The 57,671-nt window shown below is 39.9% G+C and carries 55 protein-coding genes (2 of these 55 cut by a window edge); 19 read left to right on the plus strand and 36 right to left on the minus strand.

Annotation, left to right across the window (positions count from 1 at the left end):
• Window positions 1–1,651, minus strand: partial view of an acetate--CoA ligase gene (acs, locus tag F777_RS0102150; protein ID WP_026750606.1) — the 5' portion only. The gene continues 272 nt to the left of window position 1, outside the view; 1,651 of the gene's 1,923 nt are visible here — the first part of the coding sequence; its start codon is at window positions 1,649–1,651; its stop codon lies beyond the left edge, outside the window.
• Between the two features lie 79 nt (window positions 1,652–1,730).
• Between acs and F777_RS0102155 the strand changes: the two genes are divergently transcribed.
• The 3 genes from F777_RS0102155 to F777_RS15400 all read left to right on the plus strand — a co-directional run bounded on the left by F777_RS0102155 (window position 1,731) and on the right by F777_RS15400 (window position 4,203).
• On the plus strand, window positions 1,731–3,206 hold the full coding sequence (locus tag F777_RS0102155; protein WP_026750607.1) for an MFS transporter: 1,476 nt from the start codon (window positions 1,731–1,733) through the stop codon (window positions 3,204–3,206).
• 22 nt (window positions 3,207–3,228) lie between these two features.
• Complete coding sequence (locus tag F777_RS0102160) at window positions 3,229–3,483, plus strand: DUF6814 family protein (RefSeq protein WP_026750608.1); 255 nt, start codon at window positions 3,229–3,231, stop codon at window positions 3,481–3,483.
• Window positions 3,484–3,624: 141 nt separating this feature from the next.
• A complete protein-coding gene (locus tag F777_RS15400; protein ID WP_071790299.1) occupies window positions 3,625–4,203 on the plus strand; it encodes a hypothetical protein in 579 nt (192 codons plus the stop codon).
• Here the strand turns inward: F777_RS15400 and F777_RS0102170 are convergent, their stop codons facing one another.
• Both F777_RS0102170 and F777_RS17965 read right to left on the minus strand, forming a co-directional pair.
• Window positions 4,204–6,090, minus strand: a complete 1,887-nt coding sequence (locus F777_RS0102170) for a CocE/NonD family hydrolase (RefSeq protein WP_026750609.1) — start codon at window positions 6,088–6,090, stop codon at window positions 4,204–4,206.
• Window positions 6,091–6,116: 26 nt separating this feature from the next.
• Window positions 6,117–6,278 (minus strand): hypothetical protein, encoded by a 162-nt coding sequence (locus F777_RS17965; RefSeq protein WP_161631471.1) that lies wholly within the window; start codon window positions 6,276–6,278, stop codon window positions 6,117–6,119.
• A 110-nt stretch (window positions 6,279–6,388) separates the two neighbouring features.
• Between F777_RS17965 and F777_RS0102180 the strand changes: the two genes are divergently transcribed.
• Window positions 6,389–6,709: a type II toxin-antitoxin system RelE/ParE family toxin gene (locus F777_RS0102180; RefSeq protein WP_026750611.1), complete on the plus strand. Its 321-nt coding sequence runs from the start codon at window positions 6,389–6,391 to the stop codon at window positions 6,707–6,709.
• Window positions 6,710–6,760: 51 nt separating this feature from the next.
• Window positions 6,761–7,855, plus strand: coding sequence for a HigA family addiction module antitoxin (locus tag F777_RS0102185; protein ID WP_026750612.1), 1,095 nt, complete (start codon window positions 6,761–6,763; stop codon window positions 7,853–7,855).
• Between the two features lie 107 nt (window positions 7,856–7,962).
• Here F777_RS0102185 and F777_RS0102190 read toward each other — a convergent pair whose 3' ends face one another.
• The 4 genes from F777_RS0102190 to F777_RS0102200 form a co-directional block, all read right to left on the minus strand.
• Window positions 7,963–8,412 carry a hypothetical protein gene (locus tag F777_RS0102190; protein WP_026750613.1) on the minus strand — a complete coding sequence of 150 codons (450 nt, stop codon included), beginning with the start codon at window positions 8,410–8,412 and terminating at the stop codon, window positions 7,963–7,965.
• 408 nt (window positions 8,413–8,820) lie between these two features.
• On the minus strand, window positions 8,821–9,147 hold the full coding sequence (locus tag F777_RS18130; RefSeq protein WP_201767560.1) for a hypothetical protein: 327 nt from the start codon (window positions 9,145–9,147) through the stop codon (window positions 8,821–8,823).
• The gene (locus F777_RS15405; RefSeq protein WP_201767561.1) at window positions 9,129–9,950 is read right to left on the minus strand and encodes a Fic family protein; all 822 of its coding nucleotides are present in this window, start codon (window positions 9,948–9,950) and stop codon (window positions 9,129–9,131) included. Before F777_RS15405 ends, F777_RS18130 begins: the two co-directional genes overlap by 19 nt.
• A gap of 107 nt (window positions 9,951–10,057) precedes the next feature.
• Window positions 10,058–10,975: a DnaB-like helicase C-terminal domain-containing protein gene (locus tag F777_RS0102200; protein ID WP_026750614.1), complete on the minus strand. Its 918-nt coding sequence runs from the start codon at window positions 10,973–10,975 to the stop codon at window positions 10,058–10,060.
• A gap of 221 nt (window positions 10,976–11,196) precedes the next feature.
• Here F777_RS0102200 and F777_RS0102205 point away from each other — a divergent pair, with 221 nt between their 5' ends.
• Window positions 11,197–11,535 (plus strand): hypothetical protein, encoded by a 339-nt coding sequence (locus F777_RS0102205; protein ID WP_026750615.1) that lies wholly within the window; start codon window positions 11,197–11,199, stop codon window positions 11,533–11,535.
• 69 nt (window positions 11,536–11,604) lie between these two features.
• Here F777_RS0102205 and F777_RS0102210 read toward each other — a convergent pair whose 3' ends face one another.
• On the minus strand, window positions 11,605–12,594 hold the full coding sequence (locus F777_RS0102210; protein ID WP_026750616.1) for an IS30 family transposase: 990 nt from the start codon (window positions 12,592–12,594) through the stop codon (window positions 11,605–11,607).
• A gap of 109 nt (window positions 12,595–12,703) precedes the next feature.
• Between F777_RS0102210 and F777_RS0102215 the strand changes: the two genes are divergently transcribed.
• Window positions 12,704–13,381 (plus strand): HipA family kinase, encoded by a 678-nt coding sequence (locus F777_RS0102215; RefSeq protein ID WP_026750617.1) that lies wholly within the window; start codon window positions 12,704–12,706, stop codon window positions 13,379–13,381.
• A 136-nt stretch (window positions 13,382–13,517) separates the two neighbouring features.
• Window positions 13,518–14,438, plus strand: a complete 921-nt coding sequence (locus F777_RS0102220) for a DUF3037 domain-containing protein (RefSeq protein WP_026750618.1) — start codon at window positions 13,518–13,520, stop codon at window positions 14,436–14,438.
• A 21-nt stretch (window positions 14,439–14,459) separates the two neighbouring features.
• Here F777_RS0102220 and F777_RS18475 read toward each other — a convergent pair whose 3' ends face one another.
• From F777_RS18475 to F777_RS0102270, 10 genes are all read right to left on the minus strand, one after another.
• A complete protein-coding gene (locus F777_RS18475) occupies window positions 14,460–14,594 on the minus strand; it encodes a hypothetical protein (RefSeq protein ID WP_255326237.1) in 135 nt (44 codons plus the stop codon).
• Window positions 14,595–14,646: 52 nt separating this feature from the next.
• On the minus strand, window positions 14,647–17,763 hold the full coding sequence (locus F777_RS0102230) for a type I restriction endonuclease subunit R (protein ID WP_026750619.1): 3,117 nt from the start codon (window positions 17,761–17,763) through the stop codon (window positions 14,647–14,649).
• A complete protein-coding gene (locus F777_RS0102235) occupies window positions 17,756–18,949 on the minus strand; it encodes a restriction endonuclease subunit S (protein ID WP_026750620.1) in 1,194 nt (397 codons plus the stop codon). Before F777_RS0102235 ends, F777_RS0102230 begins: the two co-directional genes overlap by 8 nt.
• Window positions 18,946–20,508, minus strand: a complete 1,563-nt coding sequence (locus F777_RS0102240) for a type I restriction-modification system subunit M (protein ID WP_026750621.1) — start codon at window positions 20,506–20,508, stop codon at window positions 18,946–18,948. Before F777_RS0102240 ends, F777_RS0102235 begins: the two co-directional genes overlap by 4 nt.
• Before the next feature lie 27 nt (window positions 20,509–20,535).
• Window positions 20,536–21,345, minus strand: coding sequence for a nucleotidyl transferase AbiEii/AbiGii toxin family protein (locus F777_RS0102245; protein WP_026750622.1), 810 nt, complete (start codon window positions 21,343–21,345; stop codon window positions 20,536–20,538).
• Complete coding sequence (locus tag F777_RS0102250) at window positions 21,342–22,163, minus strand: type IV toxin-antitoxin system AbiEi family antitoxin domain-containing protein (protein ID WP_026750623.1); 822 nt, start codon at window positions 22,161–22,163, stop codon at window positions 21,342–21,344. Before F777_RS0102250 ends, F777_RS0102245 begins: the two co-directional genes overlap by 4 nt.
• A 52-nt stretch (window positions 22,164–22,215) precedes the next feature.
• Complete coding sequence (locus F777_RS0102255) at window positions 22,216–23,535, minus strand: DUF2779 domain-containing protein (RefSeq protein WP_161631472.1); 1,320 nt, start codon at window positions 23,533–23,535, stop codon at window positions 22,216–22,218.
• A 48-nt stretch (window positions 23,536–23,583) separates the two neighbouring features.
• Entirely contained in the window at window positions 23,584–24,423 is an 840-nt protein-coding gene (gene dinD, locus F777_RS0102260; RefSeq protein ID WP_026750625.1) for a DNA damage-inducible protein D, read from the minus strand.
• A 60-nt stretch (window positions 24,424–24,483) separates the two neighbouring features.
• Window positions 24,484–25,788 carry a DNA recombination protein RmuC gene (rmuC, locus tag F777_RS15410; RefSeq protein WP_037369041.1) on the minus strand — a complete coding sequence of 435 codons (1,305 nt, stop codon included), beginning with the start codon at window positions 25,786–25,788 and terminating at the stop codon, window positions 24,484–24,486.
• Window positions 25,789–25,864: 76 nt separating this feature from the next.
• Window positions 25,865–26,857 (minus strand): helix-turn-helix transcriptional regulator, encoded by a 993-nt coding sequence (locus F777_RS0102270; RefSeq protein WP_026750626.1) that lies wholly within the window; start codon window positions 26,855–26,857, stop codon window positions 25,865–25,867.
• A gap of 183 nt (window positions 26,858–27,040) precedes the next feature.
• Between F777_RS0102270 and F777_RS0102275 the strand changes: the two genes are divergently transcribed.
• From F777_RS0102275 to F777_RS0102290, 4 genes are all read left to right on the plus strand, one after another.
• On the plus strand, window positions 27,041–27,769 hold the full coding sequence (locus F777_RS0102275) for a hypothetical protein (RefSeq protein WP_026750627.1): 729 nt from the start codon (window positions 27,041–27,043) through the stop codon (window positions 27,767–27,769).
• A 110-nt stretch (window positions 27,770–27,879) separates the two neighbouring features.
• On the plus strand, window positions 27,880–28,398 hold the full coding sequence (locus tag F777_RS0102280; RefSeq protein ID WP_026750628.1) for a hypothetical protein: 519 nt from the start codon (window positions 27,880–27,882) through the stop codon (window positions 28,396–28,398).
• Window positions 28,376–28,846 (plus strand): helix-turn-helix domain-containing protein, encoded by a 471-nt coding sequence (locus F777_RS17125; RefSeq protein WP_081720445.1) that lies wholly within the window; start codon window positions 28,376–28,378, stop codon window positions 28,844–28,846. The genes F777_RS0102280 and F777_RS17125 overlap by 23 nt, the downstream gene beginning before the upstream one ends.
• On the plus strand, window positions 28,843–29,277 hold the full coding sequence (locus F777_RS0102290; RefSeq protein WP_026750629.1) for a hypothetical protein: 435 nt from the start codon (window positions 28,843–28,845) through the stop codon (window positions 29,275–29,277). The genes F777_RS17125 and F777_RS0102290 overlap by 4 nt, the downstream gene beginning before the upstream one ends.
• On the opposite strand, the gene F777_RS0102295 is transcribed toward F777_RS0102290, so the two are convergent.
• Window positions 29,267–29,491 carry a hypothetical protein gene (locus F777_RS0102295; RefSeq protein ID WP_026750630.1) on the minus strand — a complete coding sequence of 75 codons (225 nt, stop codon included), beginning with the start codon at window positions 29,489–29,491 and terminating at the stop codon, window positions 29,267–29,269. The two genes, F777_RS0102290 and F777_RS0102295, sit on opposite strands and share 11 nt — an antisense overlap.
• A gap of 11 nt (window positions 29,492–29,502) precedes the next feature.
• Window positions 29,503–31,182: an ATP-binding protein gene (locus tag F777_RS17130; protein ID WP_051408372.1), complete on the minus strand. Its 1,680-nt coding sequence runs from the start codon at window positions 31,180–31,182 to the stop codon at window positions 29,503–29,505.
• A 91-nt stretch (window positions 31,183–31,273) separates the two neighbouring features.
• Between F777_RS17130 and F777_RS0102305 the strand changes: the two genes are divergently transcribed.
• Window positions 31,274–32,068 (plus strand): hypothetical protein, encoded by a 795-nt coding sequence (locus F777_RS0102305; protein WP_026750631.1) that lies wholly within the window; start codon window positions 31,274–31,276, stop codon window positions 32,066–32,068.
• Between the two features lie 96 nt (window positions 32,069–32,164).
• Window positions 32,165–33,637 (plus strand): Fic family protein, encoded by a 1,473-nt coding sequence (locus F777_RS0102310; protein ID WP_026750632.1) that lies wholly within the window; start codon window positions 32,165–32,167, stop codon window positions 33,635–33,637.
• 8 nt (window positions 33,638–33,645) lie between these two features.
• Here the strand turns inward: F777_RS0102310 and F777_RS0102315 are convergent, their stop codons facing one another.
• Entirely contained in the window at window positions 33,646–34,470 is an 825-nt protein-coding gene (locus F777_RS0102315) for a glycoside hydrolase family 16 protein (protein ID WP_037369043.1), read from the minus strand.
• A 79-nt stretch (window positions 34,471–34,549) separates the two neighbouring features.
• Here F777_RS0102315 and F777_RS0102320 point away from each other — a divergent pair, with 79 nt between their 5' ends.
• Window positions 34,550–34,978, plus strand: coding sequence for a DUF6526 family protein (locus F777_RS0102320; protein WP_026750634.1), 429 nt, complete (start codon window positions 34,550–34,552; stop codon window positions 34,976–34,978).
• Window positions 34,979–34,981: 3 nt separating this feature from the next.
• On the opposite strand, the gene F777_RS15425 is transcribed toward F777_RS0102320, so the two are convergent.
• The 8 genes from F777_RS15425 to F777_RS17135 form a co-directional block, all read right to left on the minus strand.
• Window positions 34,982–36,748: a DUF885 family protein gene (locus tag F777_RS15425; protein ID WP_037369046.1), complete on the minus strand. Its 1,767-nt coding sequence runs from the start codon at window positions 36,746–36,748 to the stop codon at window positions 34,982–34,984.
• An 84-nt stretch (window positions 36,749–36,832) separates the two neighbouring features.
• Window positions 36,833–37,834, minus strand: coding sequence for a 4-hydroxyproline epimerase (locus F777_RS0102330; protein WP_026750635.1), 1,002 nt, complete (start codon window positions 37,832–37,834; stop codon window positions 36,833–36,835).
• A 54-nt stretch (window positions 37,835–37,888) separates the two neighbouring features.
• On the minus strand, window positions 37,889–39,439 hold the full coding sequence (locus tag F777_RS15430) for an aldehyde dehydrogenase (NADP(+)) (RefSeq protein ID WP_051408373.1): 1,551 nt from the start codon (window positions 39,437–39,439) through the stop codon (window positions 37,889–37,891).
• 42 nt (window positions 39,440–39,481) lie between these two features.
• Window positions 39,482–40,405, minus strand: coding sequence for a dihydrodipicolinate synthase family protein (locus F777_RS0102340; RefSeq protein WP_026750636.1), 924 nt, complete (start codon window positions 40,403–40,405; stop codon window positions 39,482–39,484).
• 43 nt (window positions 40,406–40,448) lie between these two features.
• The gene (locus tag F777_RS0102345; protein ID WP_026750637.1) at window positions 40,449–41,102 is read right to left on the minus strand and encodes an HAD family hydrolase; all 654 of its coding nucleotides are present in this window, start codon (window positions 41,100–41,102) and stop codon (window positions 40,449–40,451) included.
• 52 nt (window positions 41,103–41,154) lie between these two features.
• Window positions 41,155–42,150, minus strand: a complete 996-nt coding sequence (locus F777_RS0102350; protein WP_037369049.1) for a glycosyltransferase family 2 protein — start codon at window positions 42,148–42,150, stop codon at window positions 41,155–41,157.
• Between the two features lie 73 nt (window positions 42,151–42,223).
• A complete protein-coding gene (locus F777_RS15435) occupies window positions 42,224–44,308 on the minus strand; it encodes a TonB-dependent receptor domain-containing protein (protein WP_051408374.1) in 2,085 nt (694 codons plus the stop codon).
• A 46-nt stretch (window positions 44,309–44,354) separates the two neighbouring features.
• Window positions 44,355–44,738, minus strand: coding sequence for a hypothetical protein (locus tag F777_RS17135; RefSeq protein ID WP_051408375.1), 384 nt, complete (start codon window positions 44,736–44,738; stop codon window positions 44,355–44,357).
• Between the two features lie 85 nt (window positions 44,739–44,823).
• Here F777_RS17135 and F777_RS15445 point away from each other — a divergent pair, with 85 nt between their 5' ends.
• The 3 genes from F777_RS15445 to F777_RS0102375 are packed head-to-tail and all read left to right on the plus strand — an operon-like array spanning window position 44,824 to window position 48,638.
• On the plus strand, window positions 44,824–46,419 hold the full coding sequence (locus F777_RS15445; protein WP_051408376.1) for an N-acyl-D-amino-acid deacylase family protein: 1,596 nt from the start codon (window positions 44,824–44,826) through the stop codon (window positions 46,417–46,419).
• A gap of 56 nt (window positions 46,420–46,475) precedes the next feature.
• Window positions 46,476–47,540, plus strand: coding sequence for a DUF1611 domain-containing protein (locus F777_RS0102370; RefSeq protein WP_026750639.1), 1,065 nt, complete (start codon window positions 46,476–46,478; stop codon window positions 47,538–47,540).
• A 30-nt stretch (window positions 47,541–47,570) separates the two neighbouring features.
• Window positions 47,571–48,638, plus strand: a complete 1,068-nt coding sequence (locus F777_RS0102375; RefSeq protein ID WP_026750640.1) for a mandelate racemase/muconate lactonizing enzyme family protein — start codon at window positions 47,571–47,573, stop codon at window positions 48,636–48,638.
• 13 nt (window positions 48,639–48,651) lie between these two features.
• On the opposite strand, the gene F777_RS0102380 is transcribed toward F777_RS0102375, so the two are convergent.
• The 6 genes from F777_RS0102380 to F777_RS0102405 form a co-directional block, all read right to left on the minus strand.
• Window positions 48,652–50,208, minus strand: coding sequence for a SulP family inorganic anion transporter (locus F777_RS0102380; protein ID WP_026750641.1), 1,557 nt, complete (start codon window positions 50,206–50,208; stop codon window positions 48,652–48,654).
• Between the two features lie 65 nt (window positions 50,209–50,273).
• On the minus strand, window positions 50,274–50,933 hold the full coding sequence (locus tag F777_RS0102385; protein ID WP_026750642.1) for a carbonic anhydrase family protein: 660 nt from the start codon (window positions 50,931–50,933) through the stop codon (window positions 50,274–50,276).
• A gap of 162 nt (window positions 50,934–51,095) precedes the next feature.
• Window positions 51,096–51,461: a hypothetical protein gene (locus tag F777_RS0102390; RefSeq protein ID WP_026750643.1), complete on the minus strand. Its 366-nt coding sequence runs from the start codon at window positions 51,459–51,461 to the stop codon at window positions 51,096–51,098.
• A gap of 83 nt (window positions 51,462–51,544) precedes the next feature.
• A complete protein-coding gene (locus tag F777_RS0102395; protein WP_026750644.1) occupies window positions 51,545–52,546 on the minus strand; it encodes an NAD-dependent epimerase/dehydratase family protein in 1,002 nt (333 codons plus the stop codon).
• Window positions 52,547–52,557: 11 nt separating this feature from the next.
• Window positions 52,558–53,679 (minus strand): hypothetical protein, encoded by a 1,122-nt coding sequence (locus F777_RS0102400; RefSeq protein ID WP_026750645.1) that lies wholly within the window; start codon window positions 53,677–53,679, stop codon window positions 52,558–52,560.
• A 13-nt stretch (window positions 53,680–53,692) separates the two neighbouring features.
• Complete coding sequence (locus F777_RS0102405; protein WP_051408377.1) at window positions 53,693–54,901, minus strand: serine palmitoyltransferase; 1,209 nt, start codon at window positions 54,899–54,901, stop codon at window positions 53,693–53,695.
• 230 nt (window positions 54,902–55,131) lie between these two features.
• Here F777_RS0102405 and F777_RS18135 point away from each other — a divergent pair, with 230 nt between their 5' ends.
• Complete coding sequence (locus F777_RS18135; protein WP_071790300.1) at window positions 55,132–56,766, plus strand: dienelactone hydrolase family protein; 1,635 nt, start codon at window positions 55,132–55,134, stop codon at window positions 56,764–56,766.
• A 44-nt stretch (window positions 56,767–56,810) separates the two neighbouring features.
• Here F777_RS18135 and F777_RS0102420 read toward each other — a convergent pair whose 3' ends face one another.
• Window positions 56,811–57,671: the 3' portion of an SLC13 family permease gene (locus tag F777_RS0102420; protein WP_037369051.1), read on the minus strand. Its footprint extends 666 nt past the window's final position; only the last 861 of its 1,527 coding nucleotides appear in the window; its start codon lies beyond the right edge, outside the window; its stop codon occupies window positions 56,811–56,813.

The raw sequence follows: 57,671 nt of genomic DNA on the forward strand, positions 1-57,671 counted from the left end.
GCCCCTTTACATCATGCGGATAACCCACTACGGCACTTTCAATTACACCCGCATGCATATTAATCGCGTTCTCCACTTCAGCCGTACCAATACGATGTCCACTTACATTCAATACATCATCTACACGACCCGTAATTCTAAAAAATCCATTCTCGTCTTTCAATGCGCCGTCACCGGTAAAGTATAGGTTTTCGTAAGTAGCAAAGTAATTGGTTCTGCAACGCTCGTGATCACCATAGGTAGTGCGCAACAAAGAAGGCCAGGGAAACTTAATACAAAGATTTCCTTTGTAAATGCCGTCTTCTGCTTCGGTAATTTCAACTCCTCTTTCATCCACTAAAATCGGTTGCACACCTGGCATTGGCAAAGTAGCCCAACCGGGTTTGGAAGGTGTTATGCCTGCAAGGTTACTGATTAGGCAACCCCCTGTTTCTGTTTGCCACCAGGTATCAATGATGGGACATTTTTTCTTGCCCACATTTTCATTGTACCAATGCCAGGCTTCTTCGTTAATGGGTTCACCCACGGTTCCCAACACTTTTAAGGAACTGAGATCCTTACCCTGCAAGGGTCCCAGACCATAGCTCATTAGGGAACGAATAGCCGTTGGTGCCGTATATAAAATATTGACTTTGTATTTGTCTACAATTTCCCAGAAGCGACCCGCATCGGGCCAGGTAGGAACGCCCTCGAACATGAGCGAAGTAGCCCCAGCGCTCAATGGACCATAGACAATATAAGAGTGCCCTGTAATCCACCCGATATCTGCTGTACAAAAATGAATTTGACCTGGCTGATAGTTGAAGATGTTTACAAAGGTATAATTCGTGAACACCATGTACCCTCCGCAGGCATGCACCACGCCCTTGGGCTTACCCGTACTACCCGATGTATATAATATAAACAAAGGATCTTCTGCATCCATTTCTTCAGCAGGTATTTCCTTGATTCCCATTTCTTCAACGTGGCGAACTTCATCTTCCCACCACACATCTCTTCCTTTGATCATGGAAACCGGGGTGCGGGTACGGGTATAAACAATTACTTTCTTTACGGTTCTGTTTCCAATCAGTGCATCGTCAATCACCGACTTCAATGGAATGTCTTTACCACCGCGAAAAGCTCCATCGCAGGTAATAATGAATTCGCTCTGCGCATCGTACAAACGGTCTGCAATGCTCTGCGCGCTGAATCCCCCAAAAATAACTGAGTGAATGGCACCAATACGGGCGCAAGCCAGAACCGCAATCGCCAGTTCAGGAATCATGCCCATGTACACACAAACCCGATCGCCTTTCTTTACGCCGTTATTCAACAATACCTGCGCAAACTGACAAACTCTTTTGTGCAATACACTATAAGTAAGTACTCTTTGTTTTTCGTGGGGATCGTTCGACTCCCAAATGATAGCTGGTACATTGCCGCTCTCTTCCAGATGCCGGTCTAAACAGTTCTCTGTGATATTGAGTTTGCCACCCTTGAACCATTCATTCTTAGGTTCAGTAAAATTCCAGTCGAGCACTTTATCCCATTTTTTCCGCCAGACAAAGTTGTCTGCAATGGATGCCCAGAAGGCTTCAGGGTTCTCTACACTCTCTTTGTACACACGCTGGTACTCTTCAAAGGATTTGATTTGATAAGGATAAGGCATAACCGAAATTTACCCTTGTAATTTAAAACATCTTGCACAGAGTTGTTGAAGTTTTCTTGTGAAAGGAATATATTTAAGGATGAATAAAACCAAGGGAACATCCATCACTACCGTCATCAGTGCATCCTCGGTAGGAACGATGATTGAATGGTACGACTTTTATATTTTCGGAAGTTTGGCTACGATAATCTCTACGAAATTTTTTCCGCAGGACAATCCAACTGCAGCCTTCCTGAGCACACTGGCCACTTTTGCTGCAGGTTTTGTGGTAAGACCATTCGGGGCATTGTTTTTTGGAAGACTGGGCGATCTTATTGGCCGTAAGTACACATTCATGGTAACGCTATTACTCATGGGTGGCGCTACTTTTTTAATTGGTTGTATTCCTTCCTATGAAAGCATTGGTTTCATGGCTCCGGTGTTGATACTAATCCTAAGACTCTTACAGGGACTGGCTTTGGGCGGAGAGTACGGAGGTGCCGCAACCTATGTGGCCGAGCATTCACCCAACAACAAAAGAGGACTCATGACATCCTGGATACAGACAACAGCCACCGTTGGTTTGTTTGTATCGCTGCTGGTAATCATGGGAACCCGGGCAGCACTGAGCACAGAAGATTTTAATGAGTGGGGATGGAGGGTTCCGTTCTGGGTATCTATATTGATGGTGTTGCTGTCTTATATCATCAGAAAGAATATGGAGGAGTCGCCCGTGTTTGCCAAGGCAAAAGCATCGGGTAAAACATCGGTGAATCCACTCAAAGAAAGTTTCGGCAATAAACTCAATTTCAAATTTGTACTGCTTGCCTTGTTTGGGGCGGTAATGGGACAGGGCGTAATCTGGTACACCGGACAGTTCTATGCTATGAGTTTTCTGGAGAAAACCATGAATGTGCAGAAGGAGCAAGTGGACAGTCTTATGTTCATTGCCTTGATACTGGGCACACCCTTCTTTTTATTATTCGGTTGGTTCAGTGATAAGGTTGGTAGAAAATGGATCATGATGTTAGGCATGCTGGTAGCCATTGTTTCGTACAGACCTATCTATGAAAAAATGTACCAGACCACCAATCTGGAAAAGAAAAAAGAAGTGAGCCGTTCTATCAATATGGTGAACAATGTAAATACCATCACCACTTTGTATGCAGACAGCACCATCAAAACAGAGATACAGAAAACCAATCCGGCCAGCGGCGCTACTATCAGTAGTGTACATATACAGGTAAATGAATCGGATGAACGCAAACTGATACTGCTGGTATTTCTTCAAGTGATTTTTGTGACCATGGTGTACGGACCTATTGCAGCATTTCTGGTGGAAATGTTCCCTACCAAAATCCGATACACCTCTATGAGTTTACCTTATCATATTGGCAATGGGGTATTTGGGGGATTGTTACCGGCTGTAGCCACTTACCTTACTACGCAGGCCAAAACCGCTGGAAAGGCAGACTGGTACCTGGAAGGCCTGTGGTATCCGATAGGTGTGGCAACCGTTTGTTTAATTATAGGCGCTGTCTATATTAATGGGAAGGATAAAGAGATAAACGATTAAACCAATTTAAAATAATCTTGTTATGAATATTGTTAGAAAGTTACTGGGTATTGTTTGGCTTGCCCTTGGAATAGCAGTAGGCTATTTTGGACTCACTATCTTAGGGATCCCTAAATTAACCAGTGGCAAACAGGAAGACCTGGTTTTTGGAATTATCATCTGTTTTATTTTGTTGCCCATTGTAGTTGGAGGGCTGCTGGTATTTGGAAAATATGCATTGCAGGGAGAATATGAAATAGTAGACGATAATCCGGAACACGCGCATTATGTAGAATAATATACCCCCCGAGTATAGTTTGTTGAAGATCCCTTCATTTTTAATGAGGGGATTTTTTTATATTCAGCAATGCAAAGCATTTGAATAAAAGGGTAATCTTAATAAAAATTCAATTCTTTAATTTATTTAAATACTAGGTTTATGAAATCAATTTCTATAGTTCGACATTTCGTATGCATTAGTCTATTTGCTGCGTCGCTATTTTTGAACACCGCCACAGCACAAACTGCCAACGCTTCTGCAACAAGCGCCAATTTTGCTCCCCCAGCTAACCCTAAGTATGCAAAAGATGTAAGTAGTGTAGACAATATAATTGCGGCACTATACAATGTAATCTGCGGCGCACCGGGAGAGCCACGCAACTGGGAGCGATTCAAATACCTGTTTGGAAAAGATGCGAAGTTGATTCCGACAGGAAAAATAGAGGGCGGTAATTTGATCTACAGAACCATGACGCCGGATGAATACATTACTATGTTTAGTAGCCGCATCAAAACAGGATTCTTCGAAAAAGAATTGAAACGTGAAACGGTTTCTTTTGGCACGGTGTATCACGCTTTCAGCACTTACGAAACCAGAGAAACAGAAAACGGTCCCAGTACCAACAGAGGTATCAATAGCATACAACTGTTTAAGGACCAGGACCGCTTTTATATCGTGAATATCTTCTGGTGTGCGGAGAGCATGGGCTTTACCCTGCCTGCATCTGCACTGAAATAATTATTTTTTAATAATGGGTAATTTAATTACGGAAGGATACTGTTTGGAGTGATGAATTTTATTCTGAACCGTAACACCAACTGACTCATCGTAATTGTTCCCACCTGTATTCAGGTTACGATCGAAGCGAGGAAAATTACTGCTAGAGACTTCAATGCGGATTTTATGACCCGGTGCAAAATAGTTGCTGGTCACCATGGGTGTTAAATCTACTTTGTACACTTTGCCTTTTTCCATGAAGACTTCCTTGTCGTAACCTTCTCTGTAACGCAAACGCTGAATGGTTTCATCGAGGTTATAGGCTTTGCCATCGGGATGCACATCAATCAATTTGATGGTAACATCGGTATCCAAACCGGTAGAAGAAACATAGAGTGTAGACTCAATAAAGCCGGTTACTTCCACACCTTCTTTTAATTCTTCAGAAGTATATACTAAGATGTCATCGCGCAATTCCATCTGGGATTGATCAAAACTGCCGCCCTGCACTGCATTGCCTGTACAGCAAACATTACCACCGTAAGAGTTCACCGGATTCATGGGATCATAGGTAAATACATCGGGTATGTCTTTAGCAGGAGGTAGGGTGGTTAAAGTGCCATCACCGTTGCGGGTATTGGCTTTTCCTGCACTGGATAAATAGAAGGATTTCATTTCTGTATTCGCTAAAGGAAAACTTTCCGCCTGTTGCCATTTATTAGAACCCATGGTGTAGTAACGAACACGAGGTTGCTTGGCTTTGAAATCGTTTTGTTCTCCTTTCAATAACATATCGAACCAGCCCCAGGTAAGTTCATCATAGTTTAATCTTGCATCACCCACACTGCGTTCACCCACGATGGTGTTTTCAGTAGCACGCTTATATGAGCAATGCAAAACGGGTGCAATTACCAGGTACTGATTATCTGCAACAGATTTGTTTTTAGCTGCATTGCGAACATGATTGAACAAGGCAATATTGGGTGCAGATGAAACATCGTACCAGCTCACGAACCAGTAAGCAGGTACTTCCAGCGGCATATTGTCGTGGTACAATCCACCCTGGAACCAGGCCGGATCATTGGGTTTGCGCACAATCATTTTTTCGTAAATGCCTTCCGGACCCTGTGCTTTTTTAATGATGTCCTGAACAGGCAGCGTTCTTAATCCCTGCGCCCAATCTACTCTTGGATATTCAGGACCCATATCATAAAACTTCTGTAAACGAACCAGGTCTTTCTGCTGAATGCCTTGTTGTAAACGAGGCGCCATTTTATCGTGCTGGGTACTATAGAGCCAGGAAGTAAACAACATTTGCTGTGCACCCCCACGGTACCAGTTACCCTGTTCCATGAACTTACCCACGCGGCCCACACCAGCACCGAAGCCCTGTGCTACCATGGCGGCCAAAGCCGGATGACCCTGAGAAGCTACTGCCATCTGCCATTCCGCAGTAGAGGAACAACCAATCACACCCACTTTGCCATTGCTCCAGGATTGTTTGCTCATCCACTCCAATGCATCGTAGCCATCGGTAATGGGTGTGCCTAAAATATCCCACTCGCCTTCAGAGAAAAAGCGACCTCTTTCGTTTTGTACTACATAGGCATAGCCACGGCTCACCGCCTGATACGCTTCTTCCAATGTGCGGGTAGTCATTTTGCCATCCACCCAGGTATTAAAATTGTAGGGCGTACGGGAAAACACAATCGGATATTTTCCATTGCCTTTGGGGCGATAGATATCGGTAGCCAGACGGATGCCATCGCGCATGGGCATCATGACTTTCTGGTCAATCACTGCAATGGAATCGAGCTTGCGATAAATAGCAGCCGTGTCCTGGGCTTTTAATTGGATTGCGCCGGCCGTGCATGCGAATAGGCCAATGGCGAGCAATAGTTTTTTCATGGAGAATGCTTTAGATAGAATTCAATTTACAACATTTCTTCCTCAGAAATTTTGAAGTTCTTTTTAAAGGATATTTTAGCCCTTCTTTCAAATTTACCAATCTGTCTTTTAGAAAACGTCATGAATGAATTAGCTGTTCTTTTACTGTTTAGTAGCCTCGCTTTTGCCCGGCGAATAGTATTCTTCATGTATAAAGTTTGAGATTGAGCCATATAAAATTTGATATGAAATTAATAATTATTCACAAATTTGTGAATTTATTTGAGAAATTAAATTACATTTGCAAAACACCTTTAGCTTGGAAATTGAATTCAGGGACCCAATTTTGTTACAACTCTTTGAAGGAGTAAAAGTTACCAATAAGAATTATCGGTACACTGAAGAATTGTTGAATCAATTTAGAAAAACCATAAGAAAACTACAATCGGGCACAAATATTAATGAACTAAAATCATTCAAATCCTTAAACTACGAAAAGTTAAAAGGTAATTTAAAAGGAAAATGTTCAGCTAGAATAAATAAACAATACAGGTTGATTTTTGAGGAAATAATTAACCCTTTAGATAAAGAATTGGTTGAAATATTAGCAATAGAAGAGATCAGTAAGCATTACGAATAGCTTCTTCTTATTGAAACAAATATGGGGTTTTGACTGTCAAAAACGCTTAGCATGAAAACGAAACAAATAGCTCCAGCTAAAGCTATCCATCCCGGAGAGATTTTAAAGGATGAGCTTGATGCCAGAGAAATTAGCCAAAAAGAATTTGCAATTAAATTAGGAATTCAGCCCACACAGCTAAATGAAATCATTAAAGGCAAAAGAGGGATTACTGCTGAACACGCAGTGTTAATTGGAAAGGCATTAGAAATGGAACCTATTATCTGGCAAAATCTACAAAGCCTGTATGAGTTAGATCAAGTTAAAATTAATGAGCGAACACAAAATAGATTGATTGCAATAGATCAATGGAACATGATTAAAAATTTGGTTCCAGAAAAGTTTTTAAAAAAGATGGGCGTCATTAACGGTGACCCTGTGAATGATATACCCTACATAAAAGAATTTTATCAATTAAATAAATTAGAAGAACTACCCGCAGTTTATAGAAAAAGCGAGTCTTTTTTAAATAGAAAATCAACAAAACATTCTGTTGATCAGATAAATTTGATGGGTTGGGTTAATCTTATCAAAACTACTGCGTCAAAAATTCAGGTAGAAAAATTTGATGAAAATAAAGAAAGGGAAATCATTAATAGTTTAAAAAATGCAATAGCCATTAACAAAAACACTATTGAAACATGCAAAAGTATATTGGCTTCATTTGGGATTAAATTAATTATTCTAAAGAATCCTGAAAAATGCGCAGTTGATGGTGTTAGTTTCTGGAGTCATAAAAACCCTACAATCGGATTGTCAGTGCGCTATAAACGCATAGACAATTTTTCCTTTACTTTATTTCATGAGTTAGGTCATATTTTCCGTCATTTGATTTCAAATAAGGAAAGTGAGTTTATTGATATTGAATTAAGAATGGATATAGATTTTTCAAAAGCAGAAAATGAGGCGGATGAATACGCTATGAATAATTTAATAAACCACACCGAATGGGAAAGTTTTATCAACTCACCCAATAGATTACAAAAAAAAGCTATACTTGATTTTGCAAAAAAATTAAAAATACACCCAGCTATTATTAAGGGCAGGCTTAGTTATGAGCTAAACTCATATTCTTTAAAAATAGATATAGAAGATTCGATTGGCTAACCCCCTAAACCCCATCCTCATACACCAACTGACATTCCAAATTGGCAGTAAAATAAACGGTAGTTATTTCATTGTGGTGAGGCATGGAATGCATTCAAATCTATTTTTTATATATCATCGTCTTTGAAAAAACAAAGTTTACGGTATGGTATTGTTTTGATTTTTTCTAAAACGAATGGGTCTATGGGAAATGCAAATTCATCTTGAAACCAAATGATAAGCATTGTTGAGTCCGTTTGATTTTTGTCGTTAGTGACCCTATCGCTGGTAACTCTTAGATGGCATTCTATGTTTGGTAATTCTTTAGGAATATCTAGTGGGCTTTTATATTTTTCTATGTCATCATCGATAAGTCTCTGCTCAGGTTGAATTAAATAAACAGATTGAGGATTATTCGTTTGATGAGCTTTTCGTAAAATGGAATTAATCAGCAATTTATTTCTATGCTCAGTTGGATAACCAAATAAAACATCCTTATATGTTTCTGATTGGCACAATGATTCAATTTTAACTTCAAGGTCGTTATCGATTGTTATGTATTTATTTGAATTATCCATTTTAGTAATTATTATATGGTTGAAGGCGCATCATTTTGAGCGCCTGTTAAATGTATAAATGAAGTCTATAAATACCTAATCATCAATAAAACAAATCAAGTCTTTTGTTAATTCTATTTAGGATTTCAGCATCGCTGTCATTATAAATGTCCCTTAACTGATGCTCTTGATTTTGTTTAAACTCATTAATACCTAGATTGAATATAGCTTGTCCAAATCTCTGATCTGGATGCTGGGTAAGCTCCCCAAAATGTATTTTTAAGCAGATTCAAATCTATCTATTTTTACATTTTGTGTTAGTTTAAGGAGTTTTGACTGTTTTTGGCAGCTTGTTTTACCATCTGCCGCATTTGTTCGGAATTTCCGACACACCAGATTCTTAACCAATTGACAATTCATTTAATCTGCCTACCTAAATAGCTTTAAATATTGTTCAAACGCGAAAATTCTATTGCGTTTAAACCCTGTGAGTTCAACCAAAATTCCAAGCCTGATGAAATCGTTTAGTAATCTTGAAATACTAGTTACGCTTACGTTAGTAGCAATTGCTATACTATGCATATCTGTAATAGGCTGACTGTACAAATATTGCAATACATTTTTTGCTAACATTTGCTTTTTACCCAATTGTATTATTTTATTCTCTACAGAAGCACGCAATGCAATAATTTCCTTAAAAGTTTGAATAGAACTTTCTGCAGTAACCCTAATTCCTTCTAAAAAAATTTTAGCCACTGTACTAAATCATCTTTCGTCCTTACTATAGTTAAATTGTCATAATAATGCTCCTTGTTTTTTTCAAAAAAATCAGACAAATACAATGTTGGCTTAACTAATAAGCCTGTACTTACCAGATAAAGTGTTATTAAAAGTCTGCCAATTCTACCGTTACCATCCAAGAAAGGATGAATTGTTTCAAATTGATAATGTAGAATTGCAATTTTAATTAAGTGTGGAAGATTCGTTTTGTCGCTATGAATAAATTGCTCTAAATCTGACATGTATTCTAAAACACCCTCTTGATGCGGGGGTATGAACTTTGCGTCAGCTAAACTACTACCACCTATCCAGTTTTGACTAATACGAAATTCTCCAGGCTGCTTGTGCTTCCCTCGAACTCCTTGTAATATTATTTTATGTGCATTTTTTAGAAGCCGATTACTTAACGGAAGCTGCTGGAGTTCTGTAATAGCCGTATTCATGGCTTCAACATAATTTTGAACTTCCTGCCAATCATCTTTTTTTTCAGGTTGAATGAATTCTTCTTTTTGAATTGCTTCGTCAATATTCGTTTGTGTTCCTTCAATTCTACTGCTTTTAGTACCTTCCTTTACAACGTGCATTTTTATAAAAAAGTCAACATCTGGTATTAGTTGACTAAAAGCATTCAACTCACCCAATTTTTGGTCAGCCTGGCTCAGGAGTAAAGCAACTGCATCATTGTCTAAATGCCATTCTTCATTAATTAATGTGGGCTCGAAACTCTTGTATTCAAGCCTTTGCTGCAATTTTCCCGACTTAAAACTGCTGATATTCATTAAATTTAATATTGATGTCAAGTGCAAATATAGATTTTTATATTTTCACTTAATCAATAAAGTGCAAATATAGATTTTTATATTTTCAGTTAATCATAAAATCTAGTTTAAACCCCATCCTCATACACCAACTGACATTCCAAATTGGCGGTAAAATAAACGGTAGTGATAGGGCCACAACGATTCAGGGGAATGCGGACATGCATTTCGGAAAAACCTTCAGGCATGGGGTGTCCCAATCTGGAAAACATGGTTGTTTGCTCCTCTTCGCCCGGGTATCGATAGAAATTAGGCGAAACAAGAAACATCACCACATCCACATGGTCTAAGTTGAAATTCTTTTTGCGCAAACTACTCAGGCGAGGCATGGAATCCATTTCAATATCGGGGTCCACCGCACTGGTCTGGGGAGAACAGAGAACGGGCACATTAAAATCAATGGCCAGTTGCTTTAGACCGGGTAGCAAGGAAGAAGAAATGGCGTCGTCTTCACCGGGATCAGCCACTGCAATCCGATTGATATTGTCAATCACCACAATGGCCGGCATTTCATTCTTCGCTTTTAAGTCGGCCAGTTGTTCGCGCATAGAGGCAAGAGAACGGGAAGGATAATCGTCAATTAATAAATTGGCAGAAAGATCTTTGATTTGATCCACGTCTATGTATAACTGCTCAATCAGGTCGGTACGCGTTGACCCATAGAATATATCTTCTAATCGAATGCAAGAATGGCAACTCAATAAACGCTGAGCCACTTCCGCGGCACTCACATCTAAACTATATAACAATGCTTTCACCGGATTTTTCTTCTTTACGGTCATTCGCAGTAACAGGTTGAGCAAGAACGCCGTTTTACCAGACTCCGGTGCAGCACTCAAAAGGTATAGATGCTGAGGCTTGAATCCATTCAGTGCCCTGTCTAAATACTTATAACCTGAAGATGCACCCATTGCAGGTTCCTGAAACTGCTGGATATTGATTAAGCGGTCAAGTTCGGCGTCGAAAATGTTTTTGAGTGTTTGCATGGTGATGGTATTTAGAAAGTAAAATTAGATTGGATGATTGCCACCTATTGGGGGAGTGAACCAGCTGGCATAGTCTTAAACTATGAAAAAGGTTTTTCAAAAAAAGGGTTGTGAATAACTAAACGCTTGGTTTATTAAAAAATGGAATGTGCATAAATAAAGAGGAGAAGAAAAATAATTTGTGCGAGAAAAATTGCTAGCTTAAACGAAATGGATGGAGTATGTCAACCTCTTTAATTCTTCTTGCTATTTATGGATTGATTCATTTTATCAATTTTATTTTAAGGACTGACATGTTTGATGATAAGAAAGAATACAGTTTGCCACAACCCAAAATAAATCTGGATAAGCGCCCCATTCTGAAATGTTACCATATTCTAAACCTAGATCCAGATGCCACTTACACTTTAGACGATGTAAACAAAGCTTATTACAAAAGACTACAAGAAATGTCGGCCTATAGAGAGAAAGGAATAGAACCTACTTATGAATTGAAAGAATACCAAAGCGCCAAGCAAGTAATGACTGATTTTTATGCTTATGCAGCGTTTAGGAATTAATGAACTCTAACATATAATAAATATATCTAAATCAACCATCAGACATTAAAATAAGGCAGATTCAAGTTTTTAACGCAACAATAGTTCTTTAAACTTTTCTTTTGGTGTTGACCAGTCAAGCGTTTTTCTGGGCCTTTCATTTAAGAGCTTTTGAACATGCTTGATTTCCTTCCTTGTAAACTTACTAAAATCAGTTTGTTTAGGGAAAAAGTCGCGGATCAACATATTAGTGTTTTCATTGGTTCCTCTTTGCCACGGGCTATGAGGATCACAGAAGTACACCTGCATATTTGTTTCTTTGGTAAAGAGTTTGTGTTCGCTCATTTCTTTACCTCGATCATAGGTTAATGTTACAGTCATTTGACTGGGTAATGTTTTTAGTTCTTTGGCAAATGCTTTTCTTACAGAAGGTGCATCCTTTGCTTTTAATGGTACAAGGATAACGGTTCTGGTAGTTCGTTCCACAATAGTCCCAATCGCACTTTTGTGATCTTTACCCATAATCAAATCGCCTTCCCAATGACCAGGTATGATTCTATCTTCTACTTCCTTTGGACGTTCATGGATACTAATCATATCAGCTATTTTACCCCTTGCGTCAGTTGCTAACTTGCGGTTCTTCCGTAAACGTTTCTTCTGTCTCAGATAGCTGATCAGCTCCTTGCGGAGTTCACCTTTGGGTAACATGTAGAGATAAGTGTAAATAGTTTCGTGACTGGCTTGCATATACTTCTTTGTTGGGTAACGCTTTTTTAACTCCATACTAATTTGCTGGGGTGACCAGCGGAGTTTCAGCTTCTCAACAATAAAGCTATACAGTTTTGGTGTTGTAGCAATCCTGCATTTATCATTCCTTCGCCGGGATAGATAATCCGCACAATGCTGAGCTAACCATGGCTTGTACCTACTTCCAATGTTGGTAAAATGCTTGACCTCTCGACTAATAGTGCTTACCTGTCGGTTTAAACTATTAGCTATGAATCGTAAACTTTTGCCCTGTGAAAGGTATTGGCCTATCATTTCCCTTTCATCGATACTTAACCTTTGATATTTATTCATTACAACAATTTAACTTAGTTAAACTGTTGCGTTAAAAACTTGATGCTGAGTAACAGGTTATAATATTGTAATCTTATATATTTACTATATTTATATGAAAAGTTTATAATTGAACATTCTTTCAGCAACAAAATTCCATGGGTTTATTGAAAAGGGAGGGAGTACAATTCCCTGGAAAGTAACATTGAGAAATTTTAAAGGAGAAGAAAATGCCTACATAGTTAAAGTTTTTAAAAAATCCGTCAACAATCAGCAATTTGCAACGGCTAAAGAGTTTTATGGCAATATTTTAGCAAAGGAATTTGACTTACTAGTGCCTGAATGTGCTTTTGCCGATTTTACTCAATCCTTTATAAAAATTTCTCTTGGAAAAAATGAAAGAAGGTTTTTACAATCGAAAGACCAAAATCTAAAATTTGCTTCTAGATATATTGAAGGGGCTCCGGTTTTTTCAAATTTATTACATCGCAATGTTTTAAAGGAATATGATTTTGCACAAGTTTATGCTTTTGACTTCCTTTGTGCTAATCTTGACAGAGGAGGATTTAGAAATAAGCCCAATTTATTAATTGATGACGATGATATTATTCTAATTGATCATGAACAAACTTTTCCATTTATAGATAGTCAAAGTGGCTTTGAAAAGTTTATGGAAGATTTTAAAAATGAAACAACATACTATCAATATCAAAAACACATATTTTATCCATATTTGTTAGCCTTAAGAACAAAAGCGAAAAGAAATTTATTTGATGGTTTTTTTGAATATTTAAAAATTTTAATGTAAATCCATTAATTAGTTCCGCAAAACAAATGGAATCTTTAGGTATTAATACTGGAAATTGGAAAAACTTAGTTAATTACCTTTCGGAGATCAAAGATAATAGACAAAAGTTTTGTAAGTTACTCCTTAAGTCAATAGCATGAACAATTCATATACATATAGCCTTTTACAATATAGACATTCACAGCTACTGGAAGAGGTTCTTAATGTTGGTATAATAGTATTTTATCCGACAGAACAAAAGCTTTTTTTTCTCTTTCCCGATAGACTAGCTAGATTAAGATTCGCATACCCTAACGTGCCAGAAAAAATTATACGGTCTTATTGCAAAGCATTTGAATCTAGAGCAAAAGAAATAAGTAGTAAACCAGAATTTTTTGCTAATCACGATTTAATAAATTCGTTTGATAGATTTCTAAATGATGAGTTTCTGCCAGATGATAGTAGCTCTTTACAATTTTCAGCACCTAAATTAGGGTTGAATGAACAGAACTCTTTTCAAATAATTAATAATCAGCTATATAACTTTTATTTTACTGTTTTTGAGCATCATGGAGAAATAACAAAACGAATTGATGAACTTTTTTTGATTAACAGATACAAAAATCTTATAAGAACACTTGATAAAGAAATATTAGATAAAAATAATACCAAAATTAAACTTGACTATATAATTAAGCCTTCAAATGAAAATGAAATAAAATTTGATTTGGCTTGGAAAAGTGATTTCATTAACCTGGTTAAGCCTGTTAGTTTTGATGTAAAAAGAAAAGAAACTTTACAAAAGAAGGCCTATTTCAATTTTGGACAATTTTCAGCGATTGAAGAATATGCAGAAAACAATAAATTAAAATTTGATTTGATTTTAGCAAGACCAAAACTTAGGGAGTTATACAAGTCTTATGATGAAGCTATCAAATTATTAGGCAAAACCAAGCATGTAACTTTAATAGATTCTAATGAACTTGAAAATTTTACAAAAAAAACAGTTACTGAAATAAAATATAGAAGCTTTAATTTTAAGTTTTGTAGAATAATATTTTGTAGCCTCAATTATTAATGAATGTAAGTACCTCTAATATCAAACAGTTTTAATTAGAGAATAATCATTTTTAATACGTTTTGCTTCAAAGACTTTCTGAATGTCTTTTTCTAATTTGAAGGGCTTTTCTTTTACCTCCTTGAGTTTACCTGTTTGATTGATGTATAATGCCATATCATTTCTTTATTTCAGTATTTCGTCATCGAGTTGGTTTAGCCTATGAATACTATTCTAACATACTGCCTGAAATATCCCAGAATCTGTTGAAGAATGCTTTTATCTTCTCAATAACGGTTTCCCTTTTCTGAGTTCTTTCGCCAGTAGGTGTAAACCTGGAAACAGGTGGCAGAATCTTTGCCAATCCCGTACCTGTCGTTTGCACATATCCATCCCTGAAAGCATTTTGTACAAACTTGTAAGTTTGTTCCTTATCCAGACTTTCCTCAGCAATAATCTGATCTAACTCCTCCATTTTTTTGCTTTCAACAAATTGTTGCCAATCGTCAGCAACCTTGGTGGCAGGATTGAGTGATTGAATGAACTTTTCAATCAGGTCCTTTTTGTTCCTCAATTCTACGCTTGAGTCAATTGCCTTGTTGATACTGATGATTATCTCTTTATCCCTCAAATGACCTTCATGATATTTTCTGATAAGCTCTAAAATGTAGTCGATGTTAATCTCAACCTGCTTTATCAACTCCATTTCAAACACTATATCATCATTTACATTCTCAGCATCACCAGTATTTCTGTTGCGGAACTCGTGATAAAGATTAATGTACATGCTGTGGTAGTCCTGTACATCTCTTTCAGTGAGTATTTCCCTTCCTGCAAACTCATCAAAAGTGGTGAGTATATTTTTTGCTTTCAGGATAGAACCATACAAGCGGATAAAGGCTTTCTGATTTTGTTCTCCTATTATTTGTTCACCAACTGGAAATTTGGCAGTGAGTTCATTAATGAGTGAAACATATCCCGGATAGTTTTTTTCACCATCCTTATAGCCATTATAATATTCATCGAAGGTTTTGAGTAAGACAATTCCACCGGCTTCTTTGTCACCAAATAATGCGATGCTTTCATTGGTGGCCTTCTCTAAGTTTCGGAAGCAAACAATATTTCCAAAGGTCTTTACTGAATTTAAAATGCGGTTGGTTCTGGAATATGCCTGCAGCAAACCGTGTAATCTAAGGTTTTTATCTACCCAAAGTGTATTGAGAGTAGTAGCATCAAAACCCGTCAGGAACATATTTACTACAATGAGCAAATCAATTTCCCTGTTCTTCATTCTCAGAGATACATCCTTATAGTAGTTCTGGAATTTCTCCGTTGATGTATCGTAATTGGTTTTGAAAATCTGGTTGTAATCGCTGATTGCTTTTTCCAGAAAATCTCTATCTGAAACACTCAGCCCTTCTGTACCTTCTGAGTTCTCATCAAGCAAACCATCTTCATCATCATCATTCACACCAAAGCTGAATATGGTGGCTACTTTCAAACGCTGTAATTCGGGCAAGCTGATTTGTTGCGTTTTGAACTCATTGTAGTAAAGCCTGGCAAAGTCAATGGAACTAACTGCAAATATTGAATTGAAGCCAGAGAGTCTAATTTTCTGCTTTACTTCTTCAATTTTGTTACGGTCCTTTGCAGAAACAACTTCGTAAATATTTTTTAAGGAAGTAAAGCTGTAAGGCTTGCTGTTACGCTTTGTCTTCTGGTCGAAATGTTCTAAAATGTAGGTTACCACATTGCTTATGCGTTGCGGTGCTGCCAATGCCCTTTCCCTGTCTATATCCCAAACTTTTTCATCTTTAATTTCTTCCTGCTCCTTCATGGTTCGTATATAGTCAATACGAAACGGCAGTACATTTTTATCGTTGATGGCATCTACAATGGTGTAGGTATGCAGCTTTTGACCAAATGCCTGTTCGGTGGTTTTTAAATCAGGTTTGTTGCTGCTGCTGGCATTAATAGCAAATATGGGTGTGCCGGTAAAGCCGAACAGAAAATATTTCTTAAAGGCTTTGGTGATTGCCTTGTGCATATCACCAAACTGCGAACGATGGCATTCATCGAAGATGATTACAATGGGCTGAGTAAAAGCGAGGTGATTCTTTTCTTTCTTTATCAGAATGGAAAGTTTCTGAATGGTAGTGATGATGATGTTTGCTTTAGGGTCGCTGAGTTGCTTCTTTAAAATAGATGTATTGGTATTGCTGTTGGCTGCTCCTTTTTCAAACTTGTCATACTCCTTCATGGTTTGATAGTCCAGGTCTTTCCTGTCTACCACAAAGAGCACTTTGGTTATGAATGGCAGTTTACTGGCCAATTGTGCCGTTTTGAAGGATGTCAATGTTTTTCCACTGCCTGTAGTATGCCATATATATCCACCGGCATCAATACTGCCATAGCTTTTATAGTTATTGGCTACATTGATTCGTCCTAAAATTCGTTCGGTAGCCACAATCTGGTAAGGACGCATGGCCAACAAGAGTTTGTCTGTTGTAAACACACAATACTTGCAAAGGATATTTAAAAGGGTGTGCTTGGCAAAAAAGGTGCGACCAAAATCCATCAGGTCTGTTATCGGTCGGTTATTGGCATCTGCCCACCACGAGGTAAACTCAAAGCTGTTGCTGGTGCGTTTTTTACTGGAAGCGGCTCTTTGGGTTTGCTCTTTGATATGGGAAAAACGGGTGGTGTTGCTGTAATACTTGGTATAAGTACCGTTAGATATAACGAATAGCTGAACATACTCAAACAAACCTGAGCCACTCCAGAATGATTCCCTGTTATAGCGGTTAATCTGGTTGAAGGCTTCTTTAATATCTACCCCTCGTTTCTTTAACTCAATATGCACTAAAGGCAAACCGTTTACCAGAACAGTAACATCATAACGATTGGGACGCTGCCCATCAGCCACTTCATATTGATTGATTACCTGCAACTGATTGTTATGGATATTGGATTTATCCAACAGGTAAATGTTCTTTTTAGAGCCATCATCACAATCCAGTATTTGGATATGGTCTTCCTGTATCAGTGTTGTTTTTTCCTCGATACCGCTATTGGGGTTTGCAATTTTGCTTTTAAAGAAATGATCCCACTCTTTATCGCTAAAAGTGAAGTTGTTCAACTTTTGTAATTGCACACGAAGATTATTGACCAATGCCGCTTCGCTGGCGATGGTTAAATAGTCGTAAGCCTGACCTTGCAGCAATTGGATGAATGCTTTCTCCAACTGGTCTTCTGTTTGGTAGGCTGTTTCTCTTTTGTAGGGAGACTGGTATTCCGCTACAACGGTACTTTCAGGATTTTCAGCAACTATATTGTATTTATCCATTGGCTACCTCTTTAAATGTCAATAATCTGTTTCGATAATATTCGTACTGCTTTCTGCGGCCTTCTATTTCTGCCGGTATTCCTACAGAAATATCATTTATCAAAACATGAAACTTATCCAATATGGAAGCAATGCGTATTTGCTCTTCCATTGGAGGAACAGGTATTTTGGCTTTACTTAAACCTGCCGCATTGATAGAGGAAATTTTACCAGAAGAGATATACCGCTTTATCTGGGAATGAAACAGGCCTGTTTGTGTAAAATGCGACACATAGTTGGGATGCATATTATGGCTGAATGAAAAACAGGCATCATGAATTACCACATCCTCATCACCATGCCAGGCAACACCTTGCCCTATATCTTCAATGGTTTCACCGGCTGCCACTATGATTACATCCCCCTTTTTGGCAACTCTTAATTTCGCTGCTAATTCAGGCTCCAAAAATGACTTCGCTTCTTTAGCCCAAATCTTATAGTGTGTGTACATTTCACCGTAGTGAATGCAGGGTACACCGGATGTAACAATATCTGTTTTCACAAATCGCTTACCTCTGGTAAATTCACCTAATTCACCCAATGTTTTCCACTCTACTTCTTTGCCTTCGAAACCCAGCAGGCTATCTCTATAATAAGTATATTGCGTTTTCCTAGCTTCCAATTCAGCTTCCAATTCAGCTTCCAATTCAGCTTCCAATTCAGCTTCCAATTCAGTGAACAAGTCAAGGGCTTTGACTATTTCTACTTGCACTTCGAGAGGGGGGATTGGGATTGAAAATTGTTCAATCATCGGTTTCCGAATTGAACTTACCGTTGCATTAACCGCCTTTTGAAATATGAATTTTTTAAAGTTTACCATCATATAGAAATAGGCAAACTTTGTCTGTAGCTTATTGGTTAAGAAATGTATTCGATAAGCTCTCTGATGAAGCGAATATTTTCCATTCATATAATGGAATATCTCTCCAATTCCACCTTCTCCTGGTATTATTATAGCTTCTTCATCGAATTCATAGGTATCAATTTTTTTGATAAACTTCGACCGAACAAATAATGGAAATTTTCCATTAAGAATTGCTTCGTTACCATTTTTACTTCCCGTGCCTACTTCCGCAATCTCCTTCAACTTCTTGTACTCCACCCCTTCAGGACAATGTTTCAATATCATTTCTTCTATTCTGCTCATAAATCACCTCCTTCTAAATCAGCAATAATTTCATCAATAGCTAAACGCAGTTTATTCTGCCTAATTACTATTTCAGCAATGTGGGCATTCAGTTTTTCGATGTCCACTTCTTCGCTGGTATTCTCCTGCTCCACATAACTGCTTACCGCAATATTGTAATCGTTTTCAGCGATGTCGCTATTCAATACGAGTTTGGCAAAATGAGCCTCGTCCTTCCTTTCAATGTAGGCATTGAGTATTTGCTTCCGGTAATCATCCGTTAGCTTATTCTTGTTGCCTACACGTACCGATAGTTGCGAAGCATCTATAAACAAAGTGGCATTATCCTTCTTGCTTTTCTTCAACACGATAATGCAGGTAGCGATCGTAGTACCAAAAAACAAATCAGGTGGCAACTGTATTACCGCATCAACATAATTGTTATCAATCAGGTATTTGCGTATTTTCTGCTCTGCACCACCCCGGTACAACACACCGGGAAACTCAACAATAGCGGCTGTACCGGAAGTAGACAACCAATGCAGCATGTGCAAGGTAAAAGCAAGGTCGGCCTTGCTTTTGGGAGCCAATACGCCAGCCGGAGCAAAGCGAGGGTCATTAATCAAAAGCGGGTTTGCATCGCCTTCCCATTTTATGGAATAAGGCGGATTGGAAACAATGGCATCAAAGGGTTCATCATCCCAATGCTTCGGGTCTGTCAAGGTATCACCGTGTGCAATATCAAACTTCTCATAGTTGATGTCGTGCAAAAACATGTTGATGCGGCAAAGGTTGTAGGTGGTAATGTTTACCTCTTGCCCAAAAAAGCCTTGCCGTACATTTTCTTTGCCCAATACTTTGGCAAACTTCAACAACAAGGAACCAGAACCACAAGCCGGGTCATATACTTTGTTCACCTGCTTTTTACCAACTACGGTTATTTCCGCCAACAACTCAGATACTTCCTGCGGGGTAAAAAATTCACCACCAGATTTACCGGCATTGCTGGCATACATGGTCATCAGGAACTCATACGCATCTCCAAACGCATCAATGCTATTGTCCTGATAATCGCCCAATTTCAAATCACCAATGGCATCCAGTATTTTAACCAGTGCTTCATTTCGCTTGGTAACAGTTGCACCCAGTTTATTGCTGTTCACATCCAGGTCATCGAACAGACCTTTGAGGTCGTCTTCGCTTTCGGTGCCTTTCGCTGAGTGCTCAATATTCTTGAATACACGGCTCAGTGTTTCATTAAGATTTTCATCTGTCTTCGCCTTTTTACGAACGTTGACAAATAACTCAGATGGCAGGATATAAAAGCCTTTCTCCTTCACCGTATCCACTCTGCCCAATTCGGCATCCTTATCCGAAATATCGGCATAGTTGAAGTTCTTATGGCCGGTACGCTGTTCTTCCTTGTTAATGTAGGATGTAAGGTTCTCTGAGATGAACCGATAGAATAACATACCCAATACATAGGTTTTAAAATCCCAGCCATCAACGCTGCCTCTCAAATCATTTGCTATTTGCCAGATGGTGCGGTGCAGTTCATCTCTTTCTAATTCTCTTGCCATTGTTTATGTGTTAGTTCAAAATTCGTTTTAGATTTTTCTACTTTCTTCAATTTTCTCCAGCAACTCTGCCCTCACCAAATCAAAAGCGGTTTGCTGATCGTACTTTTCTGTAGGGCGAATCAGGGCCGCTATGTCGCCTGTAAATTCATCGTCCTGCATTTTGGCCTCCATATTATGCAGATATACTTTTTGTGTAGGAGGTTCATCCACTACAAAATCCATATAGGCATGATAGCATTGCAGCAAGGCTTCTTTGTTGATGTCGGGCACATGCACCAGTGCCTTGTACATATCGTATAAATCCCGGCCTTTTCTGCGTTGGTATAATGCCCTCAGCTTTGTGCCTAACAGTTCTTCCAAGCGGTAGGTGGTGATGTTGCAAGAACCGGTGAACCATGAAGACTTTACTTCAAAAGGAAATTGCTGATAGCCTAATACGGTGAAATGCTCCCGGCAATTGGTTTCTACTTTCAGGCGGAGGTTTTGAACCGGAGGGAACTCTGATTCAAAACGATAATGCAGGGTAAAATTGTTTTCCTTTTGCTTGCGGGCTGGGTCACCCAAAAAAGCCAGCCTTTCTCTTAACCTATCCACTACAGGACCAAATGGTTCTGCTGTGATCTGCACTAAATCAATATCCTCAGAATAACGGGGTTGGGGGCTTAAATACAATTTATGTAAAGCAGTGCCGCCTCTGAATGCAAGGCTTTTGGCCAGAAACTCATCGGAAAAAATCTCTACCAAGGCACGGCAAATCACCAGGTCTTGTTCTACCTGTTCGTTGGTTTGCCAAGGCACCTGATTGGCCCATTCTGTTATGTATGCCTGTGGTATCATTCGTCAATCTCTATTTCTGTGTTTACAATTACTTTCCATCTTTCGTCTGATGCAAAACCCTTTGCCGGGGCTGAGGCTTTCAATGGTATCCTAAACAAACTCGCCTTGTTATTTTGCAAGGCCATGTATAAGGCATTGGCCAGCGGCTGATTGTCAAATATTTTATCCAGTAGATAGCCCAAACGCTGCAAGGCGGTTACAGGAACATGCTGCAACAGGTTGCTATTGAAAGCATCGGGTTGAATACTTTCGGCTAACTCTGACAAAACAGTAGCTACTCTGTTAATTCCGCCTACCCGCTTAGCGTATTGTATCAGGTCGGTTGCTGTAAGAGCCGGATTAGATATTTTTAAATATCCTGCTTCTGTTTTTCGGGTGTCTAACAGTGGTTCCGGTATTTCCTTTTTGCTGATGTAGTTTATTTTCAGCCCCTTTTTCTGCATAGGCCGCAGCACAGGAAAACCTGTTACTACAAAAAACTCCTGTGGTTGCTGATGCGATGCCCCATGATAGGCGGCTGCATTTAATAATGCCAGATAATAGGGCCGATCTAATTCCTTCATAAAGGCATCTAAAAACAAAGTGGGGGGTAGTATCCCTTTTGACCTGTATTGGGGCGTTATAATCAGGTAATAACCTTTGTGGATGGAAATAATTAGCTCTTTTTCAACTAATCTTTTTAACGAAGACTTTAATGCTACTTCAGATTTTCCTTTAAATTCTTTCTTTAATTTTTCTAATGAAAACATGAATTGACCTCTGGATAATAAACTAGTTACCCAGATATCAAGTGTTTTATTAGAATTTTTATCGCTCATTAAAGTTATTTTTTGCGTAAAGTACCGATTTTAGGCCTTTTTTGCAAATTTTTTATCTTTTCCTCAACACCTCCAATAACTTCACCATGGCCAAAGTATCCAGCTTACAATATTCCAGTAAAGCTGCCCTGGTTCGTTCTACATCATCAGGGTTCTGGGTATGCTGTAAATGATAAAAAGCATTACTGGCATCGGTTCCGTTTCCAATCGTTAATTCATTGTAAGACAATTCCGGCACCAAAGCAGGTAATACTTTTTTAATAGTCCACTTACCTTGCATTTCTGGTGTACGATAATCTTTTCTAAACGGCTTCATTAAATCAACAATTCTATCAATCACATTTTGAATTGCTTCGGCATGTTGTGGATGCTCATTCATCAATTCAGTTAATCTCGGCTTTTCAAATGAAATATTGTACACCAGCACGGTTCCTTGAGTACCCAATACACCCAATAAACTTTCAATAAACTCCAAAGAGGAGCTATGTGTTCCTTCTGCTAAATAAGCATTATGTTCTGGTTCAACTCCTGGCGCTCTCTCTACATGCACGGAATACTGAAAACATACCTGCCGGAAAGGCCAGTGACCATCGTATTCCGGAACAACAGTCCGCCAACTTTCAAAATCAATATGATAAATAGGATATTCCAGTTGTGATAAAAATGCTTTAATCGCTCCATGATTTACATACGGCTCACCGAAGTCTACTTCCTCTTCGTCATCAATTCCTTGATAACAATAGCCCAGAAAGTCACAATTGTAAGGCTTATAGCAATGATCGCCTACTTCAACTTCCGGCATTTCAGTTTTATTGGCCACAACCGTTTTTAATGCAAGGCCCTTTTCATGGATAAACTCCTGCATTAGCAACAAACGATCCAACACCGACTCAGAAGTAAACAGCTCTTGTACATTCAAATCAGCGAATCGCACATAGTCGGTATTCAAGTGCACAATACTAAAATCGGCTAACTCTAATCCTGCTTGTGTTATTACATAATATTGAAAAGCCGCATCGGGTATATGTGGTGGCTTAACTGATCCTGTACTCTTCACTTCATAGGCATACCATTGATTACCCTGCTTCACCAATATATCTACAGCACAGAGTAAGCCCTCATACTGAAATGCGGCTTCATAAATAATATCTCTTCCTTCGGCGATATATCTTGCCGTATCCACTACTGATTGCTGGTAGGCATATGGTGTTTCAGGGCGCGCGTCTACTCCCCCGGGGAACAATTGTTCCGCTAGTTTTCCTACATCAGTTCCCCTTTGAAAAATCGCTTCCTGCTCCTCATCCATTTCGTCTCTTACCTCTGGCCTATACTTATGCAGCCACAATCGTTTGGGGCACTGGCATCCATACATGAAGGTCGATTTAGATAAAATATGACGAGGAGGAAGGGGCATTATTGTTTATTTCTTTTTATTCTTTTTGGTTAATAATTTTTTATCGGCAGATTTCACTCTTCGCTCTAGTTTCTTAATATCTTCTTCGGGTGATAGATTTTCTGGTTTAATTCCACTTTTACCTAGTAGTTCTCTTACGTCTTTATTATTTTTAACATGCTCCTCTGTTATAATAGACTCACCTTTTAAATCATTTTGAGTTACGTTGAAATTAGTAATCTCTGTTGCCAACTGCTTCGCTGTAATAGTAATAGTTGGTAGAAAGTCTGCTAATGGCCTATTTTCGGCAATACCAAGTTTTCTCTTCATTGCACTGGTGTTATTTCCACCAAACAATGCCCAATCACCCTTGCTTCTTATATTAGCAAACCCTTTATTATCTACCCCTCGTTCATAGATATTTTTTGATAATTCTATTTCGGTAGCTGCGAGTTTCTCTCTAGCGTGAAGTCTTTCTTTTAATCGAATATGCTCTTCGAGTAATTCTTGTTTTCTAGTTTGAACGGCAAAATAGCTTTGAGCAAATGCGATTTGTTCTTTCTTTGGGTCCCCATTCTGTGCTATTAAATAACAGGCATAACGAGTAAGCATAAAATCTTCTTGCTTTCTCTCAGCTCCTGAACCAAGTTTGACCATTTTGTTGACGTCAACGAAATGGTCGGAAACCGCTTCGCCAGTAGTTTTACAGCTTTCTTTTGCTTTTTCAATGGCGTTCAAAAAATTTCTCCAATCTGTATATCCCAAGAGTACCTGTAACTCTCTAGCTAACCAGTATTCAAGACCATCTTGCTCATAAGCGCTCTCTTCAAAAGACTTATTTAATTTTATAATTGTAGCTTTTTCCATACCCATAATTTAATATAATTTATTTTTCAACTATGACAAATCCGCCATAATTAGAACCCGCTATTTCAATTCATAAATAATCTTATCCGGTATCTGCTTCTGCGCAGCAGCACCCATTTTTTTCAGGTCTTCCATTTGCTTGATCACATTGCCTCTTCCAGTACTCAACTGACCCAGAGCTTTATCATAAGCCGCCTGTGCGTTCTTTATATTATTACCCACACTCTCCATGCTCTCTAAGAACAATACAAACTTGTCGTACATACCGCCTGCTTTCATAGCGATTTCAATGGCGTTCTGGTTTTGTTGTTCTACTTTCCATAGATCTGCAATGATTTTTAAAACGGCCAGTAAATTGGTGGGGCTTACCAACATGATATTTTTATCATAGGCATACTTCCATAAGTTTGTGTCCTTTTTTACTGCTTCTAAAAATGCGGGTTCAATGGGAACAAAGAGCAATACATAATCCAGGGCCTTGGCATACTTGGGATAATTTTTTTTGCTCAGTCCATCAATATGCGACTTCAACGAACTCAAGTGAAGGCTCAATGCGCGACTGCGTTCTGTTTCATCCTCACTGTTCACGTATTGTTCCCAATGAATCAGAGATACTTTAGAATCGATAATAATCGTTCGCTGATCAGGATACTTCACCATGACATCGGGCTGTAAGCCTCGTCCCTCCTCATCTTTAATCACATTCCCTCCGGCATCCCGGATAAATTCCTGTGTAAAAAACTGACTGCCTTTTACCAGCCCGCTGTTTTCTAAAATACTTTCCAATAACATTTCCCCCCAGTTACCCTGGGTTTTATTATTGCCTTTTAGTGCAGTCGTTAAATTGTTGGCTTCCTGACTTACCTGCTGACTCATGGTAATCAAACGGTCTATCTCTGCTTTCAACACATGACGATCCTTGGCTTCGGCCACATACACATCGTCTACTTTTTTCTTGAATTCACCCAATTCGGTTTTGAAGGGCTTTAGGAGTTCCCCAATTTTTTCCTCGCTTTTCACGCGAAGCTGCTCGGTATTGCTCTGCATTACTTTATGCGCTATTTCTGCAAACTCCAGTTTCAGTTGGGCACTCAAAGACTCACTGTTTTGCTGAGCCTGCTTTAAAGCCTGCTGGCTCATTTCCAACTGGGCTTCCTTTTTGGAAAGATTACTCAACAACTGATCGCGTTCAGTTTGCAGCAAAGCCCTGAAACTGAGCTGTTCCTGCAGCTGCATTTCTTTTTGCTTCAACTGTTCCTGATAAACAGTCAACTGCGCCGCATTGCGGGACTTTACAAAAAATAAGGTGGCTAAAATGGATAACAATACCAATCCACCTCCAATAATAATTACCATCGGGTCCATAGTCATTTATTTCAAACAAATATAAGCGGGGGGGTCTGCCACCTATTGGCAGACTGGTAACAATTGGGGAGGATGTTTAAGCGTACAGTGCAGCCATTTCTTGCGCTGTGGCTTGTATGGTATTTGCTAATTTTTGGGGTGATACAACTTTTACCTGTTTTCCATACGATAATATGGTCATAACTAACTCAGTGGTAAGATACACATGATATGCTAATTCAACAAATTCATCCGTCTGCTTTAACACTTGTTGTGAATGATGTAGCGGCTGATTCAAAATAAAGGGTGCCTGATAGGCCGTGAACCGCAACACCACTCTTTCTGCCTCCGCATCGTGAATCTGTGTAATGCCAAAAGAGTATTTGAAAAAGTCAGCCGGATTAAATCCCTCCACCTTAATATATTTTGCATCACTGGCTGCAATATCTTTAATTCGATCCAGTGCAAATACCAGCAGGTTCTTACCTCTGTCCGAATAACCCACCACATACCAGCAGTTGCGATACTCTTTTAATAAGTGTGCCGAAAATTGGTGCAGCTTGGCTTCCCGTCCATAGCCCTGATACGTAATGGCCAGGGGTTGTTGATGGATAATACTCTGTAACAATTGCTCCAGGTATGGATTGTTCTGCGGCCGCACGGGCTCTTCCACCTGTAAAAACTGTCGTTGCTCTATGCCCGCTATTTTACTGATTCTATATCCTTCTATTACTTTATTAATGGCATTCTCAAATTGCTGAAAAATTTTGGTTCCCCTTATCTGTTGGAGCAAAGCTGTAGAGATATCCAGCGCCTCTCTTTCTTCAACCGTCAGCGGAAATTCAGCAATTGAAAAATCCGGATCACTGTAGGCATAGCCACCTCTTGCCTTATCATACACAATTGGGGCATTGTACAACTGCTTCATCGCTGCCAGATCCTTGTTCAGCATGGAAATGGAAATAGTAGTATCCAGCTGCTGCTCAATTTTTTCCTGCAAATACTCCAGCGTTGGGTAGGGATGCATGGTATTGGTTAAACACCCATCAATAATACGATAACGAACTCCGGCAGATTTAATTTTTGGCATACCCCACTTAGATCAAATGTTAAAACTTTCAGTCATCCAATAGGTGGCAGACACCCGGCTTAGGTTTGCCTTGTCAATAGCCTGGTTTATTATTTCGGGGGGGATGATGGCCGGTGCTATTGACACTATTTGCTATAAAAATAGGGATTGTTTGCAATCTTCCCTGTTACTTAATTTTACCCCTTGATATTTCCATTTAACATAGGAGTCAACAGCAACAACGAGCCACAATGTATAGACCTGGCTGCAGTGCCGCTATTGATGTTTTCCTATACGGATAGCCAGGAGCTCCTTCCTTATTTTTTGCAATTGCAGGAATCCTTTTTTTCCGGGGGGAGCACAACTGCCGAAACAGCGCAAAGCCATTTCTTGATTGGTCATAGCCGCTATGGCCTTGCCCATGCTTCTGATTGGGCAACTCATTTTACAGACGAACCCGAAAAAGGGAGCCATATTTCCAGGGCCAGATTATTGCAATCGGTTTTGCGGGAAATGCAATTCAGGGCTAGGGTAATGAAGCAAAAAAAAATCGACAGTTTCGAGAGGTATCATTCCCTAAACTTGTGGAATACCATAAAAATGCCTTACAGGCTCTTACTCATAGACGATATCTGGAACCTGGTGAAAGCCAAACCCGATTCTTTATCCATCAGCCTATTCCGAATCCTGCTGAACGGACCATCAGTAGGCATTCACACCCTCATGGGCAGCAATATCTCTTATAGAAACTTGCTGCAACATTTGATTAGTTTAAATCCCCCAATCAGAAAAATGTTGCAGGAAAAATACGGTATCCCCGAACCCACTCAAATCAGTGCCATTGCTCAGGAACTTATTCTTACACCCGACAGGCTGGTGTTTTATAAAAAGCCCGGCCAAGGCAGTTTAGAAAAATTTTATCCGCTAAAGTAAAAACAAACATAAGCTTAATATTTTACTTATAAGTAAATTTTAATCGCATATTTTACCATTATTTGAAAAATAAATGTATTTTCAGTGCCTAAATTTTATTTTTAACTAAAGTGAACTACGAAATCGTTGAAATTGAACCTTTTAGTGGAAGCGCATCGAAAGTTTACTCAATCATCCCAGAGGGGGAAGAAAAAACCTTATTTGACAGTTTTCTTGAAGAACATAGTCTTCGGTATAAAACAGAATTAAAAGAAATTCTAAAAAGATTAAAACAGATAGGACATAGCACTGGCGCCAGGGTGAATTTTTTTAAACCAGAGGGGGATTCTGTATTTGTAAAAAAATGGGGGGAGTATGTTTATGCTCTTTATGATGAAGAAGAAAGTAATCTTAGACTTTACTGTATAAGATTTTCAAATGTAGCAGTTATTCTAGGTGGTGGTGGATTCAAAGACAAATCAATCAGGCAATGGCAGGAAGATCCAAAACTATCAAACGAAGTCAGATTAATGATGGCCTATGCAGAGAGCATATTAAAACAACTAGATGAAAAAGAGCTTTATTGGTCAGTTGATGGAAAAGAATTAGAGGGAAATTTAAAAAACTATGACAATGACGAAGAAGACTAAAGCCAGAAAACATAGTAGTTCAATTATAAATGAACTGTTAAATGAAGTTACTCCATTAGAAATGGAGCAAACAAAAGTTAAAATGCAACTTGCCGTTAAGATTGAAGATATGCTTACGATTAAGGGTTGGAGCAAATCCAAGTTGGCAGAATTAGTTGGAAAAAACCCTTCAGAGATCACCAAGTGGCTAAGCGGAACTCAAAATTTTACTGTTGATATTTTAACAGAGATTGCTTATGCATTTGATATTAATATTTATGAATTGCTTAAGCCGAATAGCGAGCAGGTCATATTTAGAAAAAGATTGGTTGTAAAATCAAGCAAAAGCAATCAACAAATAAATGTAAGTGCACAGTATGTTTATCCTAGCGACTTGTCGGGAGGCTCTGTCTTAACCTTTCAAGAAAATCAAATTGCTTATTCATCCAATTATACTGTTTCAAAATGAATACCACTCAAACTAGAGAAGTGAATATTGAAATGCAAATAAAAGCAATAGAATTATTGAATAGTGCTATCATATTGCCACCAAATGTTAACACTCCTATTTCAAATTTTAATTTCAACATAAATATTGAAAGCAAAGTCGATGCAAGCAAAAATTTGATGTTTGTAACAGTGAATGTTGAAATAAAGAATGATGATCAATCTTTAACTGTCGGAAGTATTTCTGTTAGGTGCATTTATGAAATATTTAATTTTATTGAGGTAATCAAGATTGATAATGACGGGAAAGTTGACTTACCAGCCAAACTAGTTGAAACGCTAAATATCATTTCAATCTCAACAACCAGGGGCGTTATGTTTTCAACGTTCAAAGGAACTTTTCTACATCATGCCTTTCTTCCAATAATTGACCCTAAAATGCTCATTTCTTAGACTTCCCGGTATTAAAGGCCAGCATCACAATAAACAGACAGGCAAATAGTCCTGCAAATAGCACAAACAGGGCAATACCTAAGACAATCTGTATAGTAATGCGCAGCCATTTTGTTTTAATAAAAGAAGTTGCGTGTAGCATCCCTTGCAGGAAAATGGCAAATATATCTGAAGTGGCTACAAGAGCCGCCAATACCAGAAGTGCAAAAAACATAAGTATGAGTTTTAGGATGCTTTGGATAAAAAGCCTATGGGGGTTGGCTTATGCTTGCTCAAAGTAGATAGCTCTTCTTCACAGAACTTCGGCAACAGATCATATAGTTGAATATGGGGTTGAAGCAGTTGCTCTACCATTATTTTTTTATTGATATTCATCAATTGCGCACCTGTTAGTTCATATTGTTCATTCAATTGCTCCAAAAATGGGATGGACATTTGCGGGTAATGGTGCTGGAGCATTTTCAATCGAACTTCCTTATCCGGATTCTTAAATTCTACCTTGTATAAAAATCTTCTGTTAAAAGCATCGTCCAGGCTAGCTGGCAAATTGGTGGTGGCAATAAAGATTCCCTCAAAATCTTCTAAATATTGTAGAAGAATATTTTGCATGGAGTTATTCATCTGATCCACGCTACTGTTTACATTTATTCTCTTTCCAATTAAAGCATCGGCCTCATTGAATAATAGGATAGGATGCAAATCAAAATGTTTTTTTGCGGCTTCATATTCCTTAAATATTTTTCGAATATTTTTTTCGGATTCTCCAACATACATATTTCTAATAGATGCCGTATCTGCCATTAAAATATGTCTGCGGGTTTGTAAAGCCAACTGCTTTACCAATGCGGTCTTTCCTGTTCCGGGTGATCCATGAAATAATAAAGTGAACCCTTTATTGCTGCCTTTAATACGATTACGCAAGTGCTCATAATTAGGTTCTTGCATGGCATTTGCAAGGGTGGCAATTTGTTTTGCAATAGGTTCGTTATAGAACAGTGGCTCAAGTTCTACTTTTTCATTTTCAATTAAGTTGCAAACCCTGCTATGAAACATTTTTTTCTTCACCAAGTTGCCCTCATGAAAAAACTGCTCATAGGTTTTGGGAGCAATAAACCCATAGTCGCATTGCATAAACTGCTTGTTTTCTAACTCAATTAGTTCATTTAATAACAAGGGGCTATCGCCCGTTAGCAAACAGTTTTGAAAAAACAATGCCTCTTGTTTAGTTAATGCTGCATTCCCAATAATATTGGGTAGATTAGACATATCATTATTTTGTAAATATTCAACCCCTAGCATAAGCAATACTATTTTTTCGGTTGTAGACAAATTGAACTGATCCATCCATCTTAGCTCTTTAAAATGTTTGTTGGTAATCAATAAACTATCTACTTCAGCATGAAGGGCATCTCCGCTGATGGTTCCACTAGACCTTTGCTGTACCTGTTCTTCAATGGCATCAAGCAATTCAATAAAATTTTTTACAGGTTTAGTTTTTAATGCTTGTTTACTTCCTTTCAACAAACCCTCAATAGTTCTGGGATGAATCACCGCTGAAACAAACGCATCCATTCTTCCACTATGACTTTTTGGCCTTTCTTGCAATCTTTTCTTTTTTATCAATGAATAGATTGCTTGATTCATAGCTGGCAACTGTGCCAAATCGTTTCCAAAGTGTTCAATCAATTTATCCAGATACACAGTGTCGTCATTCAACGACTTATAGATATAATAGACCAGCACATACAATTCCGGTTCGTTCACACTAAAAAACTGAGACAACAATGCTACTTCTTGCTCAAGGTCTAATTCCTTTGCAGGTTTAATGCACTGGTTTCTGGTCTTGTTAAAAACAGTCTGACATGCTTGAAACAAGGCGGTTGGATTAAATTTTTTTGGGGACATAAATTGGCTTGAGATGCAAAGTTGATCTGGCACTTTACCATCTATTGGCAAACTGATTTCTCAAGTCAGAAGACTTTGTTAATTTCATTCTATGAGTTCAGGATTTTATACGGGCGCTTTCCTAGACCATGCATTGGCCACCGGACATTTCAGAATGGGGAATGATCTTTTTACCACCCAGGAGGTACAAATTGGTTATGAAGGCAGAAGAAGCATCACCGACATTGCTTTTTGGCTTAGGCTCAATCTAAGCAAGGCAAAAGAAACCAAAACAACCAAAAGAATCAGAAAGAAATGTGCCCGTTTCACTTTTACCATTGAGCCCGCCTATCTAAGTTCTGAAATTGAACTTTTGTATTACGAATATTACCTGTCCATCAACTTTGACGGATATTTTACCTGCACGGATTGTATTCCGGAAATGAATACCGAAAATGCCGGGTTCAATACTTTAATGATCCATATTCGCGATAAGGGTCGTTTAATTGGCGTTGGTTTTTTTGATATTGGCAAACAAGCCCTGATGTCTGTTCTCCATTTTTACCATCCCGATTATAAAAGATTCAGTATTGGTAAATACATCATGCTCCTGACCAAGGATTTTGCCCAAAGCCGAAAGATGGACTTTGTTTATCCCGGATACTTCCTGTTGGGTCAGTCCAAAATGGACTACAAGCTTTTCCCACAGAGGGAGGCCATGGAGGTCTACTTAACAGATGTCCAAACCTGGGAGCCGGTTGAAAAGTTCACCAAAATTGAACTGTACAACTACTATTTTAAAGAGATTTTGGGGGTGGATTTGATCCCAACTGATGATGTGGCGGCTTACTATAAGTCCCAAAAAGAGAAATTAGATGAGTTTGCACCGCCCGAACACCTATTCTAAAATATTTTCCTATTTCTAATTTTATTAATAAATTATTTTCCATAAATATCAGTTTTTCTTAAAAAAATTGTCTATTTTAATCATTCAATTGATTTAATGGAAAAAAATGGAGCTGCTGCTTTGGCCGAAATCGTCTTCGGATCGGCCAATTCTGGGGAATCTAAGCGGATTCAGCAACTGGTTCGCAAGGGTCTGGCTTATAAAATTGCTCCCCGTGTTTACACCACCAATCTTGCGGATAATACACATGCCATTGTTCGCAGAAACTGGTTTCGGATTCTTGCCCATTTGTATCCGGGAGCCGTTTTAAGCCACCGCTCCGCCCTGGAATGCAAACCCACCCCGAACGGTCATATTTTCCTTACTTATTTATACAACAAAGTGGTGGAACTGCCGGGATTAACCATCCACCTGTTCAAGGGTAAGGGCCCTATCCTGGACGACCAGCCCTTTTTCGAAAAGCTTTTTCGTTCTCAGGACGCCAGGGCTTTTCTGGAAAACTGCATGCCCATCCGAAAGTCGGAAGAAGCGGCAAAAACGCTAAAATCCACCGAAATTGCCCAAAAACTGGCCGAAATTCATCAAATTCACTCCAATTCTGCCCTGATTCGGCTAAAAGAGCAGGCCCGGGTTTTAGCCCCCCTTCTCGGTTTAGAGAAGGAATTTAAGCAGTTGAGTCTACTAATTAATGAAGAAATCAATGATTCGCCTGACAAGGTAAAACGCCAAGCCGGTTTGCTGGAAAACCTGCTGGGGAAACCCTTCCACCTGCCTACCATTCAAATCATGGAAGGCCTTTACCTGGCCCTGGCGGGAAAAAGTTTTCCCCTTTACACCGACCTGAACACCGCTACGGTTACTTACCAGCACTTTGCTTTTTTTGAAACTTATTTCTCCCAGTACCTGGCTGGCAATGAATTTGAACTGGCCGAAGCCCGTCATATTATTGAAACAGGTAGGGTGGTGGGTGGCAGAAAGGAAGACGGCGAAGATCTCCTGTTCAATTATCAGTTGGTGGCCAGCAAGAAAGAAATGGATTGCACCCCAAAATCAGGGGAGAACTTTCTGGCGATTCTGAAAAAACGCCATGCGCAGTTAATGGCTGCCCGGCCCAACAAGTACCCCGGTGAATTTAAAACCAGTAATAATCCCTCCGGAATAACAGAATGGGTTCCCTGGGATATGATTGAAGGTACTTTACTAAAAGGCTTCGATTGGTATCTTCTTTTACAAGACCCTTTTGCAAAAGCCATTTACCTGCATTGTCTCATTTCAGAAGTGAAGCCTTTCTGGGACGGTAACGAAATCATGGCTTTGATGATGATGAATGCCGAACTGTCTTCGAGGAATCTTTCCAAAATCATCATACCTATTGTGTATGCCGATGAATACCACAGGTCCTTACAAGAAAATTCCCAACAAAGAGACTGTGAAGGTTACATTCAATTGATGCTGAACATATATGCTTTTAGTGCTACTGTGTTGGGAAATACTAAAAATGAAATGGAGCGTTATTTACGTTCCTGTCATGCTTTCTATTTACCGAGTCAGGGTAAGCTTCGCTATTAATATAGTAGCTATTGATACACCCTCACATAATCCACAAACATTTTTTGTGGAAAAATGCTATCGTCTACACCCTTTGCTCCGCCCCAGTTTCCGCCTACTGCTATATTAATAAGCAAATGAAAACGTTGGTCAAATGGCCATTCATCTTTGCCCTTGCCTGTATTCTTAAACTCATTGCATAACTGGTCGTCAACATAGAATCGAATTTTGGTTGCATCCCATTCTATACTGTACACATGAAAAGCGGTTGACAAATCTTTAAAATTCAGTCCCTTGGTTTTCTGGGTTCCCTTCATGCCATTGAAGGCATTGGTGTGAACAGTTGCCAAAACAGAGTCTGGCCAGTAACCCACGTTTTCCATGATATCTATTTCTCCGCTATGCGGCCATCCGCCATATTTAGCATCGGTAGGCAACATCCAGATAGCAGGCCACATGCCACGTCCGGCGGGCAGTTTGGCGCGAACTTCAATGCGTCCGTACTTCCAGTCTCCCTTGTTTTTGGTTACCATTCTTGCACTGGTGTATCGGGCTTCTCCCATTTTTTCCTGGTGGGCTTCCACTACCAGCATTCCATTTTCCTGGCGTACATTCCTGGTATTTTTATGCGTATAATATTGTAACTCATTGTTTCCCCATCCGCAAATTTTAGGACAACCCATGGCGGTATCATAGCCCCATTTCTTTGCATCCGGCAAACCCTTTCCATTGAACTCATCGGACCATACCAGTTTTTTAAAAGGCTGAGCCAAAGCGACATCTGCGCTCATAAAAAACGCAACTGATAGAACAGCGGCTTTAATCAATCTGTTGAAAGGAGAAAATGAATACATCCGGCTATATTTTATACCCTAAATCTAACTAAGTTTAAAATGATGGGCAAAGGATTATATTTGAATCAAACAAACAACCATGAAACAACAGAATTATAAAAACCATTCCCAACTGGTATTTGGCTGGCATGGAATTACCTTCTTTGCTATTCTTGCCTTATTAATCGGCTCCTTTGTAAACCTGAGTCATTCAGCACCAGAAAATATCTATTCCGCTTCTTTGATTTGTGTGATAGCCGTGATCTGTGGTTTCTTCTTTGCCTATATCCGCATTTTTGCATTGAAAGCACAGGACAGAGCCATCAGAGCCGAAGAGAATCTTCGCCACTTTGCTTTAACGGGAAAATTATTACCTGCACAACTTCGCATAGGGCAAATCATTGCACTGCGTTTTGCATGCGACGAAGAGTTTCCTGCATTGGCCGCTAAAGCCGCTGCAGAAAACCTGTCGAATAAAGAAATTAAATTGAGCATCCAGCACTGGAGAGCAGACTGGTATCGCGTTTAGCTCCTACTGCTTTTCGTAAAAGCGCCAATTCGTAGCAAAATCTTCTGTGAGCGGCTGCTTGGTTAAAATGGCTCTTACCATTTCTACCGGCATAGCATTGAGTTTCATGACCTGGTCATGGAACTCTTTGTAGCTCATTTTCTTCGTGTCTACCAATTCTTTTTTCAACGCATAAAACTGACGACCGCCGGTTAAGTAAGCCAGCTGATACAATGGAGGATATCCACCTGTAAAAGATCTTCTTACTTCCCCTTCTGCATTCGCACGTTCGTGTCCTACTTTGTCTACCAAGAAATCAATACACTGTTGAGGGGTCCATTTGCTGGTATGATAATTCAAAGAGAAAATAATTCTGGCGCAACGGTGCATATGCCAGAACAACATGCCAATGCGGTCTTCCGGTGTTTTGGCAAACTGCAAATCCCATAAAATCAATTCCCAATAAAGTGCCCAGCCTTCGGACCAGAATGGCGTTCCAAAATTTCTATAGGTTCTGTTGCGCTGATTCACGAACTGCTGTAAATTGTGTCCGGCAATTAATTCATGATGCACCACCGCTTTTGAAAAATGCGGATTGTTTCCGCGCATACTCATCATTTTATCCGGATAGGTCATGGTATTAGTGGGATAGGAAATCAAAATATCGGCACCGCCTAAAAAGAAGGGAGCTACCAGTTGTCTCTCCGGACTCATCATCATCATGCCCCAGGTTTCTTCTGCTAATGGAGGGATGGTAATCAACTGATTTTTCTTTAAGAAGTCAATACTCTCATTGTATAATCTTAAAATCAGTTCTGGCTGCTTACCCTCAGGAACATATGTATTTTTCACTTTTTCCAATGCGGCTTTCCAGTCATTTCCAAAACCCATTTCTTTGGAAGCTTTCAGCATTTCAGCTTCGCACCAGGCAAATTCCTTATTGGCCACCTCAATTAATTCTTCCGGTGTGTAAGGAATCATTTCATTCTTTAACTGTCTGATCAAAGACTCTCTTCCTGCTTGTACCCCCACGATTCCACTTTTGTCTGACGCTGTTAAACTACTATTGGCCTTGGCTTTAAACGCATTGGCATATGCGGTTAAACTTTCATCCAAAGTCTTTTGTGTAACCGGTACCCACCAGCTAAACAAAGGATCGTATCCATTGTAAAATTCAAAAATGCTTTGTACGGCATTGCGTGCATTGGTAATAGCAGCTGTTGCGGCAGCCACTTCATCCGGTTCAATGCTGCTTACTTTTTTCAATTGATCCTGTAATTGTTTTACCTCGGTTACAATATCATTCCAGTCTTTAGCTACTGCTTTGGCATCGGGTTGACCACCTCTTCTTCTTACTTGCTCCAGCGCATATATTTTATCCGTGAATCCAATCCACTGCTTTACTTTTTGCAGGTTGGCCGCATCCAGATTCAGCTGCTCTAATCGGCTTGCCAAATCCCGTTTGAATAAAATATAATCAGCTTTACATTCCTGAGAAAGATTTTTAAAATTTACAGCAGCCAATTGTGCCTGATACTCCTTAATTAACTTTTGCAGTCTTTCATTTTTCTCGGGGGATCCAATACTCCAGTCTGCACCACCGCCGCGGGCATTGTTCAGGGCCGGACTATAGTAGCGGTTCAGAACCCTGCTGTCCGCATTGAATCGCTGAATCAATGTGGGCATCTCCTGACAAGGAATCCATTCATTTGCTGAAACCTGCGCATGTGATGAAACGGGCATGGTAGCAGAAATGGCTGCCATTCCGAAAGCTAATAATATACTTTTCATAAATCGCTTTTACGGTGATGTGAATTTTATTTCTATAACTATTCTTTTATGATTGTTTCAATATTCATGTATAATAACTACTTCTTAAATCACTTGAAACCCATGTGCATAAGGATCTTCGTCGTCAATAATAATGGTATTATATCCGGTAATTCTGGCCCATCCTTCTATACCAGGAATAATGGCAGGCTTTCCTGCTACAGTTGTAGTGCCTTCAATGGTACCATTGAAGATGGAACCAATAATACTTTCATGTACAAAAACATCTCCTTGTTTCAATAGGCCTTTTGTGTACCACTGCGCCATTCTAGCCGAAGTGCCCGTACCACAGGGAGAACGATCAATGGCTTTGTCTCCGTAAAAAACAGCATTGCGGGCTGTAGAACTTTCTTTCAAGGGTTTACCCGTCCATAGCAAATGGCTGAGTCCCTTAATATGTTCATTCTCCGGATGCACAAAAGAATAATGCTCGTTCAAATATTTTCTGCATTCACGGCTCCAGCTGATCAGTTGATCAGCGGTATAATGTTCCAGTCCGGGAAAATTTTCCTGTGGATCTACAATAGCATAAAAGTTTCCCCCATACGCAACATCCACATGAATCGTTCCTAATCCACTACACTCCACTTTTAAATCGGTGGCATATAAAAAAGCAGGTACATTGGTCAGCTTTACAGAATCTACTTTTTTTCCTGTTTGCTTGTATTCAATCAAGACCAGACCAGCCGGGGTTTCTATGCGAAGCTTACCCGGACCTTTCGGTTGTACCAGTCCTTCTTCAATGGCAATCGTAATGGTACCAATGGTTCCGTGTCCGCACATAGGGAGGCAGCCACTGGTTTCAATGTATAAAACACCAATATCATTTTGCGGATTGGTGGGTGGATACAAAATACTTCCACTCATCATATCATGACCGCGGGGTTCAAACATCAGTCCCTTTCTGATCCAGTCGTATTCACGCAAAAAATGCAACCTTCTTTCCATCATGGAATTTCCTTCCAGTAATGGACCACCGCCTGCAACCAGCCTTACCGGATTGCCACAAGTATGTGCATCTATACAAAAGAATTTTTTATGCGCCATAGGGTTGATACTTTTTAAGAATAGCTATTATAAATCAACATTCGTTTTTTGAAATCAGATTGTTTCAACCGCTGCCTTTGTTAAAATCCCATTGATCAATCTTAAAATACCTGCTTCATTTTCATTTCTCAAATACAAGGGCAGCAATGCATCCGGACAATCCTGATAACAAACCGGTCTGGCAAAACGACGGATGGCTTCAGGCCCAACCGAAGTGGTTCTTGCATCCGTGGTGGCGGGAAAAGGTCCACCGTGAACAATGGCATTACATACTTCCACACCCGTAGGTACATTATTGAAAATCATTCTACCAACGGCTTGCTGTAAAGTATCAACCAGGCTTGCATTCTCTTTCAACTCCTGCTCATTGCCATAAATTGAACCTGTTAATTGTCCTTCTAATGACGCAATGGCTGCAGCCATTTCTTTTTTGTCTTTACAAAGTACAAGCAAACTACAAGGACCAAATACTTCTCTTTGCAAAGCAGGCGTTGCCATAAAATGCGCAGCGTTTGTTTGCATTAATGCCGGCATAGCCTGATGGTATTCTTCTAAATTAAGTCCATCAACCAATACCTGAATATTTTCCTGATTGGCCAGGCTGGTTTTGTCCTTATAATAAGCATGGCAGATGGTGGGATTCAGCATCGTTGCAGGTGCTACTGCTTTGAGTGCATTCTCTAATTCCCGCGCAAAAGTTTTTGTTTCGGCATTGTTTATTGCAAACAATAAACCAGGGCTGGTACAAAACTGTCCAACACCCAAACTGATAGAACCCGCCAGGGCATTCGCAATGGCTGTTGTTTTTTCAGCAAGTATCTGTGGCAATAATACAACCGGATTAATGCTACTCATTTCTGCATACACTGGTATCGGTGTTTTTCTTTTATGTGTAGCGGTGGTATACAATGCCATACCTGCTTTGTAGGATCCGGTAAATCCAATCGCTTTAATTCTCTCATCCATGGCCAGTTGCTGACCCAATACAGGCCCTGTTCCTACCAGTGTTGCAAACACTCCCTTGGGCATATTGGTTTTTTCGGCAGCTCGCATTACAGCTGTTGCTACCATTGCATTCGTACCCAAATGAGATTCATGTGCTTTCACAATTACCGGACAACCCGCTGCCAATGCAGAAGCTGTATCACCACCCGCGGTTGAATAGGCGAAAGGAAAATTGCTGGCGCCAAATATCAATACAGGTCCAATGGGCTGCAGCATTCTTCTTAAATCGGCCCTGGGCAAGGGCTGTCGATCGGGCATGGCGGTATCAATCACTGCATCACACCAGTTGCCTTCTCTCAACAATTTTGCATAGAGGTTCAATTGCTTGCAGGTTCTTCCTCTCTCACCCGTTAATCTGGCTAAGGGCAATGCCGTTTCTTCATGTGCTTTTTGCAACAAGGCATCGCCGCAGTTCATGATTTCTTCTGCAATGGCTTCTAAAAAAACAGCGCGTTCAATAAATGTTTTTTTGGCAAAGGGGATAAAAGCCGCCGATGCCTCCTGTAACGCTGCTTCTACTTCAGCAGGAGAACTGATGGCAAAGGTTTCAGAAAGAAATGCTTTTTGAAGCGTACTATAGGATTGTAAATGGTTCAACATGACTTAATGGAAATACAGGCTTTCTGTAAATTTTTTAAATAATTACTGCGGAAGTGATAAATAATCCGGCAACTGAGGTCTGCAGGCCAATGCATCTTCCACAATCTTGGTTACGCGATACAACTCTTCTTCCTGTAATGGCAATCTGGGTGCCCTAACATGTGGAGAGCCAATATCGGTAAGGGTTGCAGCTACTTTAATATACTGCACCAGCTTGGGATGAATATCCAGTTCCAGCACCGGTAAAAACCAGCGATAAATGCTCAGCGCCTCCGCTAACCGGCCAGCTTTAATCAACCTGTATATGGAAACTGTTTCTCTGGGAAATGCATCCACCAGACCCGCAATCCAGCCATCAGCTCCCAAACAGAGTTCTTCCAATGCCAGGGTATCTACCCCACATAATATTTTAAACCGATCTCCAAACCTGTTTTTCATACGCGTTACATTCGATACATCACGCGTAGATTCTTTTACGGCCTGAATATTTTCGCAGGCTGCCAGTGAAGCAAACATGTCTAATGTTACTTCAATTTTATAATCCACCGGATTATTATAAATCATGATAGACTTGGATGTTGCATTGGCTACTGCTTTAAAATAAGTAACCGTTTCTTCATCATCCGATTTGTATCGCATAGGAGGTAAAAGCATAAAACCATCGGCACCTGCATCTGTTGCAGCTTTTGCAAAAGCAACAGCAGCTTTGGTGGTTGATTCAGCAATATTTACAATCACCGGAAACCCATCACCTACTTCGTTCTTGGCAATTTGTAACAACTGAATCTTCTCTTCATTCATCAAGGTACTGGCTTCTCCAAGCGATCCGCCAATTATCACCCCATCAACACCCGCGTCTATCTGCGCACGTAGGTTCTTAATAAATAAAGCTTCATCTAAAGTTTCGTCTGCATGAAAGGGGGTTAGTAAAGCAGGATATACTCCTTTCCATTCCGGGTTGGCCATTGTTAAATATTTAAACAACCAATTTAACCAAAACAAATGGATTTTAGGGTATTAAATGCATGAGTGTAGTGTAGTCTTTTGTGTAGGCGATAATATTATTGTATGCACTAAATTCTTCTTCTGAATGCATGGTGGTTATAGCAACGGCTTTCATTCCGGCATTCACTGCCGCTTCAACCCCTTTGGGCGCATCTTCAAATACAATGCAATTTTCTGGAGCAACTCCCAGCTCGGCGGCACCTTTTAAAAACACATCCGGATTGGGCTTACTTACCGGCACATCAAATGCACTAACCACACTGGAAAAATAGGTTCTTATATCCAGGCCATCCAACACAAAATCAATATTGAATGGAATGGCTGCAGATCCAATGCCCATGGGTATTCCAGCCAAACGGGCAGCTGCCAGAAAGTCTAGTAATCCGGGAAGGGGTTGCATATCGGGTCGGTAGATTTCCTGGTATTTTCTTTCCTTAGCCATTTCAATTTCATGCACTTGCTCCGGACTAAAATGACCCTTTCCAAATACGCGATCGAGTAACTCTGAATTCTTCCCATACATCTGGGCAGCTACTTCCTCAAAACTCATATTGGCACCCAGTTCATTCACCAATACATGGTGCCACACTTTTTTGTGGTAGGCCATATCATCTACAATAGTTCCGTTCAAGTCAAATAGAAATGCAGTGGATGCCATGAAATTTATATTTCCGGCGAAGGTATAAAAAGGAAACTACTTGTTAATACTGCTATTGATAGCGAGTGGCAATTTTAAATAACAGTTTCAGATAAGACTTAACAGAATAGGCATTCACCTGAAACTTTAAAGCATCTTTGGCCACAATAATGACTTCTTCCTTGTCATGATTGGCATGGTATTGCCGATGGGCAAGATTTGCAAAGTAAAAAGAGAAGTTTTTCCGCGAAGCTTTTTCCGATTCAGCCCGCAAATGCTCAGGTAAATGAGCAATATTATAGAGCATGGTTTTATAAATATCAAGAAAGTTTTTCCTGTTCTTGAATGAAACAGCTGTTGTATTTTGGTCGTGATTTCTATACTTTGCCAGTACTTCCGGATGATACGCCACAGGATATTTGGCAGCGATTCGGTTCCACATGAGCCAGTCTTCAGAACAATTCACCATATAAAAAGATCCCAGATCTTCATACACGCTTCTCTTTACCACCATGGCTGGCGGCTCGAGCCACTGTCTGATGGCAATGCGCTGATGCCAGTTTTTCAACAATCCTCTTTCGTCACCTACTGGTGCATTAGACCAAACAGGAATACCATTGTCATCTACCGCTCTCCAGTCGGTACAGGCTGCACCTGCTTCCGGATAATCCGCAAATAGCTGGGTAACTGCTTTATAAAAGCCAGGTTCTACATAATCATCTCCGTGTAGCAAATGCACATACTCCCCAACCGCCCTTTTGATGCAGGTTTCAAAATTCCGGACATTCCCCACATTTACGGGGTGTCTGTAATATCCCACTCTTCCTTTACCTACCCTTTCCACTATGGCAGCAACATCACCCTCCGTACTAACATCATCTACCACTTCAATCTGCATGATTTCCGGACCCATATCCTGTACTAATACAGCATTCAGGGTTTGCTCCAGATAAGCGAGGCCATTGTAAACAGGAATCATCACTGACCATTGCAATCTTTTGGTTCCTGCAGGCAAAGGGGGGATAACAGGGGGCGAAGATGGAATTCGCTCAAAAACAGTGTCAGGCATTCAATCGATAATTGGGGTATCTAAAAGTAGTGTTGTTTGTAATAACAACACTACTTATATCATTAAGAGTTGCTTAAAATGTGTAAGCCATCATAAATACAAAGTTTCTTCCGGGTGCATTCAGTGGCAAATTATTATTGATGAATCTGCTTAAATGTTCTCTATAAGTTACATTGAATAGATTTTGTGCCACAGCTGTCAATTGTATTTTAGTTGCCGGCTTCCATTTCAAACCCAAATCGGTAACGGCAAAATCACCAGTAGCTTTTTCACTGAAAGCGGTTGAAACCCTGTTCTGTGCAAAACTCTGGCGAATGGATACATAGGGTTGCATTTTACCTTGCAGTAATTCTGCAGTTAATTTATACCTGATTTCGAATGGATTCATTTCAGGTAAGGGTTGATTTAACACCCTGTTCTGACCGCGTACATAAGCCATGGTAATATCCTGGTTCAGGGTTTTGGCCAACTGCTGATTCCAGCTCAACTCAAAACCCATAATGGTTGCATCCTTCACATTGATGAATTTGCGAACACCTGGTGATGTGGCAAGGGCAGGTCTCAAAGTTGGATCAACCACAGTTGAAATATAATTATGCATGAACGCATAGTAAGCATTCAACTGAAACTGTGTGTTGTCTGTTTTATAGCGCAACAGGAAATCGATCTGTGTATTGGCTTCTGGTTTTAAATGAGGGTCACCCACTACTTCATACGCATCAAGCCCCACTGGTAAATAGTTGATAAACTTCTCTGTTAAGCTGGCGCTTCTAACTCCACGCCCCACCCAGAAAGATGCCTGCCAGTTTTGATTGAAATAGCGGCTGATACCTGCACTGATACTGGTATTCAGATCATTGGAAATAAGTGTTGAATTAGCAGCTACTGTTTTGGCTGCCGGTTGGTTCGGTTTGGAGTGAACCCAATCCATTCTGCCCGATACGGTTAACTGGTACAGACCCATCTTTTTTTCGGTGTGTACAAATGCGCCTGTTCTTAATATGGAACCCTGTTGCCATAGGGTATCATAAAATGTTTTTCCTGCCATCATACCCGTTAGCATTTTTCTGGACCGGGTACCATTGGCATATTCATACTTCATATCAGCTCCAACATACCAAACAGTACTAGGCCTTCTGATGGTAATTTCTGTTCTTCCTCCGCTGGTTTCGGTATTCGCATAAACATGCGACAACATAGTAGCAGATGCAGGTCTTAATCCATTTCCCATCTGGTGATCTACCAATGAAGTATATACCTGTGTATTCCACTGACTATACCATTTGTGCTGTGCATTCACCTGATACTTACCCTGTATCATCCAGGTATCATCGCTTAGCAAATCCATCATTAAAGTAGGGAAGCTGGTATTGCGGGTAAAATTTCTAGTAATATTTACAGAAGCAATCTTACCCGGCTTCAAAAGATAAGCCGCGCTAAGATTCAGGGCTGTTCTGTTAAACACACCTGGCAGTAAAGTTCCGCTTCCGTCTTTATAATCGTCTCCGGCAGAATAAGAAAGCGCTGCAGCAGTCTGAAATTTCCGTGTACTCAAATTTACATAGGCTTCTGTTCTACGATTGGTGCCATTGGTTTCATACCCTGCACCAACACGGCCATTCACAATTGCTTTATCTGAAAAGACTGGATCATTCATTTTAAAATTAATGACAGCACCTGTTGAAGGTCCGTAACGAAAATTATGCGGACCCTTTAATAATTCAATCTCTTTGATCTGATTGATCATGACCTGACTACTCGGAGGATCCATGCGATTAGGGCAAGCCTGATGCGCACCCACCACTCCGTCTGTTACCAGATTTAACTGTTCCCACTTGAATCCGCGGAACACAGGATCAAATCCAAAATTGCCGGATTTGCGAATGGCGTTAAAGCCAGCTATTTGTGTCAACACCTGTGTTGCATCATGCTGAATCCAGTCGGCAGACTTTAACTGATAGGTTTTCTGAGGTGTTTTTCCTTTTACTGCATACACGCTAACCGGAGCAAGTGTTCTGCTGAAAAAGGAATCGTTGCTTACTAGCTGTGAATGAGTTATTGATTGGGCCTGGCCACTGATAGTAGTTAATGGGAGTGCCGCTAGGGCAAAAGCCGGTATAAGAAGGCTCGGCAGCGCCTTCATAGAACGAATGTTCATGACATTGTTTTTAAGTGATTTGAAAAAGATTCAGACTAAAAAAATGTCATACCAGCTGTGGGGGATGAAATATATCGCTTGTGTATCCTGCCTTTACAAAAGCAGGTTGTTCATAAGAAAGAATTAGGTTGTTGTGTGCCTCAATAAAGGTCACTTGCAGAAAACTATTCTGATGACAGATGGTTTCGCCGGGAAGGTTAAGCTGATATGCAGCTTTCTCTGCAGCCCGCTGTTGTTCTTTCTCTGCTTCCTGCATTTTTTTTGATAGCTGACACTTACCCTTACATTGAAGGGCTGGTCTTTCTTTGTTGATGCAGTTTTGCAGATATTCAGCACGATTGATAGCATAATCCGCTTTTAGCACATACCCTGAAAATACCTGTACCATCAAAGCACTGAGCAAAATCAATATCATTCCATTCTTCGCCATAAACAGAACACAAAGTTGCCTTTGTTTTGAGAATTAATTTATGATTCAAATCATGTTCGATAATTTTATAGACAATCCACAATGAATGAAAAAATTCAGCTTCTCTAACCTCCTTCAGTATACGCTCATATCAACCCTTCTTGTACTGACTGTAAAAAATTCACTGGGTTCCCCCGATAAAAACTGGAAACCAATCGGCAATAACAAAATTCAACCATCAGAAACTGGCAAATCCACATTAATCAAAAACGTCTGGATAATTGATGGTACTGGCGCTGCTCCGTTTTTTGGCGCAGTAAGAATTCAGGGAAATAAAATTCTGGCCACAGGAAACTTAAAACCTCTTAATGGAGAAACAATCATTGATGGCCGTCAACAATATCTAACCCCTGGTTTCATAGATTCACATAGCCATCATTTTGGTAGTTTAAAAAAAGAGCCTCAAGGAATGGCCATGACCAATCAGGGTATTACCACCATATTGATTGGTCAGGACGGTGACAGCTATCCAATGGATACCCTATATTCTTTTTTTTCTAAGAACAAAGTAGCTGTGAATGTAGCCAGCTATACGGGTCATAGTAGTCTTCGGGAAAAAATTATGGGAAGGAACAATGTATTCAGAGCCGCGAGTTTACCAGAGATTGATAAAATGAAAAAAGCACTGGCCTCAGATTTACAAAAGGGTTCTTTTGGTTTGTCAACAGGATTAGAATATGAATCTGCTTTTTATAGTAGTAAGGAAGAAGTGATTGCGCTGGCTCAGGTAGCAGCAGATTTTAAAAGAGGATATATCAGCCATATCCGAAGCGAAGACATTCAATTAAAAGATGCGATTGACGAAATCATTGAAATAGGAAAAAGAACAGGTATACCAGTTAAGCTATCTCATATTAAAATTGCCAACAAAAAGGATTGGGGAAAAGCAGGAATGGTAATACAGACTTTGGATAGTGCAAGAAAAGCAGGAATTGATATTACAGCAGATGTGTATCCCTATACTTTCTGGAATTCTACTTTAAGGGTTTTATTTCCCGATAAAAAATTTACCAGTTTAAAAAGTGCTGAACTGGCAACCCAACAATTGTTTGATCCCGAAGAATCGGTATTGGTTCGTTTTGCTCCTTATCCCTCTTATGCCGGCAAAACCATTGCAGTCATTGCAAAAGAAAGAAATGAGTCTGCTCCCGCCACACTAATTCAATTGATTAAAATGGCAGAAGCTTATAAAAAAGCAAATCCAGGCGCAGGTAGTGTGGAAGCATTGGCAGGTAAGTCTATGCTGGAAGCAGATGTAATTGATTTTATGCAATGGGAGCACGCCAATTTTTGTTCGGATGGTGCAGCAGGCGGGCATCCACGTGGGTATGGTGCATTTACCAGAATATTGGGTAAGTATATCAGAGAGCAGAAAATACTTTCATTGTCAAATGCCATTTATAAAATGACAGGGTTAACTGCAAAGCATTTACAAATTGAAAAAAGAGGTGTAATTGCAGCAGATAATTTTGCCGACCTGGTTCTGTTAAATCCGGATATTGTAGAAGACCATGCCACTATTGAAAACAGCAAAGCCCTTTCAACTGGCATCAAAATGGTTTGGGTAAATGGAGAAATGGTTTATCAAAATCAAATTGCCACCAATCTGTTTCCTGGTGTGCTAATAAGAAAAAACAATTAATAACAAGTTAATAAAATAGAAAAGAGACCCTCTGCACATAGAAACAAGATTGTAAAATGAAAAAGTCAGCTTTTGTATTAACGAATGGAATGTACCTTAGTTCTGATGCCAAAACAGCCCATGGTCTGGTTAGAGGAACGGAGCGTTTTCTAATAACCGGCATTATTGATCAGGAAACCACCGCAGGAAAAGATGCCGGAGAATTACTGGATGGCGTGCACAGAAACATCCCCATTTATGCAAGCCTTGATGCCGCCTGGCAATCGCATCCTGAAACAAGAGTACTGGTGATTGGGGTGGCTACTGTTGGAGGTATATTGCCTGCTGATATGCTGACCATTATTAAAGCAGCTATTGAGAAAGGCTTGTCCATAGTAAATGGATTGCACGATTATTTAAACGACCACCCAGATATCGTTGAACTGGCCAATAAAAAAGGCATCAGTCTTACTGATATCCGTAAGCCTAAGAAAAGAGCAGACCTTCATTTTTTTACAGGAGATATTTTTAAGTTATCTACTCCTGTAATTGCTGTTATTGGAATGGATTGTGCTATGGGAAAAAGAACCACTGCAAGACTGTTGAAGGAAGCTTGTGCTGAAGAGCAGATTAAAGCCGAAATGATTTACACAGGCCAAACAGGATGGTTGCAGGGCAATGAATATGGTTTTGTTTTTGATTCAACCCTGAACGATTTTGTTTCCGGAGAACTGGAACACGCCATACTTTCCTGTGCCCGTGAAGCGAATCCTTCTATTATTTTTTTAGAGGGACAATCAGCTTTAAGAAATCCAAGCGGCCCTTGTGGACTGGAGTTCCTGATTTCCGGAAATGCCAAACATACCATTCTGGTATTTGCACCTAAAAGAACATATTTTGATAACGAACCACATTGGGGCAAGATACCTTCTGTTGAATCTGAAATTGAAATCATTGAAAAATTTGGCTCTAAAGTGATTGCGCTGGCCATGAATACAGAAAGTTGTTCCAATGAAGAAGCCTTACAACTGAAAGCGGAATATGAACAGAAGCTAAATCTGCCAGTACTTGCACCCTTACAAAAAGGAGTTGGCGAATTGATTCCTGTTTTGCAGAAGATTATTACTGATGGTGTGCAATAGCACCCTAAAACACATTTGCAAGCCACGCTTATGAAAATCACCCGAATAGAATCTTTTATCAAACACCTGCTCTTAAAAAAGCCCTATACCATTGCTTATAATACTTACGACACCGTATCCATTGTTTTTACCAAAATTACTTTGGCAAACGGAATAGTTGGAATAGGAACGGCCAGCCCTGCAGAAGATGTGGTGGGCGAAAGTCCTGAACAAACACTAATCAACTTAGAATCAGATGCCGTGCAGTCCTTAGTAGGATCCGATATCCGTTCTTTTTTAAGCATCATTACCGATCTCAGAAAAACTTTTGTACACCTGCCAGGAACACAGGCGGCACTGGATATTGCTTTGCACGATGCTTTTGGAAAATGGGCAGGGATTTCAATTGCTGATTTTTACGGGATAAAGAGAAATGCATTACCTACTTCTGTTACCATTGGCATTAAAAATATATCCGATACACTTTCAGAAGCCAATGACTATTACGAAAATGGATTTTCCGTCTTCAAACTAAAAACTGGTTTGTCTGTGGAAGAAGACATTGAGAAAGTCCTCTTGCTACACGAGAAATTCAGGCATAAAATTCAAATGAGAGTAGATGCCAATCAGGGCTATACACTTGCTGATCTTACAAAATTCATGAAGGCAACCCAGTCCATTCCTTTAGAACTCATTGAGCAGCCTTTGAAAGTAGGCAATGAAGAGGAACTGCTTTCTCTATCTGAGGAACAAAGAAAAAAACTGGTAGCGGATGAGTCCTTGCATGAGGAATCCGATGCCATTCGTTTTGCTCAACCCAATCGTCCCTTTGGCATTTACAATATAAAACTCATGAAATGCGGGGGGATTGCGGGTGCCAGAGAAATCGGACAAATTGCCCGTACTTCGGAAATTGATCTGTTCTGGGGATGCAATGATGAGAGTATCATTAGCATCACTGCTGCTTTGCATGCAGCCTATGGATTCACAAACACAAAATACCTGGACCTGGATGGAAGCTTTGATTTAGCAGAAGATCTGGTGAAAGGTGGATTTGAAATAAAAAACGGGTTGCTCATGATTAATGAACAACCCGGTCTTGGATTGGAGTGGCTGTAATTGGGGTTACCTATTAAGATGCCATTTCCATATTATATTCCGACTTAAAGTTTTTGAGTACCACTTCAATGTTTTTATCTTTTGATCCATAGCTCATGAAATCTTTGATGAGTTCCAGCACGTCATGGTCTATATAAACTGTGTGGGCTGCATCAATCACCACTTTGGATTGTTCAGGCAAATGAGCCAGTGTTTGTTTAATGGCCGCTTTGTTTAAAAAGGAAACTTCCTGAGCCAGGTCAATCTGAATTACTTCGCCGTTCACGTGTTTTTCCTTTTTAAAGAAATAAGCCAGCTTCATATTCCCTTTTAAAATGAAGTAAATACTTACTACCAAACCAATACCTACTCCCTTTAACAAGTCGGTAAACACAACCGCAATAACGGTGACAATAAAGGGAACAAACTGTTGCATTCCACTATGCCACATATGTTTGAAGGTCTTGATGCTGGCCAGTTTTAAACCAATCATAATTAAAATAGCCGCCAAAGTGGCCATCGGAATTTTGTTCAGCAAAGCAGGTATAGCCAATACCGAAACCAATAAAAACACTCCATGTGTAATGGCAGCCAGTTTTGTTTTGGCACCCGCATTTACATTGGCAGAAGTTCTAACAATTACAGATGTCATTGGCAGACCTCCCAGAAATCCGGCAATCATATTGCCAATACCCTGTGCTTTTAATTCTGTATTGGCACTTGAAAATCTTTTCAGAGGATCCATTTTATCTCCTGCTTCCAAACAAAGCAGGGTTTCAATACTGGCCACAATAGCAATGGTAATACCCACCACCCAGGCTTTGGGATTCAGGAATCCGGCAGCTGAGGGAAAAGTGAACTGACCCAGAAATTCGTCGAAAGAATCCGCAGTGGGTAGCAATACCAGGTGCTCGTCTTTAATTACCCAGGCAGGTGCAACGGATATAAAAATTTCATTCAATACAATACCGGCTATAACCGCAACCAATGCCCCTGGAATTGCTTTTATTTTTTTAAGTGCAGGCACTTTGTTGAAAGCAACAATAATAGCAATTGAAATGATGGCTACAACAATAGCACCCGTATGGGCAAAATTGAAAGCATGAATCAGTTCAGAAAAAAAGCCCTTGTCTGCATCAATTAATTGATAAGAAAAAAAGTCTCCCTCATGTTCCACATCATAGCCAATGGCATGTGGCAATTCTTTTTTAATGATAATGATGCCTATGGCAACAAGCATTCCTTCAATTACACTGGTTGGAAAATAACTGGAGATGCCCCCAGCTTTTGCCAAACCCAATATCAGTTGGATGGCACCGGCAATCATAACGGCAGACAGGAATGTCTGATATCCAAGATCGGTAATGGCCACCAATATAATGGCAATTAAACCTGCAGCAGGACCGGAAACACTAACATTGGAATTACTTAAATATCCAACAGCAATCCCGCCAATCACTCCTGTTATGATTCCTGCAAAGGGTGGTGCTCCACTGGCAACAGCAATGCCCAAACAAAGCGGAAGCGCTACTAAAAAAACCACCATGCCGGCTAACACATCCGACTTAAAATACTTAGTTGTTAGTTTCATACAATTAATACTGAACTTCTTCTTTTATAATTTTTATAGGTAAAAAATAGCTGCCTTTATTGTAATTAATGAACAGCAACTAATTTTTCTGCATACGCATTTTGATGAATCAGGGTTTTAAAGAAATCAACTTCACCTGTTTCAACATTGTACATAGCACCTACTATTCCAATTTTACCCGCCATGAAATATTCTTTAATGATATCGCTTCTGTGTAAGATTTCTTCCATGCTGTTTTCTACGTTTGCATACGCTACGTTGTCACCAAAACAGTGTTCATCTTTTCTCTTCAACATGGCTTTGCTGATAGCAGGCTTAATGGCACTTAACAATCCAGTAATATGTCCATCCTTTACATCGGCCTGTGCGCTCTTCACCGCTCCGCAGGCAGTATGTCCCAACACTACCAGCACTTTGGATCCAACGTATTTAACTGCGTATTCCAAACTACCCAGAATACTGTCATTCACAATATTTCCAGCCACACGAATACTGAACAAATCTCCCAGCCCCTGATCAAAAATCAACTCAACGGAGGTTCTGGAATCCATGCAGCTTAATACTACACCAAAAGGAAACTGACCTTCACGGGTTTCATTGATCATCTCCAGGTGATCATGGTCCTTCGTCAGGTTCTGCACGAACCTCCTGTTTCCTTCTACTAATAACTCAAAGGCCTTCTCTGGCGTTAAGTTTTCTAAATACTCTTTTGAATGTTTTCTCATAATATTATAATTGATGTTATTACCCGGATTGGGCAATGAACGGTTTGCACAAATAAATTAAACAGGATAAGATACAGGGCTGTATTAAACAGTTATTGAATACCACAGATTACCGGGATTCATTTCAATATGTAAATAGTAATAGCCCTTAAGACGAAAGTACTAGCCTACATTGGGGGGCGGTACCAGTAGTTCTCCATGAAATGCCTGATAGCTTTCCGGATGGAGGGAGAGTCCATGAGAGATAGAAGTAAAACCAAGCGTTACGTATGCTGAAGATGCATGCAGGTACTCTTCCATAAAACCATTGGAGTTATGGGGTTTTTCTTCTGATGTGTTGTTTAAAGGATTGGAAGATTCTTCTTCTCCGCCATTATCCAGCGGCGAGTCAATATTGATGCAATATTGGTGATCGTGCTGATTGGCCATTACGAAGGGAGTACTTACTGTTAACCAAACCAAGGCCAGCACAAAAAAAAGTGCATTAAGCTTTTGCAGGAAAATAGATATGGAACTTCTCTTACGCATAAAATACAACCAGTGGTTGTAGGCGTAAAATTAATGTAAAACAACTATAAGTTGTACGTTCAAAATCTATTAAGATAATTTTATCATTTTTTTATCCATCCGTTTTCTTTGTACCACTGGATGGTATGCTTCAGTCCCTCCTGTAGAGGATAATCGGGCGTAAAGCCCATATTCTTCAACAAACTGGCATCCACTGCCCAGTTGGGTGCCTGAAATTCTTTCAGTCTTTCTTTGTTAAGAACCGGTGTCCTTCCCCTCATATTGCCTACCCACTCACTCAGTTGTGCCGCTACCTTGGCAACAGGTACCGGAACAATGATGGGAAGGGTCTTTTTTCCCAAAACTTGTTTAACCAAATCGTTGAATTCCTTGGCAGTATAATTAACAGTATCACTTAAAAGAATATTCCTGGAACTGATGGGCTGGTCAATACTTAAGAAAACTGCTTTACATACATCTGCCACATGAATAAAACTCAATTGCTGTTGGGTGTTGCCAATATACAATTCCAGGTGCTGGTTCAAGGATTGTATTAATACCAATAAATCCTTTTCACGAGGACCATACACCGTGGTGGGATGCACAATCACATATGGAAACTGAGATTTAGTGGCTAACATTTTTTCTGCCGCCAGCTTGCTCTTTCCATAAGCGGTTATCGGAGCCTGTTCATGTGTTTCTGTTACAGGATCAGTACCCCTGCCAGGTCCGTAAGAGGCCAGACTACTTAGAAAGACAAATCTTTCCGGCACCATATCTAATTCTATCAATGAATCTACCAGTCTTTCTGTATTGTGCAGATTCACTTTATAATATTCATCAAGCACCGTACTCTTGGTTAATCCTGCTGAATGAACCACCACATCAAACTTTCCATGGATGGCTGCATTCTTTTCTATTTGCTGCTTGAGTTTTTCCGAATTGGAAAAATCCATTTCAAAAACATGCAGATTCTTATGTTGTAGATATCCTTTACTGCTCGAAGATCTGATTCCGGCAAATGTGCGGTACCCTCGTTTAATAGCTTCTTCTACCAGAAAGCTTCCAATGAATCCACTCGCTCCGGTAATCAGGATATTTTTCATGTAGTGATGCTTTATATATGTTTAATAAAACAGCGTCTGCGCTTGTGTTGCCTTGCCGGGAAGTGATCCCAGATACTTTGCACTTTTTTATTCTCCTCCAACTCCGGATTGGATTCAATAACCTTTACGCCCGCCTTGTTGTAGTTTTTATGAAATTCTCTTAGTACAATGGCATTGACGCCTTTGCCTTGTAGATTCTTATCAATACCAATCAACAACAGATCGGCTTTTTCATTTTTCTTCAACGCTTTTAATAAATGAATAAAGCCAAAAGGAAACAATGAGCCATTTGCTTTTTGCAGTGCTTTAGATAAAGAGGGCATAGTAAGACCAAACCCAACCAGCTGATTCGCTTCATTGGCAATAAGCGTAATGAAATCTACCCGAATCATGGAGAAATACATTTTGACATAATAGTCAATCTGCCTTTGTGTTAATGCAACAACACCATATAATTCTGCGTATGTTTCATTCACCAGCTTAAAAACGGCACTGGCGTAGGGTTTCAGGTGTTTGGTAGATGTCATGGGTACCACATGCAGCTTATATCTTTTCTCTACCAGATCAGCAATTTTAGCAATATTTTCGGGCAGGATTTCGGGTACATTAATTCGATACTCTACCCAATCAACGGCTTTACCATAACCCAGCTGTTCCATCATTACCGGATAGTAAGGGTAGTTGTAAATGGTAGCCATGGTACCTATTTCCTGAAAGCCTTCTATCAGCATACCCTCATAATCCAGATCAGTAAAACCCAATGGACCATGAACGGCAGTGCAACCCAATTCTTTTGCCCATCCCTCTACTGCTTTCAATAATGCACGAGGCACTTCAATGTCTTCAATAAAATCAATCCACCCAAAACGCAGGTAATTGTTCTTCCAGGTTTCAACGTATTTCTTATTGTATATGGCAGCCACTCTGCCCACTACTTTTCCATTCTGATAAGCAAGCCAATATTTGGATTCGCAAAAATCGAAGGCCGGATTCTTCGCAGGATTCAATGTAGCTGCTTCGTCAAACCGAAGCTTGGGAATATTATACGGGTTACCCTTATACAGGGCATAAGGAAAATCCAGAAAAGCATTCATTTGCTTTTTGCTGGTAACTTCTTGGATAATTGTTTCCATGTTGGAAATAAAGTTACGCTACAGACACATGTCTTGCCAAACCTAATTCGTTGGCAACCATTTGAAGTTTTTCCAAAGCGGTGTCCAATTGCTCTTTGGTATGTGTAGCCATGATAGACATCCTGATTAAAGAAGAATCACTCTTCACTGCAGGAGATACTACCGGATTCACAAACACACCCTCTTCAAATAAGCGCTGTGTAAACTTGAATGTAAGGAAATTATCTCTGATATAGATTGGAATAATCGGCGTTTCAGATGCACCCATTTCAAAGCCCAGTTCCTGTAAGGCATTCACCATATAAGCGGTGTTGCTCCACAATTTTTCCAGTCTTTCGGGTTCTCTCTGTATAATTCTTAAAGCTGCCAAAGCAGATGCAGTAGCAGAAGGAGGTGTACTCGCACTAAAAATCATCGGACGGGCCGTATGCTTCAGATAGTTAATCATTTCTCTGCTTCCTGCTACATAACCACCCAATGAAGCCAAAGATTTACTAAAGGTTCCTACAATCAAATCCACTTCGTCTGTTAAGCCAAAATGATCTGCGGTGCCCTTACCTAATTTACCCAATACACCGAGTGAATGCGCATCGTCTACCATCACCAGTGCCTGGTATTTCTTAGCTAACTGCACAATTTCAGGAAGCTTACAAATATCTCCTTCCATGCTGAAGATACCGTCCACTACAATCATTTTAATCGTTTCCAACGGTACAGTACTTAGCTTTTGTTCTAAATCCTGCATGTTGTTGTGGGCATATTTCAACACTTTCGAAAAAGAAAGTCTGGAACCTTCAATGATGGACGCGTGGTCCAGTTCATCCAGTATAATCACCCCATTTCTACCTGTGATGGCAGAAACAGCGCCTAAGTTGGTTTGAAATCCTGTAGTAAAAGTTAGGGCAGCTTCCTTACCAATATGCTTGGCTAAAGCTTCTTCCAGTTCAACGTGTAAATTGGAAGTGCCATTCAAGAAACGGGAACCGGAACAGCTACTGCCGTATTGGTCAATAGCATCTTTAGCCGCTTTTAAAACTTCCGGATGATTGGTCAGACCCATATAACTGTTAGACCCAAACATTAAAACACGCTTGCCACCTATCATTACTTCTGTGTCGTTGTTTTTTTCAATCGCACGGAAATAAGGATAAATACCTGCGCTTTTTAATTCGTCCGGTGTAGTAAAGCTTCTAATTTTTTCCAGTAAACTCTCTTGAATCATTCTTTTTACAATTTTGACTTTTCTGATTGAAACGCAGATTTCGAATCAAAAAACGCTGAATAAGCATTCTTATTCAGGCTGAAACATTTGCAAAGATATTAAATAATAAGAAGTTAACAGTAAAACAATATGAATATCCGATGGATTTAATAGAAATTTACTAAAAATGGCCCTAAAAAGCCTGATTTCATAAACAAAACGACCATATTTACCCTATAAATCGCAAAAAAATGCTTAAAAATCTATTGTTAGCTGGCTTATTACTTTGCCTGCATACGGCTTTGTTCGCTCAAAACGAAATAATCTCCCTTTACCAGGGAAAGGTTCCGGGTTCTGAAAACTGGAACTGGTCCGAGGCAGAAAACACGAAAAATGACTGGGGATTGCGGATTGTTTACAATGTGGCCAATCCAACCCTGACAGTTTTTAAGCCGGAGGAAGGCAAAGCGAATGGAACTTCTGTAATCATTGCGCCGGGTGGTGCCTTCAGGGCATTGTCCATTGATAACGAAGGATATGATGTGGCAAAATGGCTGGTGAAAAAAGGGGTTACCTGTTTTGTGTTGAAATATCGTTTGGTAAAAAGCAATACCCAGGATCCCGTTACCGAAATGAATGCCATCTGGGGTAGCGAACAGTTTAACAAGCAGAATATGGAATTGATTCCATTGGCTATTGAAGACGGAAGAGCCGCCATTGCCTATGTAAGAAAACACGCCGACCAATGGAAATTGGATCCAAACCGGATTGGGATTATGGGTTTTTCTGCGGGGGGAACGGTAACCGCTGGAACAGCATACGGTTTCAACGAATTCAACAGGCCGAATTTCATTGCTCCGGTTTACGCCTATTTTCCAAAGGAACTACAACCCAAACTTTCACCCAATGCGCCACCCGCTTTCATTGTTGCAGCAACGGATGATCATTTGGATCTGGCAAGCCATAGTGTAGACCTGTACAGTCAGTGGCTGGCCAATAAGCAGTCTGCAGAATTACATGTGTACGCAAAAGGAGGTCATGGATTTGGGATGGCCCAACAAAAAATTCCCACCGATGGCTGGATCGAGCGATTCGCGGATTGGTTACAAATGAACAACTGGTTGTCAAAAAGCAGTTATGATCCTGCCCTGGCAGCTTACCAGAAAAACACCTTTTCTTTCGCGCCCAATAAAAATCTTCCTTACCGGATTCTTTATCCGGAGAACTATGATAAGAGTAAGAAATATCCTTTGATTCTGGTTTTGCATGGTGCAGGCGAAAGAGGAAACGACAACGAAAAACAACTGGTGCATGGATCCAAACTATTTTTAAAAGCAGAAAACAGAACACAGTTCCCGGCAATCGTTGTGTTTCCACAATGCCCTTCCGATTCCTATTGGGCTACTTCATCTATTGACAGAACCAAGAACCCCATTCAGTTCCGTTTTAATTACGACAGTGTGCCCAACTGGCCCCAGGCAGCGGCGGTTGCACTGGTAGAAAAGCTAAAGAAAGAAGAGTCGGTTGATCATAGTCGTGTTTATATTACCGGACTATCCATGGGCGGCATGGGTACATTTGAAGCTGTTTATAGAAATCCTGGATTGTTTGCAGCAGCAGCCCCTATTTGTGGAGGCGGTAATGAAACCTTATACACGGATAAAGTGAAAGAAACTTCTTTCCGTGTGTTTCATGGCGATGCAGATGCTGTGGTGAAAGTGGATCTTTCCAGAAATATGGTCACCCGTTTGAAAGAATTGAAAGTGCCGGTTGAATACATTGAATATCCGGGAGTGAACCACAATAGCTGGGACAATGCTTTTGCTGAACCCGATTTTATTAGCTGGTTAATGAAGCACCAGTTAAAGCCTAAGAAGAAAAAATAAATTTCACTAACCTGGCTCTGCTTTATAGCACAACGGAATAAAGACTAATGCAATTTAATCAGATAGGGTTGCAATAACCAGCAGAACAAAGTAATGATGATGATGCAGACAATATTTAAAACAAACCCTGTCTTCATCATGTCTTTTATTTTAACATGACCACTGGCAAATACAATGGCATTGGGTGGGGTGCCCATGGGCAACATGCTCGCAACACTTGCACCCAATGTCATGGGTATTCCCAAAGAAAGCGGATCCATATTTAATGCAATCGCAACGGATGAAATTACCGGAGCCAGCACAATCACCTGCGCAATATTGCTCATTACTTCACTGAGGAATACAGATAAGGTAGTTACAACCAGAATCATCAGCAACAGATTGCTCGAAGAGAAAGAAGCAATATAAGAACCCAGCTGTTGCAATAAATTGGCATCCTCCAAAGCCTTGGCCAAAGCTATACCGCCTCCAAACATCATCAGTATCCCCCAGGCCATTTTGCTGGTATCTGCCCACTCTAATAAACGATGATGATTTTCAGCTTCCTCTTCTAGAATAGTTGGTTCCGCAACCAAAACCAATTCTTCTGCATGAACTAATTCTTCCGCTTTAGCCGATGGAAGGCCCGATGAAAAAATGAACAGTGACAATCCTCCTGCCATGGCAATCATGGCATCATCTAGCACAATGGTTTTTTGAAACTCATTAATCAAGTCTTTTGTAACCCAAAAAAACACAGTAGTACAAAAAACAATTAATACTCTTTTCTCGGGCAAAGACATTTTACCCAATCCCTTTAATTCAGAAACAATAAAGGCTTTACCTTCTACACTGTGTGTGATTTTATTGGGATATAACCATTTTACCATCACCCAATACAAAGAAAAAGTCATTACTATGGTCAA

The sequence above is a fragment of the Sediminibacterium sp. C3 genome (genome assembly GCF_000508085.1).
Lineage (GTDB): Bacteria > Bacteroidota > Bacteroidia > Chitinophagales > Chitinophagaceae > Sediminibacterium.

What these genes read in the sequence shown, in the direction of transcription:
- F777_RS0102155 (WP_026750607.1), top strand. Translation starts at nt 1,731, where the DNA reads ATGAATAAAACCAAGGGAACATCCATCACTACCGTCATCAGTGCATCC.
- F777_RS0102160 (WP_026750608.1), top strand. Translation starts at nt 3,229, where the DNA reads ATGAATATTGTTAGAAAGTTACTGGGTATTGTTTGGCTTGCCCTTGGA.
- F777_RS15400 (WP_071790299.1), top strand. Translation starts at nt 3,625, where the DNA reads ATGAAATCAATTTCTATAGTTCGACATTTCGTATGCATTAGTCTATTT.
- F777_RS0102170 (WP_026750609.1), bottom strand. Translation starts at nt 6,090, where the DNA reads ATGAAAAAACTATTGCTCGCCATTGGCCTATTCGCATGCACGGCCGGC.
- F777_RS17965 (WP_161631471.1), bottom strand. Translation starts at nt 6,278, where the DNA reads ATGAAGAATACTATTCGCCGGGCAAAAGCGAGGCTACTAAACAGTAAA.
- F777_RS0102185 (WP_026750612.1), top strand. Translation starts at nt 6,761, where the DNA reads ATGAAAACGAAACAAATAGCTCCAGCTAAAGCTATCCATCCCGGAGAG.
- F777_RS0102190 (WP_026750613.1), bottom strand. Translation starts at nt 8,412, where the DNA reads ATGGATAATTCAAATAAATACATAACAATCGATAACGACCTTGAAGTT.
- F777_RS15405 (WP_201767561.1), bottom strand. Translation starts at nt 9,950, where the DNA reads ATGAATATCAGCAGTTTTAAGTCGGGAAAATTGCAGCAAAGGCTTGAA.
- F777_RS0102200 (WP_026750614.1), bottom strand. Translation starts at nt 10,975, where the DNA reads ATGCAAACACTCAAAAACATTTTCGACGCCGAACTTGACCGCTTAATC.
- F777_RS0102205 (WP_026750615.1), top strand. Translation starts at nt 11,197, where the DNA reads ATGTCAACCTCTTTAATTCTTCTTGCTATTTATGGATTGATTCATTTT.
- F777_RS0102210 (WP_026750616.1), bottom strand. Translation starts at nt 12,594, where the DNA reads ATGAATAAATATCAAAGGTTAAGTATCGATGAAAGGGAAATGATAGGC.
- F777_RS0102220 (WP_026750618.1), top strand. Translation starts at nt 13,518, where the DNA reads ATGAACAATTCATATACATATAGCCTTTTACAATATAGACATTCACAG.
- F777_RS18475 (WP_255326237.1), bottom strand. Translation starts at nt 14,594, where the DNA reads ATGGCATTATACATCAATCAAACAGGTAAACTCAAGGAGGTAAAAGAA.
- F777_RS0102230 (WP_026750619.1), bottom strand. Translation starts at nt 17,763, where the DNA reads ATGGATAAATACAATATAGTTGCTGAAAATCCTGAAAGTACCGTTGTA.
- F777_RS0102235 (WP_026750620.1), bottom strand. Translation starts at nt 18,949, where the DNA reads ATGAGCAGAATAGAAGAAATGATATTGAAACATTGTCCTGAAGGGGTG.
- F777_RS0102240 (WP_026750621.1), bottom strand. Translation starts at nt 20,508, where the DNA reads ATGGCAAGAGAATTAGAAAGAGATGAACTGCACCGCACCATCTGGCAA.
- F777_RS0102245 (WP_026750622.1), bottom strand. Translation starts at nt 21,345, where the DNA reads ATGATACCACAGGCATACATAACAGAATGGGCCAATCAGGTGCCTTGG.
- F777_RS0102250 (WP_026750623.1), bottom strand. Translation starts at nt 22,163, where the DNA reads ATGAGCGATAAAAATTCTAATAAAACACTTGATATCTGGGTAACTAGT.
- F777_RS0102255 (WP_161631472.1), bottom strand. Translation starts at nt 23,535, where the DNA reads ATGTATGGATGCCAGTGCCCCAAACGATTGTGGCTGCATAAGTATAGG.
- dinD (WP_026750625.1), bottom strand. Translation starts at nt 24,423, where the DNA reads ATGGAAAAAGCTACAATTATAAAATTAAATAAGTCTTTTGAAGAGAGC.
- rmuC (WP_037369041.1), bottom strand. Translation starts at nt 25,788, where the DNA reads ATGGACCCGATGGTAATTATTATTGGAGGTGGATTGGTATTGTTATCC.
- F777_RS0102270 (WP_026750626.1), bottom strand. Translation starts at nt 26,857, where the DNA reads ATGCCAAAAATTAAATCTGCCGGAGTTCGTTATCGTATTATTGATGGG.
- F777_RS17125 (WP_081720445.1), top strand. Translation starts at nt 28,376, where the DNA reads ATGACAATGACGAAGAAGACTAAAGCCAGAAAACATAGTAGTTCAATT.
- F777_RS0102290 (WP_026750629.1), top strand. Translation starts at nt 28,843, where the DNA reads ATGAATACCACTCAAACTAGAGAAGTGAATATTGAAATGCAAATAAAA.
- F777_RS0102295 (WP_026750630.1), bottom strand. Translation starts at nt 29,491, where the DNA reads ATGTTTTTTGCACTTCTGGTATTGGCGGCTCTTGTAGCCACTTCAGAT.
- F777_RS17130 (WP_051408372.1), bottom strand. Translation starts at nt 31,182, where the DNA reads ATGTCCCCAAAAAAATTTAATCCAACCGCCTTGTTTCAAGCATGTCAG.
- F777_RS0102305 (WP_026750631.1), top strand. Translation starts at nt 31,274, where the DNA reads ATGAGTTCAGGATTTTATACGGGCGCTTTCCTAGACCATGCATTGGCC.
- F777_RS0102310 (WP_026750632.1), top strand. Translation starts at nt 32,165, where the DNA reads ATGGAAAAAAATGGAGCTGCTGCTTTGGCCGAAATCGTCTTCGGATCG.
- F777_RS0102315 (WP_037369043.1), bottom strand. Translation starts at nt 34,470, where the DNA reads ATGTATTCATTTTCTCCTTTCAACAGATTGATTAAAGCCGCTGTTCTA.
- F777_RS0102320 (WP_026750634.1), top strand. Translation starts at nt 34,550, where the DNA reads ATGAAACAACAGAATTATAAAAACCATTCCCAACTGGTATTTGGCTGG.
- F777_RS15425 (WP_037369046.1), bottom strand. Translation starts at nt 36,748, where the DNA reads ATGAAAAGTATATTATTAGCTTTCGGAATGGCAGCCATTTCTGCTACC.
- F777_RS0102330 (WP_026750635.1), bottom strand. Translation starts at nt 37,834, where the DNA reads ATGGCGCATAAAAAATTCTTTTGTATAGATGCACATACTTGTGGCAAT.
- F777_RS15430 (WP_051408373.1), bottom strand. Translation starts at nt 39,439, where the DNA reads ATGTTGAACCATTTACAATCCTATAGTACGCTTCAAAAAGCATTTCTT.
- F777_RS0102340 (WP_026750636.1), bottom strand. Translation starts at nt 40,405, where the DNA reads ATGGCCAACCCGGAATGGAAAGGAGTATATCCTGCTTTACTAACCCCC.
- F777_RS0102345 (WP_026750637.1), bottom strand. Translation starts at nt 41,102, where the DNA reads ATGGCATCCACTGCATTTCTATTTGACTTGAACGGAACTATTGTAGAT.
- F777_RS0102350 (WP_037369049.1), bottom strand. Translation starts at nt 42,150, where the DNA reads ATGCCTGACACTGTTTTTGAGCGAATTCCATCTTCGCCCCCTGTTATC.
- F777_RS15435 (WP_051408374.1), bottom strand. Translation starts at nt 44,308, where the DNA reads ATGAACATTCGTTCTATGAAGGCGCTGCCGAGCCTTCTTATACCGGCT.
- F777_RS17135 (WP_051408375.1), bottom strand. Translation starts at nt 44,738, where the DNA reads ATGGCGAAGAATGGAATGATATTGATTTTGCTCAGTGCTTTGATGGTA.
- F777_RS15445 (WP_051408376.1), top strand. Translation starts at nt 44,824, where the DNA reads ATGAAAAAATTCAGCTTCTCTAACCTCCTTCAGTATACGCTCATATCA.
- F777_RS0102370 (WP_026750639.1), top strand. Translation starts at nt 46,476, where the DNA reads ATGAAAAAGTCAGCTTTTGTATTAACGAATGGAATGTACCTTAGTTCT.
- F777_RS0102375 (WP_026750640.1), top strand. Translation starts at nt 47,571, where the DNA reads ATGAAAATCACCCGAATAGAATCTTTTATCAAACACCTGCTCTTAAAA.
- F777_RS0102380 (WP_026750641.1), bottom strand. Translation starts at nt 50,208, where the DNA reads ATGAAACTAACAACTAAGTATTTTAAGTCGGATGTGTTAGCCGGCATG.
- F777_RS0102385 (WP_026750642.1), bottom strand. Translation starts at nt 50,933, where the DNA reads ATGAGAAAACATTCAAAAGAGTATTTAGAAAACTTAACGCCAGAGAAG.
- F777_RS0102390 (WP_026750643.1), bottom strand. Translation starts at nt 51,461, where the DNA reads ATGCGTAAGAGAAGTTCCATATCTATTTTCCTGCAAAAGCTTAATGCA.
- F777_RS0102395 (WP_026750644.1), bottom strand. Translation starts at nt 52,546, where the DNA reads ATGAAAAATATCCTGATTACCGGAGCGAGTGGATTCATTGGAAGCTTT.
- F777_RS0102400 (WP_026750645.1), bottom strand. Translation starts at nt 53,679, where the DNA reads ATGGAAACAATTATCCAAGAAGTTACCAGCAAAAAGCAAATGAATGCT.
- F777_RS0102405 (WP_051408377.1), bottom strand. Translation starts at nt 54,901, where the DNA reads ATGATTCAAGAGAGTTTACTGGAAAAAATTAGAAGCTTTACTACACCG.
- F777_RS18135 (WP_071790300.1), top strand. Translation starts at nt 55,132, where the DNA reads ATGCTTAAAAATCTATTGTTAGCTGGCTTATTACTTTGCCTGCATACG.